The organism is Bradyrhizobium sp. Bra64, from assembly GCF_024519875.1.
GTDB classification, from domain to species: domain Bacteria; phylum Pseudomonadota; class Alphaproteobacteria; order Rhizobiales; family Xanthobacteraceae; genus Bradyrhizobium; species Bradyrhizobium japonicum_G.
Window position 1 is genome coordinate 333,774 of sequence record NZ_JALJRD010000004.1, and the last position, 57,514, is coordinate 391,287.

49 protein-coding genes and 1 pseudogene (1 of these 50 running past the window's edge) are annotated in these 57,514 nt (G+C 64.7%); 27 read left to right on the forward strand and 23 right to left on the reverse strand.

The features are described 5' to 3' along the window. Positions 1–117: the beginning of a glycosyltransferase gene (locus NR187_RS16620; RefSeq protein WP_256807070.1), read on the reverse strand. It extends 951 nt beyond the left edge of the window; only the first 117 of its 1,068 coding nucleotides appear in the window; its start codon is at positions 115–117; the stop codon falls past the left edge of the window. A 239-nt stretch (positions 118–356) separates the two neighbouring features. Here NR187_RS16620 and NR187_RS16625 point away from each other — a divergent pair, with 239 nt between their 5' ends. Continuing rightward, the gene (locus tag NR187_RS16625) at positions 357–1,343 is read left to right on the forward strand and encodes a glycosyltransferase (protein ID WP_256807071.1); all 987 of its coding nucleotides are present in this window, start codon (positions 357–359) and stop codon (positions 1,341–1,343) included. Positions 1,344–1,353: 10 nt separating this feature from the next. Here NR187_RS16625 and NR187_RS16630 read toward each other — a convergent pair whose 3' ends face one another. Then, a complete protein-coding gene (locus NR187_RS16630) occupies positions 1,354–2,382 on the reverse strand; it encodes a glycosyltransferase family 2 protein (protein ID WP_211381379.1) in 1,029 nt (342 codons plus the stop codon). Positions 2,383–2,772: 390 nt separating this feature from the next. On the opposite strand from NR187_RS16630, the gene NR187_RS16635 reads away from it, so the two are divergent. The 5 genes from NR187_RS16635 to NR187_RS16655 all read left to right on the forward strand — a co-directional run bounded on the left by NR187_RS16635 (position 2,773) and on the right by NR187_RS16655 (position 8,587). Continuing rightward, positions 2,773–3,573 (forward strand): bifunctional 2-polyprenyl-6-hydroxyphenol methylase/3-demethylubiquinol 3-O-methyltransferase UbiG, encoded by an 801-nt coding sequence (locus NR187_RS16635; protein WP_211381378.1) that lies wholly within the window; start codon positions 2,773–2,775, stop codon positions 3,571–3,573. A 291-nt stretch (positions 3,574–3,864) separates the two neighbouring features. Next, positions 3,865–6,237: an exopolysaccharide transport family protein gene (locus NR187_RS16640; RefSeq protein ID WP_256807072.1), complete on the forward strand. Its 2,373-nt coding sequence runs from the start codon at positions 3,865–3,867 to the stop codon at positions 6,235–6,237. After that, entirely contained in the window at positions 6,230–7,036 is an 807-nt protein-coding gene (locus NR187_RS16645; protein WP_211381376.1) for a WecB/TagA/CpsF family glycosyltransferase, read from the forward strand. Before NR187_RS16640 ends, NR187_RS16645 begins: the two co-directional genes overlap by 8 nt. 12 nt (positions 7,037–7,048) lie before the next feature. Beyond that, positions 7,049–8,041: a UDP-glucose 4-epimerase GalE gene (gene galE, locus NR187_RS16650; RefSeq protein ID WP_211381375.1), complete on the forward strand. Its 993-nt coding sequence runs from the start codon at positions 7,049–7,051 to the stop codon at positions 8,039–8,041. A 204-nt stretch (positions 8,042–8,245) separates the two neighbouring features. Beyond that, the gene (locus NR187_RS16655; protein WP_211381374.1) at positions 8,246–8,587 is read left to right on the forward strand and encodes a hypothetical protein; all 342 of its coding nucleotides are present in this window, start codon (positions 8,246–8,248) and stop codon (positions 8,585–8,587) included. Here the strand turns inward: NR187_RS16655 and NR187_RS16660 are convergent. After that, on the reverse strand, positions 8,561–12,676 hold the full coding sequence (locus NR187_RS16660; protein ID WP_211381373.1) for a GAF domain-containing protein: 4,116 nt from the start codon (positions 12,674–12,676) through the stop codon (positions 8,561–8,563). The two genes, NR187_RS16655 and NR187_RS16660, sit on opposite strands and share 27 nt — an antisense overlap. Before the next feature lie 295 nt (positions 12,677–12,971). On the opposite strand from NR187_RS16660, the gene NR187_RS16665 reads away from it, so the two are divergent. From NR187_RS16665 to NR187_RS16675, 3 genes are read left to right on the forward strand one after another with little or no spacing between them, the layout of a single operon-like run. Beyond that, entirely contained in the window at positions 12,972–14,024 is a 1,053-nt protein-coding gene (locus NR187_RS16665) for an Ldh family oxidoreductase (protein WP_211381372.1), read from the forward strand. 22 nt (positions 14,025–14,046) lie between these two features. Then, positions 14,047–15,414 (forward strand): LLM class flavin-dependent oxidoreductase, encoded by a 1,368-nt coding sequence (locus tag NR187_RS16670; protein ID WP_211381371.1) that lies wholly within the window; start codon positions 14,047–14,049, stop codon positions 15,412–15,414. A 15-nt stretch (positions 15,415–15,429) separates the two neighbouring features. Continuing rightward, positions 15,430–16,215 carry a fumarylacetoacetate hydrolase family protein gene (locus NR187_RS16675; RefSeq protein WP_256807073.1) on the forward strand — a complete coding sequence of 262 codons (786 nt, stop codon included), beginning with the start codon at positions 15,430–15,432 and terminating at the stop codon, positions 16,213–16,215. A 135-nt stretch (positions 16,216–16,350) separates the two neighbouring features. On the opposite strand, the gene NR187_RS16680 is transcribed toward NR187_RS16675, so the two are convergent. Beyond that, the gene (locus NR187_RS16680) at positions 16,351–16,806 is read right to left on the reverse strand and encodes an Lrp/AsnC family transcriptional regulator (RefSeq protein WP_211381369.1); all 456 of its coding nucleotides are present in this window, start codon (positions 16,804–16,806) and stop codon (positions 16,351–16,353) included. A 153-nt stretch (positions 16,807–16,959) separates the two neighbouring features. Between NR187_RS16680 and NR187_RS16685 the strand changes: the two genes are divergently transcribed. Both NR187_RS16685 and iaaH read left to right on the forward strand, forming a co-directional pair. Further along, positions 16,960–20,409, forward strand: a complete 3,450-nt coding sequence (locus tag NR187_RS16685) for an indolepyruvate ferredoxin oxidoreductase family protein (RefSeq protein WP_211381368.1) — start codon at positions 16,960–16,962, stop codon at positions 20,407–20,409. A gap of 75 nt (positions 20,410–20,484) precedes the next feature. Next, the gene (iaaH, locus tag NR187_RS16690) at positions 20,485–21,909 is read left to right on the forward strand and encodes an indoleacetamide hydrolase (protein WP_211381367.1); all 1,425 of its coding nucleotides are present in this window, start codon (positions 20,485–20,487) and stop codon (positions 21,907–21,909) included. On the opposite strand, the gene NR187_RS16695 is transcribed toward iaaH, so the two are convergent. After that, a complete protein-coding gene (locus NR187_RS16695; RefSeq protein ID WP_211381366.1) occupies positions 21,904–22,815 on the reverse strand; it encodes a LysR family transcriptional regulator in 912 nt (303 codons plus the stop codon). The two genes, iaaH and NR187_RS16695, sit on opposite strands and share 6 nt — an antisense overlap. Positions 22,816–23,094: 279 nt before the next feature. On the opposite strand from NR187_RS16695, the gene NR187_RS16700 reads away from it, so the two are divergent. The 3 genes from NR187_RS16700 (at position 23,095) to NR187_RS16710 (ending at position 26,393) form a co-directional block, all read left to right on the forward strand. Further along, entirely contained in the window at positions 23,095–24,216 is a 1,122-nt protein-coding gene (locus NR187_RS16700) for an HlyD family secretion protein (RefSeq protein ID WP_211381365.1), read from the forward strand. Positions 24,217–24,291: 75 nt separating this feature from the next. Then, on the forward strand, positions 24,292–25,902 hold the full coding sequence (locus tag NR187_RS16705) for an MDR family MFS transporter (RefSeq protein WP_256807074.1): 1,611 nt from the start codon (positions 24,292–24,294) through the stop codon (positions 25,900–25,902). 29 nt (positions 25,903–25,931) lie between these two features. Beyond that, positions 25,932–26,393: a carboxymuconolactone decarboxylase family protein gene (locus NR187_RS16710; protein WP_211381363.1), complete on the forward strand. Its 462-nt coding sequence runs from the start codon at positions 25,932–25,934 to the stop codon at positions 26,391–26,393. A 126-nt stretch (positions 26,394–26,519) separates the two neighbouring features. Here NR187_RS16710 and NR187_RS16715 read toward each other — a convergent pair whose 3' ends face one another. The 6 genes from NR187_RS16715 to NR187_RS16740 form a co-directional block, all read right to left on the reverse strand. Beyond that, positions 26,520–27,380, reverse strand: coding sequence for a D-amino-acid transaminase (locus NR187_RS16715; RefSeq protein WP_211381362.1), 861 nt, complete (start codon positions 27,378–27,380; stop codon positions 26,520–26,522). A 122-nt stretch (positions 27,381–27,502) separates the two neighbouring features. Beyond that, positions 27,503–28,234, reverse strand: a complete 732-nt coding sequence (locus tag NR187_RS16720) for an amino acid ABC transporter ATP-binding protein (RefSeq protein ID WP_211381361.1) — start codon at positions 28,232–28,234, stop codon at positions 27,503–27,505. A gap of 12 nt (positions 28,235–28,246) precedes the next feature. Beyond that, complete coding sequence (locus NR187_RS16725) at positions 28,247–28,939, reverse strand: amino acid ABC transporter permease (RefSeq protein ID WP_211381360.1); 693 nt, start codon at positions 28,937–28,939, stop codon at positions 28,247–28,249. Positions 28,940–28,941: 2 nt separating this feature from the next. Further along, the gene (locus NR187_RS16730) at positions 28,942–29,673 is read right to left on the reverse strand and encodes an amino acid ABC transporter permease (protein WP_211381359.1); all 732 of its coding nucleotides are present in this window, start codon (positions 29,671–29,673) and stop codon (positions 28,942–28,944) included. Positions 29,674–29,791: 118 nt separating this feature from the next. Next, entirely contained in the window at positions 29,792–30,703 is a 912-nt protein-coding gene (locus tag NR187_RS16735; protein ID WP_211381358.1) for an amino acid ABC transporter substrate-binding protein, read from the reverse strand. Positions 30,704–30,805: 102 nt separating this feature from the next. Next, positions 30,806–32,191, reverse strand: a complete 1,386-nt coding sequence (locus NR187_RS16740) for a M20 family metallopeptidase (RefSeq protein WP_256807075.1) — start codon at positions 32,189–32,191, stop codon at positions 30,806–30,808. A gap of 262 nt (positions 32,192–32,453) precedes the next feature. On the opposite strand from NR187_RS16740, the gene NR187_RS16745 reads away from it, so the two are divergent. Then, positions 32,454–33,833, forward strand: a complete 1,380-nt coding sequence (locus NR187_RS16745; RefSeq protein WP_211381356.1) for an LLM class flavin-dependent oxidoreductase — start codon at positions 32,454–32,456, stop codon at positions 33,831–33,833. Between the two features lie 39 nt (positions 33,834–33,872). Here the strand turns inward: NR187_RS16745 and NR187_RS16750 are convergent, their stop codons facing one another. The 4 genes from NR187_RS16750 to NR187_RS16765 form a co-directional block, all read right to left on the reverse strand. Beyond that, positions 33,873–35,534, reverse strand: a complete 1,662-nt coding sequence (locus NR187_RS16750) for a thiamine pyrophosphate-binding protein (protein ID WP_211381355.1) — start codon at positions 35,532–35,534, stop codon at positions 33,873–33,875. 109 nt (positions 35,535–35,643) lie between these two features. Next, positions 35,644–36,147: a GFA family protein gene (locus NR187_RS16755; protein ID WP_256807076.1), complete on the reverse strand. Its 504-nt coding sequence runs from the start codon at positions 36,145–36,147 to the stop codon at positions 35,644–35,646. Between the two features lie 180 nt (positions 36,148–36,327). Then, positions 36,328–37,455 carry an alkene reductase gene (locus NR187_RS16760; protein ID WP_211381353.1) on the reverse strand — a complete coding sequence of 376 codons (1,128 nt, stop codon included), beginning with the start codon at positions 37,453–37,455 and terminating at the stop codon, positions 36,328–36,330. Positions 37,456–37,573: 118 nt separating this feature from the next. Next, positions 37,574–39,070, reverse strand: a complete 1,497-nt coding sequence (locus tag NR187_RS16765; RefSeq protein ID WP_211381352.1) for an aldehyde dehydrogenase family protein — start codon at positions 39,068–39,070, stop codon at positions 37,574–37,576. A 183-nt stretch (positions 39,071–39,253) separates the two neighbouring features. Between NR187_RS16765 and NR187_RS16770 the strand changes: the two genes are divergently transcribed. Further along, positions 39,254–40,099: an SDR family NAD(P)-dependent oxidoreductase gene (locus NR187_RS16770; protein WP_211381351.1), complete on the forward strand. Its 846-nt coding sequence runs from the start codon at positions 39,254–39,256 to the stop codon at positions 40,097–40,099. Between the two features lie 56 nt (positions 40,100–40,155). Here NR187_RS16770 and NR187_RS16775 read toward each other — a convergent pair whose 3' ends face one another. The 6 genes from NR187_RS16775 to NR187_RS16800 form a co-directional block, all read right to left on the reverse strand. Then, the gene (locus NR187_RS16775; protein WP_211381350.1) at positions 40,156–40,362 is read right to left on the reverse strand and encodes a hypothetical protein; all 207 of its coding nucleotides are present in this window, start codon (positions 40,360–40,362) and stop codon (positions 40,156–40,158) included. A gap of 72 nt (positions 40,363–40,434) precedes the next feature. Further along, positions 40,435–40,848 carry a Rieske (2Fe-2S) protein gene (locus tag NR187_RS16780; protein ID WP_211381349.1) on the reverse strand — a complete coding sequence of 138 codons (414 nt, stop codon included), beginning with the start codon at positions 40,846–40,848 and terminating at the stop codon, positions 40,435–40,437. A gap of 7 nt (positions 40,849–40,855) precedes the next feature. After that, on the reverse strand, positions 40,856–41,968 hold the full coding sequence (locus NR187_RS16785) for an amidohydrolase family protein (protein WP_211381348.1): 1,113 nt from the start codon (positions 41,966–41,968) through the stop codon (positions 40,856–40,858). Positions 41,969–41,983: 15 nt separating this feature from the next. Continuing rightward, on the reverse strand, positions 41,984–43,045 hold the full coding sequence (locus NR187_RS16790) for an amidohydrolase family protein (RefSeq protein ID WP_211381347.1): 1,062 nt from the start codon (positions 43,043–43,045) through the stop codon (positions 41,984–41,986). A 272-nt stretch (positions 43,046–43,317) separates the two neighbouring features. Further along, a complete protein-coding gene (locus NR187_RS16795; RefSeq protein WP_211381346.1) occupies positions 43,318–43,593 on the reverse strand; it encodes a YiaA/YiaB family inner membrane protein in 276 nt (91 codons plus the stop codon). A gap of 40 nt (positions 43,594–43,633) precedes the next feature. Continuing rightward, positions 43,634–44,329 (reverse strand): PspA/IM30 family protein, encoded by a 696-nt coding sequence (locus NR187_RS16800; RefSeq protein ID WP_211381345.1) that lies wholly within the window; start codon positions 44,327–44,329, stop codon positions 43,634–43,636. A gap of 103 nt (positions 44,330–44,432) precedes the next feature. Here NR187_RS16800 and NR187_RS16805 point away from each other — a divergent pair, with 103 nt between their 5' ends. From NR187_RS16805 to NR187_RS16820, 4 genes and pseudogenes are all read left to right on the forward strand, one after another. Beyond that, positions 44,433–45,041 carry a TetR/AcrR family transcriptional regulator gene (locus tag NR187_RS16805; protein ID WP_211381344.1) on the forward strand — a complete coding sequence of 203 codons (609 nt, stop codon included), beginning with the start codon at positions 44,433–44,435 and terminating at the stop codon, positions 45,039–45,041. Between the two features lie 104 nt (positions 45,042–45,145). Further along, positions 45,146–46,600: pseudogene (gene hydA / locus NR187_RS16810) on the forward strand (dihydropyrimidinase). Positions 46,601–46,691: 91 nt separating this feature from the next. Beyond that, positions 46,692–48,311: an ABC transporter substrate-binding protein gene (locus NR187_RS16815; protein WP_211381343.1), complete on the forward strand. Its 1,620-nt coding sequence runs from the start codon at positions 46,692–46,694 to the stop codon at positions 48,309–48,311. 25 nt (positions 48,312–48,336) lie between these two features. Beyond that, positions 48,337–48,525, forward strand: coding sequence for a hypothetical protein (locus NR187_RS16820; RefSeq protein WP_211382439.1), 189 nt, complete (start codon positions 48,337–48,339; stop codon positions 48,523–48,525). Here NR187_RS16820 and NR187_RS16825 read toward each other — a convergent pair. Continuing rightward, on the reverse strand, positions 48,522–48,662 hold the full coding sequence (locus tag NR187_RS16825) for a hypothetical protein (RefSeq protein ID WP_018321489.1): 141 nt from the start codon (positions 48,660–48,662) through the stop codon (positions 48,522–48,524). The genes NR187_RS16820 and NR187_RS16825 overlap by 4 nt on opposite strands. A gap of 71 nt (positions 48,663–48,733) precedes the next feature. Here NR187_RS16825 and NR187_RS16830 point away from each other — a divergent pair, with 71 nt between their 5' ends. The 5 genes from NR187_RS16830 to NR187_RS16850 all read left to right on the forward strand — a co-directional run bounded on the left by NR187_RS16830 (position 48,734) and on the right by NR187_RS16850 (position 53,515). After that, the gene (locus tag NR187_RS16830) at positions 48,734–49,312 is read left to right on the forward strand and encodes an alpha-ketoglutarate-dependent dioxygenase AlkB (protein WP_211381342.1); all 579 of its coding nucleotides are present in this window, start codon (positions 48,734–48,736) and stop codon (positions 49,310–49,312) included. 200 nt (positions 49,313–49,512) lie between these two features. Beyond that, positions 49,513–49,917: a DUF3606 domain-containing protein gene (locus NR187_RS16835; RefSeq protein ID WP_211381341.1), complete on the forward strand. Its 405-nt coding sequence runs from the start codon at positions 49,513–49,515 to the stop codon at positions 49,915–49,917. A gap of 152 nt (positions 49,918–50,069) precedes the next feature. Continuing rightward, entirely contained in the window at positions 50,070–51,692 is a 1,623-nt protein-coding gene (locus tag NR187_RS16840) for an NAD(P)/FAD-dependent oxidoreductase (RefSeq protein ID WP_211381340.1), read from the forward strand. Between the two features lie 29 nt (positions 51,693–51,721). Continuing rightward, on the forward strand, positions 51,722–52,237 hold the full coding sequence (locus NR187_RS16845) for a hypothetical protein (protein ID WP_372703138.1): 516 nt from the start codon (positions 51,722–51,724) through the stop codon (positions 52,235–52,237). A 270-nt stretch (positions 52,238–52,507) separates the two neighbouring features. Then, a complete protein-coding gene (locus NR187_RS16850; protein ID WP_211381339.1) occupies positions 52,508–53,515 on the forward strand; it encodes an AraC family transcriptional regulator in 1,008 nt (335 codons plus the stop codon). 54 nt (positions 53,516–53,569) lie between these two features. On the opposite strand, the gene NR187_RS16855 is transcribed toward NR187_RS16850, so the two are convergent. Further along, positions 53,570–55,720, reverse strand: coding sequence for a methyl-accepting chemotaxis protein (locus NR187_RS16855; protein WP_211381338.1), 2,151 nt, complete (start codon positions 55,718–55,720; stop codon positions 53,570–53,572). 69 nt (positions 55,721–55,789) lie between these two features. Here NR187_RS16855 and NR187_RS16860 point away from each other — a divergent pair, with 69 nt between their 5' ends. Together NR187_RS16860 and NR187_RS16865 are read left to right on the forward strand one after the other, a co-directional pair. Continuing rightward, positions 55,790–56,092 (forward strand): hypothetical protein, encoded by a 303-nt coding sequence (locus NR187_RS16860; RefSeq protein WP_211381337.1) that lies wholly within the window; start codon positions 55,790–55,792, stop codon positions 56,090–56,092. Between the two features lie 427 nt (positions 56,093–56,519). Then, positions 56,520–57,449: an alpha/beta hydrolase gene (locus tag NR187_RS16865; RefSeq protein ID WP_211381336.1), complete on the forward strand. Its 930-nt coding sequence runs from the start codon at positions 56,520–56,522 to the stop codon at positions 57,447–57,449. The last annotated feature ends 65 nt before the right edge of the window (positions 57,450–57,514 follow it).

Sequence of the window (57,514 nt, forward strand, 5' to 3'; positions counted from 1 at the left end):
GCGGCGCGCCATGCGCCGCAGATGCCGGTCGCCGGGAAACCAGCGATCGTCCTTGTCCTCGTAGAAGAGGTTGAGGATCATGTCGTCGGGATCGTGGTCGAATGTGTTTGCGGGCACTGGGTCCATCCGCGGCAGCCAGGTGCGCATTCTCGCATGGGACCGGCTGTCGCACTCTTCCAAATTTGCCACAGGCTTAATGCCGGCGGCTTAACGCTAATCTTCGAAACCGCTGCGGCGCCGGCGTTCGCGACAGCGATTTTGTCCGCAATGCGAGTATCATTCGCCGCGGCCTCGGTTGCAATCGATCGCATCGCCAATGCGCCCTGGTTAACAGATCCTTAAAGACGAGCCCCAGCTTGATCACCGCCGAAGACGTTCTCGAATTGCCGGCCTCGTCACGGATCGATCCGGCGGCGCGCCAACCGCTGCAGGTCGGCTCGACCATCTCGGTGTCCGTCGTGATTCCGGCCAAGAACGTCGCGGCCTATGTCGCGGAAACCCTCGCCAGCGCACTGGCGCAAGGCGAGGTCGGCGAAGTGGTCGTCGTGGACGACGGCTCGACCGACGACACCACCGCCATCGTCCGCACCATTCGTGACCCGCGGCTGCGCCTGATCAGCAACGACTCCGCCGGCGTCTCGGCCGCGCGCAATCTCGGCGCGCGACATGCGAGCGGTCAGTGGCTGCTCTTCCTCGATGCCGACGACCGCCTGCGCCCAGGCGCGGTCGGGGCGCTGCTTGCGGCTGCGCGCGGTGCTCCCCGCGCGGTTCTCGTCTACGGCGACTACAACACGATCGACAGCGAGGGACGGCAGATCGGCCGGCGGGATATGCTGAAAGGACGCCGCAAACCGTCCGGCGACGTGCTGGCGCGGCTCGCGGCCGGCAACTTCATCGTCAATGGCGGCCTTGCGCTCGCACGTGCGGAGGCTTTCCGCGCCATCGGCGGCTTCGACGTCTCGCTCAGATATTGCGAGGACTGGCACTGCTGGTGCCGGCTCGCCGCGATCGGCGAGTTCGAATTCGCGCCAAAGCTTTTGCTCGACTACCGCCTGCATACCGCCAACACCATGAATGCCGCCGTGCGGACGCCGCAGGACTTCTTCCCGGCGATCGCGCGGGTGTTCGACGACGGACTGATCATGGCAAGACTGCCCGTCGGCACGGCAGCCGGGCTGCGCCGGGCCGCCGAGGTCCATCTCGTCACTTATTCGGCGATGCAGGCGGTCCGCTTCGGTCGATATCGCGATGCCTTCGCCTATCTCGGGATGGTCGGCCGCCGTTCGCTCAAATCGCTGCCGCGCGCCGCGGCCAGGATCGCCCTCGCCTGCTTCGGCATCTAATCCTGCGGCATCAGGACACGATCTTCGAGGCTTCGTAGGGCTTCGGCTCGATGCCGAACGCCGCGAGCACGGAGCCGAGCGCAACCATCACGGGATGCATCGCCACGACGGCCTTCGACGATGGCAGCAGGCCGGCCGTGCGCACCAGCGACAACGGCAACCTTGCGAGCATCTGCACAAACACCCGCACCCGCGCCGCCGCGCCCTGCGCGGCCTTGGACTGCACGCGATAGTTGATCGCGCCGATGCGCAGGCCTCGCTTTGCGATCCAGCCGAGGCTGGTCCGGCTTTGCGGCACCGTCTCCGTGATGACCGCCTCCGCCGTCCAGTGGAATGTCATGCCGGCATCACGGCATCGCACGAAGAAGTCGCAGTCGCCGCCGCCGAGGAAGTTGAAGCGCAGGTCGAAGGCGGGGCGGTCGAACCGCTCGAACGCCGCCCGCGTGATCAGGCAGTTGCCGCAGCCATAGATCAGCGGCACCGCGCCGCTGTAGTCATAGGCGGGACGGAAGGCGGGATGGCGCGCAAGCCAGGGCCTGCTGTCGTCGTCGAAGACCGGGAGCACCGGCCCGCCGACCACGTCGGCTCCGGTGGCCTCCGCAGTGCGAACCATCAGCTCGAGCCAGTCGGGCGAGGCGATCTCGTCGTCGTCGATCATCAGGAAGCGGGTCGCGGCGGGAAACAGCGCCTGCGCCGTCTCGAACGCGGCGTTGATCGCCTGGCAGTTTCCCTGCCGCCTCTCGACCAGGCAGACGCCCTGGAGCCTGCCGGCGGCGAGATACTCCGCGGCGACCGGCGCGCTTTCCCGTCCCGCCGCGTCGTTCTCGACCATGACGACGGCGAAGGAGCGCGGGGTGCGCTGGCTGGCGAGCGAGTCCAGCGTCAGCCGCAGGTGCTGCGGGCGGCGAAAGCAGGGAATGCAGACGACGATGCCGACCGACAGGTCGATGACCCGGGAGCTCGCCGCGATCTCCCGATTGGGATCGCGCACGGCATCCGAGATGCGCGCGGCGGACAGGTCTGTCGGGATCAATGTCATGACGCTCTAGATGTCCGAGATGTGTTGAAAAAGCCCTGCTTCGATCCCGCGGATCGGTGCCGTCCCACGACGGCACATCGCCGCGGGACAAATGCGTCCCGAAACGAACGGCCGTCGCGAGGCTCGTCACGGCACCAGGCCGATCTCCCGCCGTCCATACGCTTAACCGCTTTCGCGTGTTTCTCCTGCGAAACCCTGCGCGCGTGATACTGCAATTCGCGGTCCACCGTGCCAATGGCGGCCGGCGCGGACGATACGGTAGTTAACGCCTGTGCGCATTAACCCGACCGTAAGCACCGCGACGGGTGAAGCGTCGCAGCATCGGATTTGCTCTACGGGCATGCGGGATTTTTCCTGTAAATTTGAGTCGAACAAGCGCGGTCAGAAAATATGAACAAGCCAGCCACGATTGATTTCGCGACAGCCACGACGATCCCGATGGCCGCGGCCGCTGCGCCCGCTCAGGCGCTGCACGATCTCGTCCCCGGTGAAGCCCGCGACAGCCTGCTCGCCGTCCACGATTTGCTGCGCCGCGAACTGCCGCAGGGCCAGCTCGCCACCTATGAGGCCGGCGGCGGCTCGTGCAGCGTTCTGCCGCCGGAATTGCTGAGCCGCAGCAAGGTCACGGTCGTCGACATCGACGAGGAGCAGGTGCGCAACAACAGCTATGCGGACGAAGCGATCCTCGGCGACGTTCAGACCTACCGCTTCGGCCGCGAAAGCTTCGATCTGGTGATCTGCTACAACGTGATCGAGCATCTGCCCCAGGTCGATGCCGCGCTGCTGAACTTCCGCGACGCGCTCAAGCCGGGCGGGATGATCCTGATCGGCGCACCCAATCCGCACTCGCTGTCCGGCGTCGTCACCAAATACTCGCCGCACTGGTTCCACGTCTGGTTCTACCGGAATATCCGCGGCATCAAGGATGCCGGCCTGCCGGGCGAGCCGCCGTTCCCGACCTTCTTCCATCCCCTGGTGACGCTGCCGAGGCTCGAAGCGTTCGCTGCCGCCAACGGTCTGGAGATGATCTACCGCCGTGAGGTCGAAAGCCCACGCTATCCCGAGATGCGCCGGCGCAAGCCGCTGTTCGCAGCCCTGGTCGACGCCGGCGCCTCTGTCATGAACGCCGTGCTTCCGCGCGGGACCGATGTCCGCCGCGGCGACTATCACGTCATCCTGCGGAAGAGCTGACAGCCATGACACGCGCGCGCCCGGTCGCAAGGAGAGCGAAGCTCCGCGGCCACGCAGCGCGCGGTAACGAACCGTTAATCTCCGAGGGACCCCGCGATCCCGCATGTCACGGCGATGCGTCGAAGAGTGGCCTGCGCTTAAACGCTTTGTTTGCCATTTCGGTGAATAGTCCCTCAATGAGTATGGTTAATTTTCCCTGTTGCGTTGATTGGGCACCTATATCCCTGGTGCGTGGCAAGAAACGAAGACTAACCCCTCAGCACGCGATAGTTGGAATGAAAGCTGGGGCTCATGCTTGACTATAACCAGCCGATAGATCGGGCCCGACCGGAGGCCCCGCAGCAGCGGCCCCAGACCGGCTTCAACGTGCTGGAGCTCGTCAACCTGCTCTGGCGACGGAAGATCGCGATTGCCGCTGCGGCGCTCCTCGGTGCGACGCTTGCCGTCACCGCTGGCAAGAGCCTGACACCCCGCTATACCGCCACTGCCCAGCTCTACGTCGATCCGCGCGAGCTTCAACTCGTTGATCGCGAGCTCACGCCGCGCGCGCAGGATGTCTCCGGCATGTCGATGGTGGTCGAGAGCCAGGCGCGCCTGATCACCTCGAACAGCGTCTTGCTGCAGGTGATCCAGCAGGCCAATCTGGACAAGGATCCCGAATTCGGCGGCGGCGGTGACGGCAACAGCCTGATGTCGTCGCTGCTCGGCCTGATCGGCCTTCAGCCCCGCGCGCCCTCCGCCGCGGAGAAGAAGGAAGTGCAGCTGGCGGCCCTCGAGGCGCTGAACCGGCACATCACGATCCGCAAGACCGAGAAGAGCTTCATCGTCGACATCGAGGTCTGGTCGACCGATCCGGCGAAGGCGGCGATGCTCGCCAACACGCTGACCAGCGCCTACCTGATGGAATCCCGCAACTCGCAGGCTTCGGCCGCGCGGCGCGCCACCAACGATCTCTCCGGCCGCCTGAAGGAGCTGCGCGAGCGGCTGCGCAACGCCGAGACCGTGCTCGCGACCTACAAGGCCCAGAACAATTTCGTCGGCACCCAGGACGCGCTGATCAGCGACCAGCAGCTTTCCGCCAGCAACCAGCGGCTTTCAGCCGCCCGCGCGGCGACGATGGATGCGCAGGCGCGCCTGGACCAGATCGAGGCGAGCCGCCGCACCACAGCAGATGCCGGCGCGAACACCGAGACACTGCAATCGCCGACCATCGCGAACCTGCGAGCGCAATACGCCGACGCGCGCAAGAAATATGCGGAGCAGGCCGGCGAGCTCGGCCCGCGCCACCCGGCGCTGCGCCAGACCGAGAAGCAGGTCGAGGATCTCAAGCGCACCATCAACGAAGAGATCGACCGCTTCGCCCAGTCCGCCAAGAACGATCTGACGCGAGCCCGCGACTTTGAAGCCTCGCTCAACCGGGCGTTGGAGGCGCAGAAGCGACAAAGCGTCCAGCTCAGCCAGGCCGCCGTGCGTCTGCGCGAACTGGAGCGCGAGGCCGATGCCAGCCGCGACGTCTATCAGTCCTTCCTCAAGCGCTCGCGCGAGACCGAGGAGCAGGAGACGCTGAACACCTCGGCGGCCCGAATCATCGGCGAAGCGACGGTGCCGCAGCGGCGCTCGTTCCCGCCGGCGATGAGCATGTTCGCCATGATCGGATTCACCGTCGGCGCAATCGCTGCTGCGAGCTGGTTCGTCGCAGCCGAGCTGCTGCTCGCCGGCGCACCCGCGTCCGCGCCCGCCCGTCCCAATCGCACTCCGGCGCCGCAAGCTCCCCGGACTCCGGAGACGTCGCGGGCTCCGGAGACTGCGCGGGCCGAGCAGGATTCACGAATCCCGGAAGTCGTGTCCGCTCTGCCGGAACTCGCCGCGCCACCGCTGCAACCTTCGATCGCCGAAAAGCCCCTGATCGAAAAGCCGCTGATCGCGCGGCTCCAGGAAGCCGACGTCATCCACACGCTCGGTGCCATTCTCGCCACCGGTGGCGACGGCGTCGATCTTACCCGGCTGGGCTGGCCGACGCTGCGCCCCGGCTTTCCGCTGACGACGCTGCTCAACGCCTGGCGCGACATGCGCACCGCGGTAACCCGGCGCGCCGGCGGCAAGGCGATGCCGGTCATCGCGCTCGTCGGTGCCGGTGAGACCACCGGGCGCAGCGTGACCGCGCTGAATTTCGCACTCGCAGCCGCGCGCGACGGCGCTCGCGTTTTGATGATCGATGCCGACCATCAGGCACACTCGCTCTCGAACAAGGTCAACCGTTCCGGCAAGGTCGAGCCGAGCAAGCTCGGCTGGCTCTCGATCGGCAGCAAGGCCGCGCGCGAGATCAAGACGGTCAACGGCATCTCGGTATTGCCGGCCGGCGAGAACGACGCCGGCAAGGCCACCGAGGCCATCCGCAAGGCGATCACGCAGGCCCGCTCCGCCGGCGGCTACGACCTCGTCATCCTCGACGGTCCCGCGGCGCCACTCACGGCCGGCAGCCGCAAGCTGCTCGACGACGTCGACGCGGCGGTGGCGGTGCTGCCGACCAGCCTCGACATCAACGACGGCCTGGAAGAGATATTGAACACGCTCGGCCGCGCCGAGCGCAAGCTCGTCGGCGTCGTACTCGACGAGCTCACCCCTATGGCCCAAGCGCGCCAGCGAGGCAGACAATATGCTTGAGCGCCGCATCAATCAGGATGGCCGTGCCGCAACCGCCGAGGTGCCGCGGATCACCATCGGCGGCCTTCGCATGGCCGCGCTCGACCTGGAAGCGACCGCCGATTTCATGATCGAAGCGACCGATCCGCGCCATCGCATCGGACGTCCGCTGCACCTGACCTCGGCCAATGGCGAGGTGCTGGCGCGGTGCTCGACCGAACCGGAGACCGAACGCCTGTTCCGCGGCGCAGACCTCATCAACGCCGACGGCCAGCCGCTGGTGGCGGCCTCCAGACTGCAATCCTGGTTTCCGCTGCCCGAGCGCGTCGCCACGACGGACCTGTTTCACGTCGTCGCGCGCAAGGCTGAAGCGGTCGGCCGCACCTTCTACATGTTCGGCGCCAGCGAGGCCGAGAATGCCGCTGCGGTCGAGAACGTCCAGAAGATGTATCCCAACCTCAAAATCGTCGGCTACAGCCACGGCTATCTGCGCGGCGAGGCGCTACGTGCGAAGGTCGAGGAGATCAACGCGCTCGCACCCGATTATCTGTGGGTTGCGCTGGGCGTTCCAAACGAGCAGGCATTCGTCGAGGAATACACGCCGTTACTCACCAATGTCGGCGTCATCAAGACATCCGGCGGCCTGTTCAATTTCTTGTCGGGCAGCCGCCCGCGCGCGCCGCAATGGATGCAGAAGGTCGGGCTGGAATGGGCCTGGCGCACCATGCTCGAGCCTCGCCGCCTGTTCTGGCGCTATTTGACCACCAACCCCCGCGCGCTCTATCTTCTCTTTAGCCGCAACCGGCCCTTCAATCGCTGAGTAGACGACGACATGACCGACCGACCGATCGTCCTCGTCACAGGAGGCGCGGGCTACATTGGCTCGCATGCCTGCCGCGCCCTGACTGCCGCCGGTTATCAACCCGTCGTTTATGACAATCTTTCGACGGGCCATCGCAACTTCGTCGCCGGCCCGCTGATCGCCGGCGATCTGCTCGACGGCGCGGCGCTGGCGCGCGCCTTCGCCGAGCACAAGGTCACGGCGGTGATGCATTTCGCGGCGGCAAGCCTCGTCGGCGAGTCCATGACCGACCCGCAGAAATACTACGTCAACAACGTCCAGGGCACGCTGTCGCTGCTGCAGGCGATGCGGAGTGCAGGCTGCCGGCGCATCGTGTTCTCCTCGACCGGCGCCGTCTACGGCAACGCCGATTCCAAGGCACTGCCGGAAGACTTCCCCTGCGCGCCGATCAATCCCTACGGCGCGTCGAAATGGATGATCGAGCGCATGCTCGCCGATTATCGCGCGGCCTATGGCTTCGGCGCGTTCTGCCTGCGCTATTTCAATGCCAGCGGCGCCGATCCGGCCGGCGGCATCGGCGAGCTGCGTGACAACGAAACCCACCTCATTCCGCGCGCCATGATGGCACTCCAGGGACATGTCGATTTCGCATTGTTCGGCGACGACTACGCCACGCCCGACGGCACGGCGATCCGTGACTACGTCCACGTGACCGACCTGGCGGCCGCGCACCTTGCGGCGTTGAAGCTGCTGGAGGAAGGACATTCCGGCGGCAGTTTCAATCTCGGAACCGGTGCGGGCTTCTCCGTGCGGGAGATCCTTGACGCGATCCGGCGGGAAACCGGGCGCGAGGTGCCGCACACCGTCAAGCCGCGCCGCGCCGGCGATCCCACTTATCTGGTCGCCGACCCCTCCGCCGCGCGAAAAGTGCTGAACTTCGCGCCGCGCCACTCCGACCTCTCCACCGTGATCCGGACCGCCTGGGCCTGGCACCAGAAAGCGCATCCACTCAAATCGCGCTAGGCGCCGTATTATCCTTGCTGGTCGGGACCCTTAGCGGCTAAAGAGATTGTCACAGTCAGCGGCGGCGACCATGCCGGCCGCCCTTGGCCGCCAATGGAAGCGGCACACGTGGCTCGACCAACAGCGCGAGCCGATTTTTCACAGCGAAGGCCACAATCGAGTCCGCGCATCGGCCTGCTTTCAGGCGCGGCCCAAGGAGCACGAATGCATCAGGCCGCAAGCCTGCAATTCGAGCGCGTGATGGGCGAGCTCGTCCTCTGGCATGCCGTGCCCGAGGACAAACGCTCGCCGGCACCGGCCTGGTGGTGGGGACCGGCGATGGCGGTGTTCGACGCGCGCGAACCGATGCGGCAGGCCTGGTGTCGTGAACTCGGCCTGGGCGACGGCTCGAGCTTTGCCGAAGGCGCGCATACCCTTCTCACGCTGTTCGCCGAACAAACCTCGCTTGCCTGGCCGGATGATTTTCCGTGCAAGGCGGCAATCAGGGAAGAGGACCTCCGCGAACTGCATCCGCAGCCGTCAGACGGCAGCGCGTTTCAGCCGTGACGCGGCGGCTTCGGCCGCGCCCAGATCGGGCTCCGGCTGGAGCGGCGGCGCAACGGGCAGGACCATCGGCCGCAGCAGTTCGGCCATCTCCCGCGCCGGCAGCGGCTTCGAGATCAGGAAGCCCTGCATCTCGTCGCAGCCGTGGGTGCGCAGGAACGCCTCCTGTTCGGCGTTCTCGACGCCTTCAGCGACGACCGTCATGCCGAGCGCCTTGCCCATGCTGATGATCGCCTGTGCGATCGCCTGGTCTTCCGAATCCTGCGGCAGGTCGCGCACGAAGGAGCGGTCGATCTTGATGGTGTCGATCGGGAAATGCTTCATCAGGGACATCGACGAATAGCCGGTGCCGAAATCGTCGATGGCGAGGCGGATGCCACGGCTCTGGATGGCGTCGAGCACCTTCAGCGCGCGCCCGACGTTGCGCATCATCATGCTCTCGGTAACTTCCAGCTGGAGCAGCACCGGCGACATGCCGCTTGCGGCCAGTGCCTCGTCGACGTCCTGCAACAGATGCTCGTCGGCGAACTGCCGCGGCGACAGGTTGACCGCCATCGACACCGGCAGCAGGCCGCGGCGCTGCCAGGCCATGGCCTGCGCGCAGGCCTCCTTCACCACCCAGCGGCCGATCGGCACGATCAGCCCGGTTTCTTCCGCAAGTGGAATGAACTGCGCCGGCGAAATGCTGCCGAGATCGGGGTGGGTCCAGCGCAGCAGCGCTTCCACGCCGGTGATCTGGCCGGTCTCCATGTCCACCTTGGGCTGGTAGTTCAGCGAGAACTGGTCGCGCTCCAGCGCCCGGCGCAGCGCGCTCTCCAGCGACAGCCGCTCGATCGACTGCGTCTTCACTTCCTTGGAGAAGAAGCGACAGCCGTTCTTGCCGTCCTCCTTGGCGAGATACATCGCCATGTCGGCGTTCTTGGTCAGCGTCTGCGCGTCGGAGCCGTTGGCCGGGTACATCGCGATGCCGATCGAAGCCGTGGTGTGGCACTCGTGGCCGGCCAGCTCCATGGGCTCGGCGAGCGCCGCCAGCAGCCCGGACGCGATGCGCTGGACGTCGTCGATCTCGCCGCATTGGTCGAGGATCACCACGAATTCGTCGCCGCCGAGCCGCGCCACCACGTCGCTTGCCCGCAGCGCACCGCGCAACCGGTTCGCCACTTCGAGCAGGAGCAGGTCGCCGGCCTCGTGGCCCAGCGAATCGTTGATCACCTTGAAACGGTCGAGGTCGATGAACAGTACCGCAAAGCGGTGATCGTGGCGCTGAGCTTCGTCGATCGCCTCGCGCAGCAGCCCGTTGAACGTCTCGCGGTTCGGCAGGTCGGTCAGGCTATCGTGCGAGGCGAGATATTCGATCCGCTCGTCAGCTTCGTTCTTCTCGTCTGCCCGATCGAAATTCTCCATCGCGAAGGAGACGTTGTGGGCGAGACGCTGCAGCAGCTCGACGAACTCGGTCGTGAAAGTGCCCGGTTCGGTCGACATGTAGATCATGACGCCAACGGCCTGATCATGCGCGACGAGCGGGAACGCCGCACCCGACCGTGCGCCATCGGCGCGGACGATGGGGTGGAATACGCGAACGCGATCGTCGTTGAGATAGTCGTTGCTGATGCAGGGCTGGCGGGTGCGGAACGCCGTGCCGCTCATGCCGCGGCCTTCCGGCCGGTCGGGGTCGACGGAGAGACGGACGCTGCGCGTGGTGTCGGCGGACGGCCCAGCGCTCGCGACGATCTCGAGCTGGTCGCTGTCGGCCCTGGCCAGTGCAATCGTGGTCGAGGTGAACTTGGCGCCGTCCGACGCCGCAAGGCACACGAGGTCGAACAGCTCGGCGCGCGACTTCGCCCGCATGATCGCTTCGTTGGTGGCGCTCAGCGCCGCAAACATGCGCGTCAGGCGCTCCTTCTGCGCCTCGGTGCGGGCCTTTTCCTCGGCGCGATCGAAATTATCCAGTGCGAACGACACGTTTTCGGCCAGGCGCCCGAGCAGCTCGACCATATCTGGCGTGAATGTGTTCTCTTCCGGCGCGAGGAAAAGCAGGATGCCGATCGGCTCCTGGCCCGCCCGCAGCAGTGGGAAGCTGGCAGCGGCCCGGGTTCCGTCTTCAGCCGCCTTGGAATGCCAATGCGCCGATCGCGGGTCGTTGAGATAGTCGTTGATCACACTGGGCCGGCGCGTGCGCAATGACGTGCCGATGATTCCCCGACCCTCGGGATGATCGGGAGAGACGTCGCAAGTACGTCCAACCATTCGCTCCTGGAGGCGTCCCTTGACCGCGACGACGCGAACCAGCTCGCGTTTTTCGTCCGTGATTCCGATGGTCGCCGACGCGAAGACGCCACCGAGCACGGCCGCCTGGCACGCAACCTCGAACAGCTCCTCGCGGGTCTTGGCGCGCATGATGGCCTCGTTCGTGGCGCTCAGCGCCTCGAACATGCCGCTCGACCTGCTGCGCTGCTTGTCTGCCTTCGCCTTCTCGTCGGCACGGTCGAAATTCTCCAGCGCGAAGGCGACATTGGCCTGCAGCTTGCGCAGCAACTCGACGAATTCACCCGTGAAGGTGTCGCGCTCCGGAGAGTTGAACAGGAACACGCCCTCGACGCGATCGCCGTTGAAGAGCGGCAGCGCCGCGGAGGACGCAATCCCGTTGCGACGGGCGCTCGGCTGCCAGGGCTTGATGCGGTCATCGGACAGCACGTCGTTGCTGACCGCGGGCTGGCAGGTGCGGAACGCAGTGCCGGTCAGCCCCCGGCCCTCGGGCACCTGGTCGGAGGTCGAGAATTTGAAGCTGCGGACCTGGTCCGCATTCGGTCCATAGCAGGCGACGACGCGCAGCAGCTCGGCGCGACGATCGGCGAGCGCAATGGTGACCGAGGTGAACTTGGCACCCTTGGCCGTCGCCTCGCAGACGAGGTCGAACAGCTCGGAGCGCGACCGCGCGCGCAAGATCGCCTCGTTGGTGGCGCTGAGCGCCGCATACATCCGGGCCAGGCGTTCTTCTTCCACGGCGATCCTGGCTTTGTCAGCCTCGCGTCCGAAATTGTCCAGCGCGAACGAGACGTTCTCCGCCATCCGCAGCAGCAGCGCGACGATCTCCTCGTCCTTGGCCCAGGACCGGCTGATGAAGAACAACAGGACGCCGACGCTTTCGCCGCGCCTGATCAGCGGCGCGATCACGCAGGCGGCAACGCCGGTGTTGATGTTGGCCTGCTCCCACGGCGAGCCCCTGGTGCGGCTGGCGAGATCCTCCTCGACGATGGCTTTTTGCGTCCGGAACACCTCGCCGGATATGCCCCTTCCATAGGGATTGTCCGGATCGATCGAGTAGCGGGCCTGGGTGACCAGTTCGAGGTTCTGTCCGGTGGACGCGACCGGAATCATCCAGTGCGAATCCGGTTCGCGGAGCAGAACGATGGTCGCCAGCGACTTGCCGCCATGGACGGAGGCGTCGCACACGAGCTGGTACAGCTCCTGCTCGGTCTTGGCGCGCAGGATGGCTTCATTGGTTGCGCTGAGCGCGCCGAACATGCGGTTGAGCCGGCGGGTCGCCCGCTCACCGGTCTGCCGCGCGGTCTCGCGCGCGTAATTGTCCAGCGCATAGGAAATGTTGGCCGACATGCGCTCGAACAGCGACACCATCTGCTCGTTCAGCGAGCCTGCCTCGCGGCGGGTCACGTACAGCACGCCGACGCTCTTGCCGTTGCAGAGCAGCGGCAATGCTGCCGCCGCGCCGATCCGGGCCTCGGCCGCGCCCGCGCGCCACGCCAGCGATCGCGGATCGTTCAGATAGTCATTGCTGACGCACAGTTTCTGATCGCGAAAAGCTTCGCCGCCAACGCCCAACCCTTCGGGTGTGCCGGCGTCCGTCGTGATCGTGATGGAGCTCAGCCGCGGAATGTCATCGCCGCAGCCGGCCGCAAACTGCAGCCGCCGGCCATCCGCTCCGACCAGGAACACGGCAACGGCCAAAAAATCCCCGCTCGAAAACCCGGCGTCGCAGACCTTCTGGTACAGCTCGTCCGGCGATTTCGCGTAGAGGATCGCTTCGTTTATGGCGCTCAACGCCGCAAAGGTGCGCGCGAGTGTCGTCGGCACGATCTCAGCTCCCGGGCATTTCTGCCTATTTATCCCGGGCACTTTATGAACGGCCATCGCCTAAACGGACGTTATTGCGCGCCGCAAACCATCGATCAAAGTGAACGAGCTGCGAACGCCCTTCGCCAAACCGTCGAAAATACCGCCGCGCGGGACGTATCCTCGACCGAGTGCGCGGTCTCTTTACGAATTTGCAGCCCTGTGTTGGTTTACGGGAGATTGATATCGCAGCCGCGCTTTGAGACGATGGCTGCCAACGAGCCGCCCGTTAAGGGCACCAAGCCGGGGAAACGCCATGCCGATCGTCAAGGCCGACCGCCTCACGCGCATCAGCGCTGTGCTGCTCCGTGCCGCCGGGGCTTCCGAGGAAGAGGCCGACGCGGTCGCCATCGGCTGCGTCAACGCCAATCTCGCCGGCCATGATTCCCACGGCGTGATCGCCGTTCCCACCTATATCGACCGCATCAAGGCGGGCCACATCGTGCCCGGCGCCAAATGGTCCATCGTCCAGGAATCGCCGACCACGACCGTGATCGACGGCCATTGGGGGTTCGGCTTCCACGTCAACGCCAGGGCGATGGCGCTGACGATCGAGAAGGCGAAGACCGCAAACGTCGCCGCCTGCACCGTGTTCCGGCAGAGCCATGTCGGCCGCCTCGCCGCCTATCCGCTGATGGCGATGCGCGAAGGCATGATCGGGATCGCAACCGCCGATTCCGGCCGCTCGCCGAAGCACGTGGCGCCGTTCGGCGGCAAGGAAGCGCGGCTCGGCACCAACCCGATTTCGATCGCCGTGCCGTCGGATCTCGACGCGCCGTTCTACCTGGACATGGCGACCTCGGCGGTCGCGGCCGGCAAGATCCAGCTCGCGGTCGCCCGCGGCGAGGAGATCCCGACGGGCTGGATCATCGATGCCGAGGGACGGCATACCACCGACCCCACTCAGTATCGCAAGGGCGGCGCGCTGCTGCCGCTCGGCGGCACCGAGGGCTACAAGGGCAGCGGCCTCGCCGCCATGGTGGAGGTGCTGTGCGGCCTGCTCACCGGTCTCGGCTTCGGTGTCGAGCCCACGGGGCGGCACAATGACGGATGCTTCATGGCGGTGTTCAATGTCGCCGCGTTCCGCCCGCTGCAGGAGTTCAAGCGCGAGGTCGGCGAGTTCGCACGCTATCTGAAATCGACGCCGCCATCCGCGGGCAGCACGGGGGTCTACTATCCCGGCGAGCTCGAGGGCCTGCGCGAGCAGCAGCGCCTGCGCGACGGCATCGAGATCGAGGATGCGACCTGGGACAAGCTGCGCTCACTGGCGCAGGACTACCGGCTCGACACCATCCTCGATCTGGCCTGACCGAATTTTGGAGAAAAGCAGCATGACGCGGCAGATGGTACTGGTCGGCTTCCTCCAGGCGCAGAACTGCACGAACTTGCCGAGCTCATGGCGGCATCCAGACTCACGCAATGATTCGATGTCGGCGGATTATTATCAGGAGATCGCCAGGATTCTGGAAGCCGGCAAGTTCCACATGGCCTTCTTCGATGATCGCCTGGCGATGCCGGACCGCTACGGCAATGACCACGCCCACACCGTCGAATACGGCATCCGCTGCGTGAAGATGGACCCGCTCATCGTGCTGACCACGATGGGCCTCGTCACCCAAAATCTCGGTTTGGGGGCGACCTGCTCGACCACGTACTACGAGCCATTCGACGTCGCGCGCCGCTTTGCAACGCTCGATCTGATGTCCGGCGGGCGCGCGGGCTGGAACGTCGTCACGTCGCTCAATGACGGCGAGGCGCTCAACATGGGGCGCGACTCCCATCCCGAACATGATTCCCGCTACGACAAGGCCGACGAGTTCATGGAGGTCGTGCTCGGCCATTGGGACACCTGGGAAGACGGCGCGCTGATCATGGATAAAAAGAGCGGCCGCTTTGCCGATCCGAGCAAAGTGAAGCGGCTCGATCACACGGGACCGGCGTTCAAGTCGCGCGGTCCCTTCACCGTGCCGCGCTCGGACCAGGGCCATCCCGTCATCATCCAGGCCGGCGCGTCCGGCCGCGGCCAGCGCTTTGCAGGCCGATGGGGCGAGGTGATCTTCACCGCCGCGCGCAACCTCGCTGCGGCCAAGGACGGGTATGCGGCGGTACGTAACGAGGCCGCGAAGGCCGGCCGCGATCCCGACCAGATGTTCCTCTGCAACCTGACGACGCCGGTCTGCGCCGCGACCAAGAGCGAAGCCGAAGACAAGATGGCGCTGATCAACAAGCTGCCGCTCCAGATCGACGCGCTGTCGCTGCTGGCCGAAGCGCTCAACTACGATTTCGCTTCCAAGGACCTCGACGAGCCGCTGACGACGGACGAGCTCAAGAGCATGCAGGGCATTCTGGGCATCCGCGACGGCGTGCTGAAAAATTCCGGCAAGAGTAATCCGAGCGCGCGCGACTTCGTCACCTTCTCCGGCCGCGGCCAGGTCCAGGATGCGATGGTCGGCGGCCCCAAGGAGATCGCGGACAAGCTCGAAGAAATGTTCGTCGAGCGCGGCTGCGACGGTTTCGTCATCGCCGCGACCTACGTGCCCGGCTCCTACGCCGACTTCGTGCACCACGTGGTGCCGGAATTGCAGCGGCGTGGCTTGTTCCAGAAGGAGTATCGCGGCAAGACGCTGCGGGAAAATCTCGGCTTGAGGCGGCCGGCCGCCGGCGCCTGGAAAGTGCAACCGCGCGATGCAGCGGAGTAACAACGAGGACACGACATGCGCTGGCTGAAATTCACCGCCTCGAACGAGACCTCCTGGGGCATCGTCGAGGGTGATCAGGTGGTTGCGGTCGACGGCGAACCGTTCGGCGAATGGCAGCGCACCTCGCGCACGCTTCCCTTGTCGCAGGTCAAGATCGAGTTGCCGCTGATCCCGCGGACGTTCTATTGCGTCGGCCTGAACTATCTGAAGCACCTGAAGGAAGCCGCCGACAAGCGCGGCGAGGTACCGGCCGTGCCCGATCGTCCCGAGATCGGCTATCGCGCCCAGAACGCGCTGATCGCGCATGACGAGGAGGTCGTGATCCCCTCCTTTGCGACGGACAAGATCCACTACGAGGGCGAACTGGTCGTCGTCATCGGCAAGAAGGTGAAGCATCTCACCAAACAGAACGCGATGGATTGCGTATTCGGCTACACCATCGGCAACGACGTCAGCGAACGAAGCTGGCAGAAGGCCGACCGCAGCCTGTGGCGCTCGAAGAACGCCGACACCTTCAAGCCGATGGGCCCATGGATCGAGACCGAAGCCGATCTCGCCAAAATGCAGACGATCGTCAGGGTCAACGGCAAGGAGACCAACCGCTTCCACACCAACGACATGATCTTCGGCGTGGTCCCGTTCCTGGTCGAGCTGACGAAATACTTTACGCTATGGCCCGGCGACGTGATCTGGATGGGCACTGACGGCGCCTCGCCGGACATCAAGCATGGCGACGTCGTGGAGATCGACATCACCGGCATCGGGACATTGCGGAACAGATTTGTGCGGGAGCATCGGTAGCTGTTGATCCTCATCCTGAGGAGCTTGCGAAGCAAGCGTCTCGAAGGATGAAGGCCCGGCTGCAGCCTCGCCCTTCGAGACGGCCGCTGCGCGGCCTCCTCAGGGTGAGGAGACAGATTTGAATACGCCGCAAACTCAAAACGGCAGCGCCACGCTGGTCTTGATCTCCTTCAGCACCACGTTGCTGCGGACGTAGCGAATGCCGGGGATGCGGAACATGAACTCGTCGAGGAATCTGTTGTAGGCGGCCATGTCCTGCACGACGACGCGCAAATGGTAATCGGCATCGCCCGTGGTCGCAAAGCACTCCAGCACCTCACGCCGCGTGGTCACGCGCGCGACGAACTCGTCGACGAATTTTGCGTCGTGCCGCTCCAGCGAGACGTGGAGGATGGCCGACATCGCAAAGCCCGCCTGCTCGCGCGCGACAAGGGCCGCATAGCCCCGGATGACGCCGCTCTCCTCCAGCGCGCGCACACGGCGCCAGCAGGCCGAGGTCGACATGCCGACCTCATCCGCGAGCTGCTGGTTGGTGGCGCGGCCGTCATTCTGGAGGTGGGCCAGAATCCGCGCGTCCTGGTCTTCGATCATGGGAGCCTCTCGATCCGATCGATCCTACCAGTATCTGCCACCTGGTGCAAAAATCTACCGAATTGTCGACCTGATACGGGACAAATAGGTAAGACCTACCGCCATCCCGGGCATAACCTTCCGGTATTCGGCAAATGCCGTGCGAGGCCCGCCATGGACGCCATTCCATCACTCGACAGCTACGAACTGCCTGACCGCTACGATCGCGACGAGGGCCGCGTCTTCCTCACGGGCACGCAGGCCATCGTCCGCATCGCGCTCGATCAGGTCAGGCGCGATCGTGCGGCAGGGCTGAACACCGCGGGCTTCATCTCAGGTTATCGCGGCTCGCCGCTCGGCGGCATCGATCTGGAGCTGTGGCGCATACAGGAGCGGCTGAAGCGCGACCGCATCGAGTTCCTCCCCGCGGTGAACGAGGATCTCGCCGCAACCGCCGTGCTCGGCTCGCAGCAGGTCGAGACGCAAGCCGACCGCGAGGTCGAGGGCGTGTTCGGGCTCTGGTATGGCAAGGGCCCCGGCGTCGACCGCTCCGGCGATGCGCTCAAGCACGGCAACGCCTACGGCTCCTCGCCGCATGGCGGCGTGCTGGTGGTCGCCGGCGACGACCATGGCTGTGTCTCCTCCTCGATGCCGCATCAATCCGATGTCGCCTTCATGAGCTGGTTCATGCCGACGCTGCACCCCGCGAACGTCGGCGAATATCTCGAATTCGGTGAATATGGCTACGCGCTGAGCCGATTCTCCGGCATGTGGGTTGGCTTCAAGGCGATCTCGGAGATCGTGGAATCCGGCGCCTCCGTCGCGCTGCGCCCGCCGCGCGCCTTCCGCACGCCCGACTTCACGCCGCCGCCGGACGGCCTGCATTATCGCTGGCCCGACCTGCCGGGCCCCCAGATCGAGGAGCGGCTGGAGGCGAAGAAGCATGCGGTCTACGCCTTTGCCAAAGCCAATCCGATCGATCGCCACATCTACGACATTCCCGGCGCCACTTACGGCATCGTCACGACGGGCAAGGCGCATCTCGACCTGATGGAAGCGTTGCGGCTGATAGGCCTCAATGAGGCGGCCTGCCGCAGCATCGGCATCGACGTCTACAAGGTCGGCATGGTCTGGCCGCTGGCGCTGCACGACGCCATGGACTTCGTGAAGGGCAAGCGCGAGATTCTCGTGGTCGAGGAGAAGCGCGGCATCATCGAGAGCCAGTTCAAGGAATATTTCTACGACTATCCCGGCTCAAAACCCGAGCGCATGGTCGGCAAGCACGACGAGCGAGGGGCTCGGCTGATCTCCTGGATCGGCGAATTGTCGCCGCGCGTGCTCGCCGGCGTGCTGGCGCGGCGGCTCGATCCGATTTTTCCGGGGCTCGATCTCACCGCGCGTGCAGCCGCGCTGCTGCCGGAGGCGGCGCGCACGATCAACGTCTCGGGCGCAACGCGCACGCCGTATTTCTGCTCGGGATGCCCGCACAACATTTCGACGAAGGTGCCGGAAGGCTCGAAAGCGCTGGCCGGCATCGGCTGCCACTTCATGGCGAGCTGGATGGACCGCGAGACCTCCTCGCTGATCCAGATGGGCGGCGAAGGCGTGAACTGGGCGGCCTCGTCACGGTTCACCGGCCACAAGCACGTCTTCCAGAACCTCGGCGAAGGCACCTATTATCATTCCGGCTCAATGGCGATCCGGCAGGCGATCGCCGCCAAGGCCAACATCACCTACAAGATCCTGTTCAACGACGCCGTCGCCATGACCGGCGGCCAGCCGGTCGACGGCCCCATCAGCGTGCACGCGATCGCGCACAGCGTCCGCGCCGAGGGCGTTGAGCGCATCGCGCTGGTGTCGGACGATCCCGCGCAATTTTCCCCGGCGGACCTGCCGATCGGCGTCGGCCTCCATCCGCGCGAGGAGATGGACAGCGTGCAGCGCGAGCTGCGTGACGTCTCCGGCGTCTCGGTGCTGATCTACCAGCAGACCTGCGCCACCGAGAAACGGCGCCGGCGCAAGCGCGGCGAGATGGCCGACCCGAAACGCTTTGCCTACATCAACGATCTCGTCTGCGAGGGCTGCGGGGACTGCTCGGTCGAATCCAACTGTCTCAGCGTCGAACCCAGGGAGACGCCGTTCGGACGCAAGCGCAGGATCAACCTCTCAACCTGCAACAAGGATTTTTCCTGCCTCAATGGATTCTGCCCGAGCTTCGTCACCGTTGAGGGCGCGACGCGCCGGAAGAAGAGCGCGAGCCTGATCGACGCGGTCAGCCACGCGGGCACGCTTGCCCTGCCCAACCCCGCAACGCTCGATCCTCCCTACGATTTGCTCGTCACCGGCGTCGGCGGCACGGGCGTGATCACGGTCGGCGCGCTGATCGGCATGGCGGCGCATCTCGAACGACGCGGCGTCTCGGTGCTTGATTTTACCGGCTTTGCGCAGAAGTTCGGGCCTGTGCTGAGCTTTATCCGGATTGCTGCAAGTCCCGAGGCGCTGCATCAGGTGCGCATCGACCAGGGTGCGGCCGATGCGCTGATCGGCTGCGACATGGTCGTCAGCTCCTCGCCGAAGGCGTCCGGCACCTATCGGAAAGGCACACGCGCCGTGGTCAACACCGCGGAGATGCCGACCGGAGACGTCGTCCGCTTCCGCGACGCCGACCTCGCCTCCCCCGCCCGCCTGCGTGCGATCGGTCGGGTGATCGGTGAGGATAAGCTCGACACGATCAATGCCAACGCGCTCGCCGAGCGTCTGCTCGGCGATGCCGTCTATGCCAACATCATCATGCTCGGCTTTTCCTGGCAACGCGGCCTGGTGCCGGTCTCGCTGCACGCGCTGCTGCGCGCGATCGAGCTCAACGGCGTCGCGATCGAACGCAACAGGCAGGCTTTCGCCTGGGGCCGGATCGCGGCTGCAGATCCGGACCTCTTGCCCAAAGTGGATGAAGCGCTCAAGGCCGAGACGCTCGACCAGCTCATCGACCGTCGCGCGGATTTTCTCACCGCCTATCAGGACCGCGCCTATGCGACCCGTTATCGGGCGATCGTCGCAAAGGTCCGCGACGCCGAATCTTCCGTGGACGGCACGGCGCTGACCGAGGCGGTCGCGCGCGCCCTGTTCAAGCTGATGGCCTACAAGGACGAGTACGAGGTGGCGCGCCTGCACATGCAGAGCGGGTTCCTGGACGAACTGAAGCGCGAATTCGAGGATGGCTTCAGCATCAAATATCATCTCGCGCCACCCTTCCTGCCGTCAGGGATCGACGGCCGCGGCCGGCCGCGCAAGCGCGCCTTCGGCCAGTGGATCCAGTTGCCGTTCGCCATGCTGGCGCGGTTGAAGGGATTGCGCGGCACGCCATTCGATCCATTCGGCTACACGGCGGACCGGCGCGCCGAGCGGGAGCTGATCAGCTGGTACGATGACGTGGTCAAGCGGATGCTCGACGGCCTCGATGCGGCGCATCTGCCAAATCTCGTCGCCATTGCAAAAGCCCCGATGGATATCCGCGGCTACGGGCCGGTCAAAGACGCCGCGATCGTGAAGGTCAAGGCCGAGGTCGAGCGGCTGTTCTCCGAGCTCGACGCGCCATCGCCCGCAAAGATGCGCGCTTACGGTTGACGGGGCGACGACGAGGCTTCAGCCTCTGAACCCGAGGGGTGCCCTGATGGCACCCCTGCAATCGGGTGACGCATCATGGATTTCGATCAGTTGACCTTGACCCAGGCCGCAGCCGACCTTCGCGCCGGAAAAGTCACGAGCACCGCGCTCACGACGGAAGCTCTTGCCCGTGCCAAGGCCAATGCCGATCTCAACGCCTTCGTCACTGTGGATGAGGCCGGCGCCCTGAGGGCCGCGGCTGCATTCGATGCGGAGGGGGACAGGGGCAAGCCGCTCGGCGGCGTTCCCATCGTGATCAAGGACAACATCGAGGTGGCCGGGCTACCCTGTAGCGCCGGCACGCCCGCGCTGAAGGATTATGTCCCAAAGGCCGACGCGCCGGTCGTGGCGAAGCTACGGGCCGCGGGCGCGGTCATCATCGGCAAGACCAGCATGCATGAGCTGGCCTTCGGCATCTCCGGCTACAACACCGCCTTCAAGACCGGCAAGGAGTTCGGTGTCCGCAATGCCTATGACCGCACGCTGATCGCCGGCGGCTCCTCATCCGGCACGGGCGCCGCGCTCGGGGCGCGGATCGTCGCGGGTGGGCTTGGGACCGACACGGGCGGATCGGTCCGGGTGCCGGCCGCGCTGAACGGATGCGCCTCGCTGCGACCGACCGTCGGACGCTATCCGCAACAGGGCATCGCGCCGATATCCCACACCCGCGACACCGCGGGCCCGATGGCCGCCACCATGGCCGACGTCGAGTTGCTGGACCGTGTCATTGCAGGCGGCGATGCCACGCAGCCGGCCGACCTGAAGCAGGTCCGCATCGGCATCGTGAAGACCATGCTCGCCAATCTCGATGCGGATACCGAAGCCGCCTTCCACGCGGCCGTCGCGACAATCAAGGCGCAGGGTGTCACGATCGTCGAGATCGAGATGCCGCAACTGGCTGAGCTCAACGGGCAAGCCAGCTTTCCCGTCGCGCTGTACGAGGCCTATGACGATCTGGTCGCCTATCTCGCGCATACCGGCACCGGCATCACCATCGAGGCGCTGGCCAGGGAGATCGCCAGCCCCGACGTGAAGGGTACCTATGATGGCCTCGTCATCCCGCGCAAACTGCCCGGCCCCGACGACACGCTGGTCGACGCCAGGCCGATCTACGACCACGCAATCAAGACCGCGCGTCCCGCGCTGCAGGCGCTCTACGGCAGGACCTTTGCCGATAATCGGCTCGACGCCATCGCCTTCCCGACCACGCCGCGCGTGGCGATCGCGTCCAATCCCGACTCCAGCAGCCTCGAGAATTTCGGTCTTTTCATCCAGAACACCGATCCCGGCAGCAATGCCGGCATTCCCGGCATCCAGATTCCCATTGCGCTGGGCGCCACCTGCAGATTGCCGATAGGTCTCGAGCTGGACGGGCCGGCAGGCAGCGATCGGCGGCTGCTCGCGGTCGGCATGGCGCTGGAAAGGCTGTTCGGGCGACTCCCGGCGCCGCGCCGGTCATGAATACGGATTGATCAGCTTCTGCTGCTCGGCGCTGTGGTGCACGAGCATGTCGATGAAGGTCCTGACCTTCGCCGACAGATGATGACGGTGCGGATAGACCGCGTTCATCGACATCTCGACGGGACGATATTCCGGCAGGAGGCGAACGAGGTGACCGGCCTCGAGATCGTCCTGGATGAGAAATCCGGCCATCAGGCAGACGGCAGCGCCTTCCAGGGCCACCTTGCGCAGGGCCTCACCGCTATTGGTGATGAAGCTGCCGGAGATCCGCACCGATGCCGGCGTGCCCTTGCGATCGAAGAAGCGCCAATCGTCACCGAAGGGATAATTCAAATGACGGCCGCAATTGTGCGCGGCGAGCTCGTCGAGTTTCTGCACGCGGCCATGCCTTTCGAGATAGTCGTGCGAGCAGCACAGCACGTGGCGCCAGGTGGCGAGGCTGCGGACGATCAGGCTCGAATCCGGCGGCGAGGTCATCCGCAGGGCGACGTCATAGCCTTCCTCGATGAGGTCGATTTCGGCCTCGCCCATGCGCAGATCGATCTTGAGCTCCGGATAGGTCGACAGGAGTTTCGCCACCACGGGCGCGACGAACGGCACCATGTGTGTGGCGACGTGGACCCGTAGCGTGCCGCGGGGCACCGACTGCAATTCGCTCGCGATGTCGTCGGCCTGTCCGATATCGGCGAGGATCTGGACGCAGCGGTCGTAGTAGGCCTTGCCGATCTCGGTGAGGCTGACCCTGCGTGTGGTGCGCTGAAGCAGCCTCACCCCAAGCCGGTCTTCCAGCGCCTGAACGTGATTGCTCACCATGGTGGTCGACATGTTGAGCTTGCGAGCTGCTGCAGAGAACCCACCGGTCTCGACCACGCGGCTGAAGACTTCGAGGCTGGTCAATCGGTCCATGCCGCCTGATTATCCGCTCTCGGTCGACAATCGCAAGGTATTCCCCTGGATTATCCATCCGATCATCTCGTGCAGCAGGGGCGCAGACGTTAGCAGCAATCGCTCGACAGACGCGGCAATCGCTCTGGGGCAGCCGCACCTCTGGTTCGCTAAACCCCCTGCAGACCAGGGCCGGGAGCTGGGACTATCCGCTCCTACTGGATAATCCTTCCGGCATTTCACCGATTATCGCTCGACCTGGAACGACCGATAGTCCCTGCGAGCCGATAGGAGACCGCGATGTCCGAGATGCCCCGCAGCGAGAATTTCCAGCAAGCAACTGAAATCACTGATGATTACGTCAAGCCGTCGGTGCGTATGCCGACCCGGAAGATGGTCCAGCGCGCGGCGCTGGTGCTCGCGCTCCTCGCCGGCACGGCAGCGATTGTCTATTACGGTCACGACTACTGGATCAACGGCCGCTTTCTCGAGACGACCGACGACGCCTATGTCAAGGCGGACTCCACGATCGTCGCGCCGAAGGTTTCCGGCTACATCGCGAAGGTCCTGGTCGGCGACAACGAAAAGGTCAAAGCCGGACAGGTGCTGGCGAAGATCGACGACCGTGACTTCAAGGCGGCGCTCGGTCAGGCCCGCGCGGATGTCGCCGCCGGCGAAGCCTCGGTGCGCAACATCGACGCGCAACTCGCGCTTCAGCAGCCGATCATCGAACAGGGCACGGCCGATGTCGCCGCCGCGGACGCCAATCTGAAGTTCGCGCAGGAGGAGCGCGCTCGTTACGACGACCTGATGAAGTCGGGTTCCGGCACGATTCAGCGCGCGCAGCAAACCGATGCGGCGCTGCGCGCCAGCAACGCGCAATTGCAGCATGCCAAGTCAGGCCTCGTGGCCGCACAGCGCAAGGTCGACGTGCTCACCACCCAGCGCGCCCAGGCCACAGCCCAGCTCGAACGCGCTCGTGCAGTCGCAGACCAGGCAGAGCTGAACCTGTCCTATACGGAGATCACCGCGCCGGTCGACGGCACGGTCGGTGCGCGCTCATTGCGCGTCGGCCAGTTCGTGCAGGCCGGCACGCAGTTGATGGCCGTGGTGCCGCTCGATGCAGTCTATGTGGTCGCGAATTTCAAGGAGACCCAGCTTACCCATGTGCGTCCGGGCCAGCCGGTCGAACTGCATGTCGACAGCTTTCGCGATCGCACGCTTCGCGGTCACGTCGACAGCCTTTCGCCGGCGAGCGGACTCGAGTTCGCGCTGCTGCCCCCCGATAACGCCACCGGCAATTTCACCAAGATCGTGCAACGCGTGCCGGTGAAGATCGTGTTGGACGACCACAGCCTGACCGGCCTGCTACGCCCCGGCATGTCCGCGGTGCCGACCGTAGACACCAAACCCGCCGGATGACCGTTCCAGGACTTCGTCGATGATCGAAACCGTCCGCCGAATGCATCCTGTCTCCGTCACCGGGACGAGGCTTCCATGAGCACGCTTCAACCGACCGTCAACGCCGCTGCCGACGTTCCCGCCGCCACGGCGCCCGCCGCGCCGGCGGTGTCCGCAAAAACCTGGATCGCCGTGATCGGCGCGACGCTCGGCGCCTTCATGGCAGTGCTGAACATCCAGATCGTCAATGCCTCGCTCGCCGACATCCAGGGCGCGATCGGCGCCGGCATCGACGACGGCGGCTGGATCTCGACCTCCTATCTGATCGCGGAGATCGTGGTGATCCCGCTTTCAGGGTGGCTCGCCCAGGTGTTCTCGATCCGGATCTACCTCCTCACCAACGCGATCCTGTTCCTGCTTTTGTCCGCGGCGTGCGCGCTTGCGCAGGACCTGCCGCAGATGATCGTGCTGCGCGCTGTCCAAGGCTTCTCCGGCGGCGTGCTGATCCCGATGGCCTTCACGCTGATCATCACGCTGCTGCCGCGGGCCAAGCAGCCGGTCGGCCTTGCGCTGTTCGCGCTGTCGGCGACGTTCGCGCCCGCAATCGGCCCGACCATCGGCGGCTATCTCACCGAGAATTTCGGCTGGCAGTACATCTTCTACGTCAACCTCGTCCCCGGCGCGATCATGGTCGGCATGCTCTGGTACGCGCTCGACCCCAAGCCCATGAAGCTGACGCTGCTCCGCGATGGCGACTGGGCCGGCATCATCACCATGGCGATCGGCCTGTCGGCGCTTCAGACCGTGCTGGAAGAAGGCAACAAGGACGACTGGCTCGGCTCGCCCTTCATCGTCAAGCTCTCCGTCATCGCGGCCGTCGCGCTGACCGCCTTCCTGATCATCGAGCTCACGGTGAAGAAGCCGCTGTTGAACCTGCGCCTGCTGGTCCGCCGCAACTTCGGCTTCGGCATGCTCGCGAACTTCCTGCTTGGAATCGCGCTGTACGGCTCGGTCTTCATCCTGCCGCAATATCTCGCCCGCATCCAGGGCTACAACGCCGAGCAGATCGGCATGGTACTGGCATGGACCGGTCTGCCGCAGCTCCTGCTGATCCCGCTGGTGCCGCGCCTGATGCAGAAATTCGATGCGCGCATCATCATCGGCGTCGGCTTCGTGCTGTTCGCGGCTTCCAATTTCATGAACATCACCATGACCAATGACTATGCCGCCGACCAGCTGCTGTGGCCGAACGTCGTCCGCGCCATCGGCCAGGCACTGGTGATGGCGCCGCTGTCGGCGGTGGCCACGGCTGGCATCGAGGCGGAGAATGCTGGCTCGGCTTCCGGCCTGTTCAACATGATGCGCAATCTCGGCGGCGCCGTCGGCATCGCGCTACTCCAGACCGCGCTGACCAAGCGCGAGCAGTATCACTCCAACGTGCTGACGCAGTCGGTTTCGCTGTTCGAGCAGGCCACCCGCACGCGGCTGGAGCAGCTCACGCGGTATTTCATCAATCACGGCATTCTCGACCGCGCCGATGCGTCGCATCGCGCCTATGTCGCGATCGGCCATGTCGTGCAGAAGCAGGCCTACATCTTCGCATTCAGCGACACCTTCTATCTGCTCGGCATGGCGCTGATCGTCGCGCTCGCCGCAGTCCTCTTCCTGAAGAAGGCCGGCCCGACTTCGGCCGGCGGCGCCCACTGAAATCAACCTAGCAAGCAAGGAGATCGACCATGAAACCCCGCATGAACTTCTACCAGGCAGCCCCGGACACGATGAAGGCGCTGATGGCGCTGGAAGAGCAGATCCAGTCGACGGGCCTCGAGAAATCGCTGATCGAGCTCGTCAAGATCCGGGCCTCGCAGATCAACGGATGCGCCTTCTGCATCAACATGCACACCGAGGACGCCCGCAAGCGCGGCGAGACCGAGCAGCGCATCTATCTGCTCAACGCCTGGCGTGAATCCCCGCTCTATACCGATCGCGAGCGCGCCGCACTGGCCTGGACCGAGTCGGTGACGCTGATCTCGGAGACGCACGCACCTGACGACGTCTACGAACAGGTCCGCACGCAATTCTCCGATGCGGAGACGGTGAACCTGACCATGCTGATCGGCGCCATCAATGCCTGGAACAGGATCGCAATCGCGTTCCGTGCGGTGCATCCGGTGAAGGTGAAGGCCTCGGCGGCGTAGGCCGCAGCCAAATCTCGTAGGGCGGGTAAAGCGAAGCGTGCCCACCTCTTTTGGGCAACCGCGAAGAAGACGTGGGCACGGCGCAAGCGCGCCTTTGCCCACCCTTACGATAGCTGAGTATGTGGCTTAGACCGCCGTCGCCTTGGCGAACTCCACGTAGATCTCGCGAAGCCGCGCCGCCATCGGGCCGGGTTTGCCGTCGCCGACCTTCTTGCCGTCGATCGCAACCACCGGCTGGACGAACAGCGAGGCCGAGGTGGCGAAGGCTTCCTTGGCTGCAAGCGCTTCGGCGACCGTGAACGAACGCTCCTCGACACGGAGCTGGCGCTCCTCGGCGAGCGCGACCACCGCCTTGCGGGTGCAGCCCGGCAGGATCGCGTTGGAGTTCTTGCGAGTCACGATGACGTCGTCCTTGGTGAGGATGAACGCCGAGGACGAACCGCCTTCGGTGACATAACCGTCTTCGAGCATCCACGCTTCGCCGGCGCCGGCTTCGGCTGCGGCCTGCTTCGCCAGCACCTGGGCCAGCAGCGCCACGCTCTTGATGTCGCGCCGCTCCCAGCGGATGTCGGGCACGGTGATCACGTTGATGCCGGTCTTGGCTGCGGCCGAACCGATGATGTCTTTCTCCGAGGTGAACATCACCAGGCTCGACTTGACGTCGCCCTTGGGGAAGGCGAAGTCGCGGCCCTTGTCGGCGCCGCGCGTGACCTGGAGGTAGACGAGGCCGTTCTCGACCTTGTTGCGCGCAATCAGCTCCTTCTGGAGCTCGGTGATGCGCTCGAGCGTCTCCGGAAGCTTCAGCTTGATCTCGCCGACCGACCGCTCCAGCCGCGTCAAATGCGAAGCGTTGTCGATCAGCTTGCCGTCGAGCACGGCCGAAACCTCGTAGATGCCGTCCGCAAACAGGAAGCCGCGATCCAGGACCGAGATCTTGGCGTCCGAGAGCGGGACGAATGAGCCGTTAACGTAGGCGATCGAGTCCAAGGCAGGTCTCCTGGCGGGAATAGGGATTACCCGCCGGTATAAGGGATTTGTTGTTGCCACGAAACCCTCAACCCGTCATTCCGGGCCCGCGCCGGGCGGCACGTCCCGGAATGACGGCGGGATCAGTGGGACAAGATCTTCGACAAGAACTTCTGCGCGCGGTCGCTGCGCGGCTTGCCGAAAAAGTCTTCCTTCGCCGCGTCCTCGACGATCTCGCCGCGGTCCATGAAGATCACGCGGTTGGCGACCTTGCGGGCAAAGCCCATCTCGTGGGTGACAACCATCATGGTCATGCCTTCATGAGCGAGATCCACCATGACGTCGAGCACCTCGCTGACCATTTCCGGGTCGAGCGCCGAGGTCGGCTCGTCGAACAGCATCACGATCGGGTCCATCGCAAGCGCACGCGCGATCGCGACGCGCTGCTGCTGGCCGCCAGACAGGTTCGCGGGAAACTTTTGCGCCTGCTCCTTGAGGCCGACGCGCTCCAGCAGCTGCATGCCTTTCGCCATCGCCTTGTCGCGCGACCGGTCGAGCACCTTCTGCTGCGCAAGGCAGAGATTGTCGATGATCTTCAGATGCGGGAACAGCTCGAAGTGCTGGAACACCATGCCGACGCGCGAGCGCAGCTTGGGCAAATTGGTCTTGGGGTCGTTGACCTTGGTGCCGTCGACGCTGATGTCGCCGCTCTGGAACGGCTCCAGCGCATTGACGCACTTGATCAGGGTCGACTTGCCCGAGCCCGAGGGGCCGCAGACCACCACGACCTCGCCCTTGGTGACGCTGGTTGTGCAATCGGTCAGCACCTGGAAGCTCGGGCTGTACCATTTGTTGACGTGGCTGATTTCGATCATGAGCGGCTAGCCCTAGCGAATGATGGCGATGCGCGCCTGCAGTCGGCGGACGCCGAAGGACGCGATACAGGAAATGGTGAAGTAGACGACGGCCGCGAACAGATACATTTCGACGAGGCGCCCGTCGCGCTGCGCGACCTTGCTCGCCGCGCCCAGGAAGTCCGTGATCGAGAGGACGTAGACCAGCGAAGTATCCTGAAACAGCACGATGGTCTGCGTGATCAGCACCGGCAGCATGTTGCGGAAGGCTTGCGGCAACACGACGTAGCGCATGGTCTGGGCGTAGGTCAGCCCCAGCGCGCTGGCCGCGGCCGGCTGGCCGCGCGAGATCGACTGGATGCCGGCGCGCATGATCTCGGAGAAGTATGCCGCCTCGAACATGATGAAGGTGATGAGCGAGGATGCGAAGGCGCCGACACTGATCGGACGCGAGGCGCCGGTCACCCATTGCCCGATATAAGGCACCAGGAAGTAGAACCAGAAGATCACCAGCACCAGCGGCAGCGAGCGCATGAAGTCGACATAGACGCCGGCGATGCGCCCGAGGATCTTGTGGCCGGACAGCCGCATCAGCGCGAGCGCCGTGCCGAAGACCAGGCCGCCGAGGGCTGCAAGCGCCGTCAGCGTCAGCGTGAACCTCATCCCCTCAAAGAACAGATAGGGCAGCGCACGGCGAATGACGTCGAAATCGAGATTGGCAAACATCGCTATTTCCCCGTGATGTAGCCGGGGATCGCGACCCAGCGTTCGAGGAAGCGCATCGCGGTCACGACAACGGCGTTGACGAGGAGATAGAGCAGGGTCGCGGCGGTGAAGGCTTCGAACACCTGGAACGAGAATTCCTGCATCGAGCGCGCCTGCCCGGTCAGCTCGAGCAGACCGATCGTGATCGCGACCGCCGTATTCTTGATGGTGTTGAGGAATTCGGAGGTCAGCGGCGGCAGGATGATGCGGAACGCCATCGGCAGCAGCACGTAGCGATAGGCCTGCAAGGTGGTGAGGCCCAGCGCAGTGGCCGCCATCTTCTGCCCTCGCGGCAGCGAGCCGATACCGGCCTGCAGCTGAACGGCCACGCGCGCCGACATGAAGAAGCCGATGCCGATCGCCGCCGTCCAGAACGGCGCGTTCGGCAGTTGCTTCAGCCAGGTACCGGCAGCCTTCGGCAGCAACTCCGGCAGCACGAAGAACCACAGGAAGAGCTGCACGAGCAGCGGCATATTGCGGAAGAATTCGACCCAGCAGAAGCCGAACCAGTCCGCGCCCCGGGAGGGAAGCGTGCGCATGACACCGACGAGCGAGCCGAAGATCAGCGCGATGATCCAGGCGAGCGCGGCCGTCTTCAGGGTCAGCACCAGTCCCGACAGCAGCATGTCGAGATAGGTGCCTGTCCCCATCGGGTTCGGCTCGAAGAAAATTCCCCAGTTCCAGTGGTAGTTCACGTGTCCCCCGCGCGAACGCGCCAATCATAGATATCCCGGGCGCCTATGCAAATGTCCGGCCACTCTGGTGTCAAGAGTGGCCGGACACGATCTCGATCTCTGGGACCGAGGATCTATCTTACTTGTAGTCGTCCGGGTTCGGCGAATCCGTGGGCTTCGCGAACTCGTTCTTCAGCTCGGGCGAGATCGGTGCGTTAAGGTTCAAGCCCTTCGGCGGGATCTTCTGGGTGAACCACTTGTCGTAGATCTTCTGGCCTTCGCCCGAGGTGTAAAGCGCGGCGGTCGCCGCATCGACCACCTTCTTGAACGGCGCGTCGTCCTTGCGCAGCATGATGCCGTAGGGCTCAGGCTTGGAGAACGCGTCCTTGGAGATGACGTAGTCGCCCGGCGACTTGGAGCCGGCGACGAGGCTGGCGAGCAGGATATCATCCATCACGAAGGCGACCGCGCGGTCGGTCTCGACCATCAGGAAGGCTTCGGCGTGGTCCTTGGCCGGGATGATGTTGGCGCCGAGCTTTTTCTCGACGTTGGCCTCGGTGAGCTGCTTGATGTTGGTGGTGCCGGCGGTCGAGACCACCGTCTTGCCCTTGAGGTCGTCGATCGACTTCAGGCCGCTCGACTTCTTGAAGACGTAGCGGCTGGCGGTCAGGAAGTGGGTGTTGGTGAAGGCGACCTGCTTCTGGCGCTCGGCATTGTTGGTGGTCGAGCCGCATTCGAGATCGATGGTGCCGTTGGCCATCAGCGGGATACGGGTCGCCGAGGTCACCGGATTGAGCTTGACCTCGAGCTTGTCGAGCTTGAGCTCCTTCTTCACGGCGTCGACGATCTTGTAGCAGATGTCCATCGCGAACCCGACGGGCTTCTGGTTGTCGTCGAGATAGGAGAACGGGATCGAGGAGTCGCGGAAGCCCAGCGTGATGGCGCCGGTGTCCTTGATGTTCTTCAACGTGCCGGTCAGCTCCTGGGCCCCGGCCTGGCTGACGGCGAAGGTCGCGGCGAGCGCGAGGCCGATGCTACGGAAATGTTTCACTATTTTGGTCCCCTTTCAGGATGATGCGGCCCGGATGCAAGCACAGATTGGGCCGGATTAGAATGTGACTTTCGGCTGGCTTGTGGCTCAGGTTAATGGGCTCTAGGTCAGCGGCTTGGGTAATTCCCCGAGATCCCAGAACAGCCCGGCCATCACCGTCAAGGCCTCTTCGGTCAGTGGCAGCAGGATGTGCTCATTGGGCGCATGCTGGGAGCAGCCGGGATAGGAGTGCGGGACCCAGATCGTCGGCAGGCCCAAAATCTCGGAAAACACGTCGTTCGGCAGCGAGCCGCCGAAGTTCGGCAGCACCGCCGGCGCCTTGCCAGTTGTGTCCTTCACCGAACCCGCCGCCCATTTGATCCAGGGGCTGTCGAAATCCGTGCGCGAGGCGGCAAAGCTCTGCGCCGCCCGCACCTCGACCATCGGAAAACCCTTTGCGACCAGATGCGCGCGGACGGCATCGATCAGGCCGTCGACCTTGGTGCCGACCACGAAACGCAGTTGCAGCACGGCATTGGCATGGCCAGGAATGGCGTTGGCGGGCTTCTCGATATTGCCGGACGACATCGCCAGCACTTCCAGCGTGTTCCAGGCATACAACCGCTCGGCTGCCGACAGACCTTCTTCGCCCCAATTCTCCGCAAGCGCGGGCTCGTCCTCGGTCGGCACCACCTGCACATCGGCAAGATAGCTGCGGATCTGGTTGGTGAGCCGGGGCGGCTTCAGCGCGTCGAGTTGGAGGCGGCCGTGGCCGTCAACCAGCGTCGAAATGGCGTTGACCAGAATGGTCGCGGGGTTGGCGAGCACGCCTCCCCAATTGCCGGAATGATGCCCGCCGTCGCGCAAATTAACGTCGAGATGAATGCGGATGCCGCCACGGCAGCCAAGAAACAGCGTCGGACGGTCGGCGGACAGGCGCGGCCCGTCGGACGCCATGAACAGATCGGCCTTGAGGGCGTCGCGGTTGAGATCGCAGACCTTGCCGAGATCGGGCGAGCCGATCTCCTCGCCCATCTCGACGATAAATTTGGCATTGAAGCCGAGCTTGCCGCCACGGGCGTCGCGCACCGCACGAAGCGCGGCCATGTTGATGCTGTGCTGGCCCTTGTTGTCGGCGGTGCCGCGGCCGTAGAGGCGCGCGCCCGCAACGGTCGTGCGCCAGGGATCGCGGCCGTCGCGCCACTCGCCCTCCATGCCGTCGACGACGTCGCCATGACCGTAGATCAGCACGGTCGGCGCCGTCTCACTCTCGATATGTTCGGCGAACAGGAAAGGCGCCTTGCCGCTCGGGGATTCGACGATGCGGCTGGTGAAATCGAGCGCGGCAAAGGAGGGCATCATCTCCTGTTCCAGATAGCCGCGCAGCTCCGCGCCACGCGACGGATTCTGGCTTTCGGTCCGATAGGCGACGCGGCGGTCGAGCTCGGTGAGGAACGTGCCGGATGTGAAATCCTCACGGGCACGGGCGATGGCGTCGGCTCTGGTCATGACTTGCTTTTCGGGCTTCGAGGCGAAGGAGCCTACCCGAGACAGGGTGCCCTTCGAAAGTGGCGGGGACGTGGGTAGTCTTGTAGTTCGCTTGTAGTTCTCTTGTGATTTCGTTCTTGCTCTCTTGAGATTGGCTTGCCAAGAGCGGACGCGCCGCCGATTTTGGCCTTGCCAAGGTCGCGTTATATGCAAGAACTTCGCCAAGTTGGGGCGCACGTCTATCATTCGAAGAGCGCCCGGTACAGGGCGCCGGGGGATCAGCATGGCGAAGCAAATCAGGCTCAACGCTTTTGCGATGAATTGCGTCGCACACCAATCACCGGGCCTGTGGACCCACCCGCGCGACCGCACCGCCGAATATAACCGCCTGCCCTACTGGATCGATCTCGCCAAGACGCTGGAGCGCGGGCGCTTCGACGGCTTGTTCCTGGCCGATGTGCTCGGGGTCTACGACGTCTATGGCAACAGCCCTGACGCAGCCTTGCGCAACGCAGCGCAGACGCCGTCGAACGAGCCGCTACTGCTGCTTTCGGCGATGGCGGCTGTGACGCAGAACCTCGGCTTCGGGGTCACCAGCAATCTCTCTTTCGAGCCGCCCTACCCGTTCGCGCGGCGGATGTCGACGCTCGATCACCTGACCGAGGGGCGCATCGGCTGGAACGTCGTCACCGGGTATCTCGACAGCGCAGCGCGCGGCGCCGGCAAGGACAGGCAGACCGGACATGACGACCGATACGACATCGCCGACGAATATATGGAAGTCGTCTACAAGCTCTGGGAAGGGAGCTGGGAGGACGACGCGGTGTTGCGCGACAGGGCGCGCGGCATCTTCACCGATCCCGGCAAAGTTCATCGCGTCAATCACGAGGGCGCAAATTACCGCATCAACAACACCATTCACCTCAGCGAGCCGTCGCCGCAGCGGACACCGGTGCTGTACCAGGCCGGTACCTCGCCGCGTGGTCGGCAGTTCGCGGCACAGCACGCCGAATGCGTGTTCATGTCGGGGCCGTCGGCCAAGGTGATCGCGCCGCGCGTCGCCGCAATCCGCCAGGAGGCGGCTGCGCTCGGCCGCAACCCGGCAGAGATCCTGATGTTCTCGATGATGACGATCATCCTCGGGCGGACCGAGGCCGAGGCAAAGGAAAAGTATGCCGACTATCGCCGCCACATCAGCCCGGAGGGCGCGCTGGCGCTGATGTCGGGATGGACCGGCGTCGACTTCTCCGGCTACGACCTCGACCAGCAGGTGCGCCACGTCCAGAACGATGCCGGCCGCAGCGCGATGGACAACGTCACCCGCGCCGATCCCGACCGGGTCTGGACCGTGCGCGACGTGATCGAGCATGTCGGCGTCGGCGGTGCCGGCCCCGTGGTGGTCGGCACCCCGGAGATGGTCGCGGACAAGATCGAGGCATGGTTCGAAGCGACCGATGTCGACGGCCTCAACGTCGCGTTTGCGATTTCGCCGGGCGATTTCGAGGACATCGCCGACATGCTGGTGCCGGAGTTGACGCGGCGTGGCCGATACAAGCCGGAGTATGCGAAAGGCACGCTGCGGGAGAAGCTGTTCGGTGCCGGGCGTGCGCGGCTAGGTGCGCCGCATCCGGCGGCGGGGTATCGCGTGGGGAAGAAGGGGTAGGCTGCGACACATCTCGGGCGTTGTCCCGGCGAAGGCAGCCTACACCTTCCCGTCCACCATCACCTCGATCAGCTTCGTCCCCGGCCGGCCGAACGCCGACGACAGCGTCGGCTTCAGCTCGCGGGGATCGCTGATTTTGATCGCCTCGCAGCCCAGCGCCTTCGCGACTCCCGCAAAGTCCACCGGCGGATCGACGAAATCCATGCCGACGTAATTGTCGTCGCCATGAAAGGCGAGCAGGCGCTGCTTGATGATGCGGTAGCCGCCGTTGTTGGCGATGACGACGTTGAGCGGCAGCTTGTGATGCGCCGCGGTCCACAGCGACTGGATCGAATACATCGCGCTGCCGTCGCCGGAGAAGCACACGACGGGGCGATCCGGATTAGCGATGCTGGCGCCGACCGACGCCGGCAGGCCCCAGCCGATGCCGCCGGAGGCAAGGCCGTGGTAGCCATAGCGATCGCGATGCGGACGCAGCGCCGTGATCTGGCGGCTTGACGTGAGGCCTTCGTCGACGAGGATCGCGTGATCAGGCATCGCCTCGACCATTTGCAGGACCAGAAAGTCCGGATCGATCGGGTTGCGGCCGGCGCTGTTGCCGATCTGCTCGACCAGCGCGGCACGCCGCGCAGTCCAGTTCTTCGGCGCAAGCTCGGCGAGACGTTGCCTGGCGCGGCTCGCCAGTGCAGCGCCACCCATCTCCTTCAGCACCGGTATCAGCGCGCGCAGCGTTTCCTTCAAATCCGCCTTCAGCGCGATCTCGGCGCCGTAATTCTTGGCGATCTCCCAATCGACGAGGCCGATCTGCACGACGCCGAGGCCCTCCGGCAGCGCATCGACCTCGCTGTAGACCGACATCCGCAGCGGATCGCCGCCGAGCGCGATCAGAAGGTCGTACGGCGCAAGCGTGTCGCGCGCCACCTTCTGCACCCGCGCCAGCGTGCCGACGAAGCTCGGGCTCTCCGAGAGGAAGTGCGCGCCATAGGGCGTCGATGATTGGTAAGCGGCCGCGCCGAGCAGTTCGGCGAGTTCGGCCGCTTCCTTCAGCGCATCGCTCTTGACCACCTCGTCCATGGTGACGATGACGGGACGCTCGGCCTTCAGCAACCGCGCGGCAAAGGCCTTCAGCGCCTCGTCAGACGGCTTGGTGCGCGTGTCGATGCGGGTGGAGCGGCCGAGATCGATGCCGGCTTCGCTGTTGAGGATATCGCCGGGCAGCGAGATGAAGACCGGCCCGGTCGGCGGCGTCGTCGCGACCTTGGCGGCGCGGCGCACGATGCGCGGCAAATCCTCCAGCCGCGTCACCTCGACCGCCCATTTCACCAGCGGTTCGGCCATCCGCACCAGCGGACCGTACAGGACGGGCTCCATCAGGCCGTGGCCCTGCTCCTGCTGACCCGCGGTGAGGATCATCGGCGTGCCCGTGAACTGGGCGTTGTAGAGCGAGCCCATCGCGTTCCCAAGGCCGGGCGCGACGTGGACGTTGCAGGCGACCAGCTTGCCGGAGGCGCGGCTGTAGCCGTCCGCAATCGCGACCACCAGGCTCTCCTGCATCGCCATCACATAGGTGAGGTCGGGATGGTCCTTCAGCGCATGCATGATCGGCAGCTCGGTGGTGCCCGGGTTGCCGAACAGATGCGTGATGCCCTCGTCCTTGAGCAGCGCGAGAAAGGCGGAGCGGCCGGTGATCTTATTCTTCATGTTTCCTCCAGGAGCGGACGTTGCCGCAAGGACTGAAAGCATGATGGCCGAAGTTTCGGGATGCGCGCAAGGAAGCGTGGTCATGGCTGCGTTGCGCCGGAGAGGGACGCTACATCTCCTCCCGCCCCAACTCGAACGGATCCTCGCCGCCCGCGCGCTTCTTTTTTTTCGAGCGCTGCCATACCACGCCCGGGAAACCCTTCAGCGGCACCAGCGGCTCGCCGTTATAGGCCCATTCCTGCAACTCCTCGATGGCGATGTGATAGAGCGGCTGGCGGCCGGTGCGCTCCCTGAACAGGGCGCGGGGAATGTTGACCATGTGCGGGCCGCGCGGCCGCTCATAGGCAATGGGCGTGCCGCAATGTACGCAGAAGCTGCGCGCGGTCTTGGTCGCCTTGTCCTCGTAGCGGGTGAGCGCGGACTTGCCTGAAATGATGCGAAAGCGCTTCTTCCAGCTTCCGACATAGGTGGCATAAGCGGCGCCGTGCGCGCGGCGGCTACTGGCCGAATGATCGTGCCAGGCCCAGCGCGCGGGAACGTCGATCTCGAAGGTAACCTTGCCGCAGAGACATTGACCGGTGGCGATTCCTGCGGCGGCTGCGGCTTTGGCCATGGAGCTTTCTCCGTCGTCATTGCGCGTGGCGAAGCAATCCAGACTGCCTCTGCGGAAAGACTCTGGATCGCTTCGCTGCGCTCGCAATGACGGAGTTTGTGGTGGCGATCGCGCGACAAATCAAACTCGCCATTCCGGAGGCGATGCGAAGCATCAAACCCGGAATGACTTGAGGAGAGATTACGCCGGCGTCAGTTCGTCATGCACCGGATAATCGGTATACCCTTTCTCCTCGCCGCCGTAGAACGTCGCACGATTATACGGCGTGATCGGGTAGTCGTGCTGGAGGCGCCGGGGCAGGTCGGGGTTGGAGATGAAGATGCGGCCGAAGGCAATGATATCGGCATGCCCCTCCGCGATGGCGGCGTTCGCCGTCTCGCCGGTAAATCCGCCTGCGGTCATCAGCACGCCGCTGTAAAGCGGGCGGAACAGCAGCATCGCCGACGGCACGTTCTGCCAGTTGACTTCGGCTCGCCCCGAGCCGCTGGAGCGTGGCTCGATGAAATGCAGATAGGCGAGGCCGAGCTTGTCGAGCGCCTTCACGACGTGAGTATAGAGCGGCATCGGATCGGGCTCGCCGGAATCATTGGCGATGCCATGGGGCGACAACCGCACGCCGACGCGGTTCGCGCCCCAGACGTCGATCGCGGCCTGCGTTACTTCGAGCAGAAGCCGAGCGCGGTTCTCGATCGAGCCGCCATATTGATCGGTGCGCTGGTTGCTGCGCGATTGCAGGAATTGCTCGAGCAGATAGCCGTTGGCGCCGTGGATCTCGACGCCGTCGAAACCGGCGGCCAGCGCGTTCTTCGCGCCCTGCCGGAACGCCTCGACGATGCCCTTGACCTCGTCCGTCTCAAGCGCGCGCGGCGCCTCGTAGTCGGAAACCTTGCCGTCGGCGGTCATCGCCTTCATGCCCTCGGCCTGGATCGGGATCGCCGAGGCCGAGACCGGCAGCGCGCCGCCGTGAAAGGAGGAATGCGAGACGCGGCCGACATGCCAGAGCTGGAGAAAGATGATGCCGCCCTTGGCGTGCACGGCATCCGTCACCTTGCGCCAGCCGGCGATCTGCGCGTCCGAATAGATGCCGGGCGTCGCCGGATTACCGCGACCATGCGAGAGCACGGGCGAGGCTTCCGCGATGATCAGGCCGCCCTGGGTGGCGCGCTGGCCGTAATACTCGGCGTTGAGCGGCCGCGGCGAAAAGCTGTCGCGCTCGGCGCGCATGCGCGTCAGCGGCGCCATCGCGACGCGATGCGCGAGCTTGTACGGACCGACCTGCAACGGTTTGAACAACGCCTCGAATTTCATGGGGGCCCCGAATGAATATGGAAGGATGCGGATCATATCGCGAGGGGCGGCCACCCGAAAAGGCGCCGCCCCGATAAAAACAAATATTCCCTTCCGCGGAACGCGGGGAGAACAGGCGTTAGGCCGTCTTGATCCAGACTGCCTTCACGTTGAGATATTCCTCGACATGCTGCTTGCCGGACTCGCGGCCGTAGCCGCTCATCTTGTAACCACCGAAGGGCACGGCCGGGTCCATCGCCTGGTAGCAATTCACCCACACGGAGCCGGCGCGCAGGCTCTTCGCAACGGCATGCGCCTTGCTGACGTCCCGCGTCCACAGGCCGGAGCCGAGACCGAACGTGGTGTTGTTGGCGCGCTTGACCAGTTCGTCCATGTCCTTGAACGCGATCGCGGAGATCACGGGGCCGAAAATCTCCTCCTGCGCGATGCGCATGTTGTCCTGGACGCCCGCGAACACCGTTGGCGAGACGAAGAAGCCCTTCGACAACGCGCCTTCGGTGACGCGGCCACCGCCGGCCAGCGCCTTGGCGCCTTCCTTCTGTCCGATGTCGAGATAGCTCGTGACGCGCTCGAGCTGCTGCTCGGAGACGAGCGGACCGATCTGGGTGTTGGGATCGAGGCCGTTGCCGACCTGCAGCTTCTTGCCGAACTCGGCGACGCGGCCGACGAATTCATCGTAGATCGCCTGCTCGACGAACAGGCGCGTACCGGCGCTGCAGATCTGACCGGAATTGGCGAACACCGCCATCGCGGCACCCGGCACGGCCGCATCGAGATCGGCATCCGCGAACACGATGTCCGGCGACTTGCCGCCGAGCTCGAGCGAGACGCGCTTGAGATTGCCCGCCGAAGCGCGGATGATCGACTGTCCCGTAACATGCGAGCCGGTAAAGGCGACCTTGTCGACATCGTGATGCGAGGCGAGCGCCGCACCTGCGGTCTCGCCATAGCCCGGCACGACATTGACGACACCGGGCGGGATGCCTGCCTCCATCGCCAGCTCGGCGATGCGCAGTGAAGTCAGCGGCGCTTCCTCGGCGGGCTTGAGCACCACGGTGCAGCCGGTCGCGATTGCCGGGCCGATCTTCCAGATCGTGGCGGTGAGCGGGCCGTTCCAGGGGATGATGGCGCCGACGACGCCGATCGGCTCTTTCAGCGTGTAGGAGAAGATCTCGCCCGGCAGCGAGTTCTCGATCGTCTCGCCATGGATCGCAGTGGTCTGGCCCGCGTAATAGCGCAGCATGCCGACGGCGCGCAGGCGATAAGCGCGGGTGCGGCTGAGCGGCGCGCCCATGTCGAGCGTGTCGAGCTGCGACAATTCGTCGAAATTTTTCTCGACGAGATCGGCGAGTTTCAGGAGCAAGTTCTGCCGCTCGAACGGCTTGACCCTGCTCCAGGGCCCTTCGAAGGCGCGGCGGGCGGCGGCGACCGCACGGTCGATGTCTTCCTTGTCGCCCTCGGCGACGGTTGCGAGCAGTTCACCGGTTGCAGGGTTGTGGGTCTCGAAGCGCTTGCCTGAAGCAGCATCGACCCACTTCCCGTCGATCAGCATCTGCTTGTAGGACCCATTGGCGAACGGATGGCGCGTGATCGGAATCGCCTGCGACACAGCCATGGCTGCACTCCCTGTCAAATGATTGATTGGTTCGATCTGGGCAGGATCGTTGGGTCGAGAGGATACAGCGGTGCCGGATGGGCGTAAAGGCGGCGCGGAACGAAGACCTCCCATGCCGACTTGTGCAGGGTCGAAATGTCGCCATGTTATGGCTCGACCGAGCCGCTCCCCGGAGAAAGATCCATGCCACATTCCGCCATCGTCAAAGACAATGTCGCCGTGATCACCGGCGGCGCATCCGGCATCGGATTCGCCGCTGCCGCGGCTTTCGCGCGCACCGGCCTGAAGGTGTGCATCGCCGATGTGGATCAGGCGCGGATGGCGGAGGCCGCGACAAAACTGTCATCCATCGCGACGGCCACAGATGTGATGACATTCGCCGTCGACGTCGGCAACGCCGAGAGCGTGGCGGAACTTGAACGCGCCGTGCGCGAACGCTTTGGCGGCGCCGACATCCTCATGAACAATGCCGGCATCCAGCCGGGCAGCACGCTGTTCGGCGAGCCCGACAACTGGCAGCGCATCATCGGCGTCAACATGTGGGGGATCATCAACGGCTCACGCATCTTCGCACCCGGCATGATTGCGCGCGGCAAGGCCGGCTTGATCATCAACACCGGCTCGAAGCAGGGCATCACCACGCCGCCCGGCGATCCCGCCTACAATGTCTCCAAGGCCGGCGTGAAGGCGTTCACCGAGGCACTCCAGCACGAGCTGCGCAATACGAAGGATTGCCGCATCACCGCGCATCTGCTGATCCCAGGCTTCGTCTTCACCGGCCTGACCGCGAAGGGCCGGATCGAGAAGCCGGCCGGGGCCTGGACGGCTGAACAGACAGTGAATTTCATGCTGACGCGGCTGGAGGCCGGCGATTTCTACATCCTGTGCCCGGACAATGACGTGCCGCGCGCGCTCGACGAGAAGCGCATGCTGTGGGCCGCAGGTGACATCGTCGAGAACCGCCCGCCGCTGTCGCGCTGGCATCCGAACTATGCGGATGCGTTCGCGGAGTTTGTGAAGGGCGAGTAGGCGCGCACCGTTCGCTCACTCCCTCGCCCGCTATTATGGGGGAGTGGTCAAGAAGCCTACAGTGTCTCTTGCTGGTGCCCGCAATTCTTGCAGGCGAACTTGGCTCTGGACTGGCCTCTTTCCGCCTGGACCCGGTTCGGCGCGCCGCACTTGCCACAGACGGCCTCGATGCGGGTCGAGCCCTGCTTGACGACGATGGACTTCTTTTCCATCGATTCGCGGATCAGGCGCTCGGCCTCCTCGCGCAGGGATTGTTTCGACAAAGCTCGTCTCCGCCTCTGAAAGCGCGAGAGGCATATCGCACCTGCGCCGAAATCACAATCCGAAACGACCGATCACACCTCGACAATCACGTAGCTGTCCTCGACATGCACGGGGAAGGTCTCGGCGACATACGGGCCCTTCTGCAGCTCCTCGCCGCGTTCCACGGCGACCGGATAGGACCGTATCCTGACGCGCTTCGGATCGAACCAGGACTGGCCGTTGCGCATGTCGAATTCCCAGCCGTGCCAGGGACAGCGCAACATCTCGCCGACGCGCGAGCGCTCATAGACGCCAGGCTCGGGCGAGGTCAGCCGCGCCACGCATGCGGCTTTTTCAAGCGGCGCGCCCTCGTGCGGGCAGCGGTTCAATAGCGCGAAGAACTCGCCGTTGACGTGGAACACGACGATATCGCGGCCGGCGATATCGACGACCTTGTTGCCGCCGGGCGGGATCTCGGTTGTGCGGGCGACGATATGACGGCTCATGCTGATCTCAGAACTTGTAGACCGCGCGGGCGTTCGTGCTGAATATCTTCTTCCGCTCGGCCTCAGACAGCGGCGTCTTGAAGGCGAAGCGCGGATCGTCGAAATCCCAATGCGGATAGTCCGACGAGAACAACAGGCGGTCTACGCCGACCCACTCGATCAGCGAGCGCAGATGCCGCGCCTCGTCCGGCTCGTCGATCGGCTGCGTCGTGAACCAGAAATTCTCGCGCACATATTCCGACGGTTTTCGCTTGAGATGCGGCACCTCGCTGCGGAACCGCTCAAAATGCTGGTCCATGCGCCACACCGCCGACGGGATCCAACCGAAGCCGCCCTCGATGAACACGATCTTCAGCTTTGGAAACCGCTCGGGCACGCCTTCAATGACGAGGCTCGCAAGCTGCGCCGCGATGGTATGCGCGTTGGACTGGTGCTCCTCGACATAATAGGACGGCCAGCCGCCGCCCGTCGGCGCGTGGCCGCCATAGCCGCCGACATGGATGCCGAGCGGCAAGTCGAGCTCCTGCGCGCGCTCGTAGATCGGCCAGTAGCGGCGACGGCCGAGCGGCTCGTTGGCGCGCGGCGAGACGTTGATCTGGATGTATTCGCCGATTTTCGCGCAGCGCTCGATCTCGGCGATGGCGAGATCAACGCCATCCTGTCCGACCAGGATCGAGGCCTTCAGGCGCGGATCGCGATGCGACCAGAATGCAAGCTGCCAGTCGTTGATCGCACGCTGGATCGCCGCGCCGAAGTCAAGGTTCTGCTGCGAGAAGATGAAGAGATCGAGCACCTGCAATATCCCGAACTCGACGTCGAGCGGATCGAGATGCTGCTTCTGCATGAAGGCGAGATCGGAGCCGGGCGGCCCGCCGGTCGGCGGCCAAGCATCGCGCCGCGCGATCAGCGGCGAGGAGCGCGGATAGGGCGTCGTGAAAAGGTAGGGCGTGCGCAGATGGCTGCCGTATTCCTTCAGATGCTGCTGCCAGCGTTTCGGCAGGAACTCGTTGAGATCGTCCGTCGATCGCAAGCTAGGATGCACGTCGCAATCGACGATGCGCAGCCGCGTCGCGGCGGGTTTTTCCTCGTCGAGCAAGGGTCGGTCGATGACGTCACTCATGCGATCCTCCAATGTTCAATTGAGCGACAACCGCGGAAACGTCTCCAGCGGATTGTCGACGCACATCTTGTCGATGATGCTCTTCGGCAGATGCGGCGGGATCGGATCGTTGCCGTCAAACTGCCAGTGCGGATAGTCGGAGGCGAACAGGAACATCTTTTCGGAGCCGATCTGGTCGATGATCTCCTCGACACTTTTCGCGTCCGCCGGCGCATCGAACGGCTGCATGGTAACGCGGAAATTGTCGCGGATGATCGCGGCCGGCTCGCGCTCGACCCACGGCACCTCGACGCGTACGCCGCGCCAGGTCTTGTTGGCGCGCCACATGAAGGCCGGCAGCCAGCTCACGCCCGACTCCATCAGCACGACCTTCAGGTCCGGAAATTTGCCGAACACGCCCTCATAGATCAGGCTCAGGATCTGAGCCTGAAACGCCTGCGCCTCGACGAAGTAGTATTCGTAGCGGTGCGACGGCCAGCCGGCCGAGCTCGGCGCCTGCCGATATTGCGTACCCGCATGGATCGCGAGCGGCAGCCTGTACTTCTCGGCGAGCCGGTAGACCGGCCAGAAGTGGCGCCGTCCCAGCAGCGTCTCGCCCTGCGCCAGCACCAGGATCGACACGAAGCGGTTGTCGCCGGCGCGGCGTTCGATCTCCTCGATCGCCAGATCCGGGTCCTGCATCGGCACCACGATGGAGGCGCGCAGGCGCGGATCGCGCGACAGCCACTCGGCGGCGATCCAGTCGTTGATCGCCTTGCAGAAGTCAGCCGCCATGTAGGCATCGAACACCGCCTGTGCGCCATAGAGCACGTTGAGGATCGCGTGGCTGGCACCCAGCTGCTCGAACGCGCCCTTCTGCACCATGGCAAGGTCGGAACCGGGCTTGGCGCCACCGGCCGGCCGCCAGTCGGCGCGGCCCGAAAGCGGCATGCTCGGCGGATAACTCGTGAGATCGAGCCCGTCGATGGCGCGGCTCACCACCTGCTCCTTCCAGTGATCGCTGAGATAGGGAAGCAGTGTCGTACGCGTGCCACCAACCGCCGGGTGGATGTCGCAGTCGATCCGCGTCGCCGTCATGGAGCTTCCTCGCCAAGATCTTGTACGTACGTCTTTTTTGGCGGCGTTCTTTGTGCGCCGCTTGCGCAGAGTGCTCCGGCCGCCGCGGCTGCGCAAGACCGCCCGCCCGTGCGATCCGTCATGGCTCGGTTGCATTTCGCAGGCGCGATATGAAAGCCGCAGAAGTATGTTGCGGCGTTCCACAAATGAGCAGCAGCGGCGGATGAGGTGCACCCGCCGCTTCGCGTCGTGCCTGGCTTCGTTTTCCTACGCGCCCACTCAAGCCGCCTCGTTCAAGCCGCCTTGGAGACTTCCATCAGCAGGCGTTCGGCCTTGGCATCCTCGATGCGGTTCACCAGCCGGCTGCTCTCATGATTGTCGCGGACCGTCTTGGTCAGGGTGATGCAGGTCTGGATCAGCATCACGACGCCCATGGTGAGATAGCCTTTCATCCAGAGATCGATCGGCAGGAAGAAGACGCCGATAGCAACAAGGAAGGCGGAGGCTGCGAAGGACGCATAAGTGAAGGTCACCCAGGCGCTGCTGTGGGGCTGGCCGTTCTGGTTCATGATGGTCTCCTGTTGGTTCGAACGATGATCGGGTTTGAGATCACGCAGTCGGCGTGCGCCTGGATTTCAACCGCGCCAGCACGTCGTCCGCGGTGGTCTTGAGCCGGGGGCCGAAGCCCTGCTCGGCGAGTTTTTCGGCGGTGGCGAGCGGACCGGAGGCCGCATCGAGTTCGACCAGGGCATCGTCGGCGGCCTGGGCTGCCATCTGCCGGTCGCGTAGACGTCTCAAAGTGCTCTCCGCCTCCGGCAGCGTTGATTCGTAAGGACGTGCCGCTTCGATGCCGCTGCGGCGAAGCGAGCGCACCGCTTCCGAGGCGCGGGCGACGCGACGACCGCGGTCGAGCTCGGTGATACGCGCCTGAGCGCTTGCCACATGCCGCTTCAGCCGCGCGATCTCGGTCGCGAACAAGGCACGTGCCGTCATCGCCGCATCGCGGTCGGCCTCCAGGCCCGCGATGGCTTCGGCGGCGTCCTTGGCGAGATCCTCACGGCCGCCGTCGAGCGCCGCAACTGCGCGGGTCTCGAGATCGGCAATGCGGGCGACGGTCGCCTCGAGCTTGCGGCCTTCCTGCTGGTCTTGCGCGATCGCCAGCGCAAGCGTCCGCTTGCTGCGCTCGACGGCGGCTGCCGCGTCGCGCATCTGCTGGTCGAGGATCAGAAGGGCCGTGCGGTCTTCCAGCTCCTCGCCTGCGGCGGCAACGCTGCCGCGGAAAAGTGTCACTACGGTCTTGAACATCTGCTGCTCCCTGTTATGAGCGTTGCTCACAGATGATTTGTAGCAGAGAACTTGAACATCGTTCAATAAATATTTGAGCGACGCTCAATAATTTGGCGATGAAATGACTAAGACCCTGGAACGTCGAGAGAAATTGCGCACGGAGCTGATCTTGGCGGCGGAACGAATGATCGCGGTTCGCGGATTGGCAGGCCTGAAAACTCGCGATCTGGCGCGCGAGATCGGCTGCGCCAATGGCGCAGTCTATAATCTGGTCGCCGATGTGGACGAGTTGGTCCTGCGCGTCGGCTCGCGCACGCTACGGCGGCTCGACGAGGCGCTCAGCGCGGCAGTGCGCGCGGGCAATCCATCGCCGCAGGAGACGCTGGTCCGCATCGCGATCGCCTATTGCGATTTCGCCGCCGAAAATCTCCAGCTCTGGCGCGCGTTGTTCGAGCACCGCATGGAGGCCGACAAGGCCGTGCCCGACTGGTCCATCGAGGACCAGATGCAGTTGTTCAGGCACATCTACGTGCCGCTGGCCGCGCTGTTTCCAAAGCGAGGCGCGGAGGAGCTCGGCGTCACCGCGCGCAGTCTGTTCTCGTCCGTGCATGGCATGGTGGCGCTCGGGCTGGAGCAGAAACTGGTGGCAGTTCCATTACCGGCGCTGCGCAAGGAAATCGCCGGCCTGGTGCGTGCGATGATCGACGGGTTGATCGCGCAAGCGGCGTAGAGGCCGAGTGCGAAGCCGCTGGCGACGTGTGACTAAAATTTCGCCTGTCGCATTGCGCTCAGCGCGCCTAGCCTTCGCGAGGTCCCCCTCCTCCGGAGCCTCCCATGTCCCTCCTCATCCGCGGCGGCACCGTCGTCAATCATGATCATTCGCGCCGTGCGGACGTGCTGATCGACGGCGAGACCATCGTCGCGGTCGGGGCATCGGTCGAGACGCCCACCGGTTGCGAGATCCTCGATGCCGGTGGCGCCTACGTCATCCCGGGCGGGATCGATCCGCACACCCATCTCGAAATGCCGTTCATGGGCACCGTGACCGCCGACGATTTCGAATCGGGCACCAAGGCGGCGCTGACCGGCGGCACCACGATGGTGGTGGATTTCTGCCTGCCCGACCCCGGCCAGTCGATGCTCGCGGCCTACCAGGAGTGGCGGCACAAATCGGAGAAGGCAGCCGCCGACTACGGCTTCCACATGGCGGTGACATCGTAGTCGAAGCAGATCCATGACGAGATGGAGACTGTGGTCAAGACCTACGGCATCAACACTTTCAAGCATTTCATGGCCTACAAGGGCGCGCTGATGGTGAACGACGACGAGCTCTACAACTCGTTCGCGCGCTGCGCCCATCTCGGCGCCATGCCGGTGGTGCATGCGGAGAACGGCGACGTCGTCGCCTTGATGCAGGAGGCGTTGATCGCGCGCGGCGTCACCGGCCCCGAGGGACACGCCTATTCGCGGCCGCCGGAGGTCGAGGGCGAAGCCACCAACCGTGCCATCATGATCGCCGACATGACGGGGACGCCGGTCTACATCGTGCACACCAGTTGCCGCGAGGCGCATGAGGCGATCGCCCGCGCACGCGCGGCGGGCAGACGCGTCTATGGCGAGCCGCTGATCCAGCACCTGCTGCTCGATGCGGATGAATACCAGAACAAGGACTGGGATCATTCCGCCCAGCGCGTGATGTCGCCGCCGTTCCGCGACAGGTCGCATCAGGACAGCCTGTGGGCCGGCCTGCAAGCCGGCTCGCTCCAGGTGGTCGCAACCGACCACTGCGCCTTCACCACGGAGCAGAAGCGGTTCGGGCGCGACGACTTCAGGAAGATCCCGAACGGCACCGGCGGCCTCGAAGATCGCCTCGCGCTGCTGTGGACGGCGGGCGTCACCACGGGACGGCTGACGAAGGAGGAATTCGTCGCAGTGACGTCGGCGAACATCGCCCGCATCCTCAACATCTATCCGCGCAAGGGCGCGGTCGCCGTGGGCTCCGATGCGGACGTCGTGGTATGGGATCCCAAGGCGAGCAAGACCATCAGCGCGAAGCGGCAGATGAGCCGGATCGATTACAATGTGTTCGAGGGCTTTTCCTGCACCGGCGGACCGGCGGCGACGCTATCGCGCGGCCGCGTCGTCTGGAACGACGGCGATTTGCGCGCCGAGGCCGGTGACGGTCATTATGTCGAGCGCCCGGCGTTCTCGCCCGTGCATGTGGCAAACTCGACCTGGAAGGAGCTGACCGCCCCGCGCGCGGTCGCACGCGGAGCGGTGACACCGTAAGACGCGATCGACGCGGGATGCGACGCCATGAATCCCGGTTGATGGCACGCGCTTTGCCTCTTTATGTCGCAACTTTCTCCTGGAGGCCGCGATGAGCGCATCATCTTTCGACGTAAACCGCCGCGACGTGCTCGGCGGCCTCGGCATCGCTGGAATGACCGCCGTCGCGCCGCGCTTTGCCTGGGCGCAGGGGCGCGCAGAGACGCTGCTGGTGGTGCAGGAACTGGGGCCGAACTCGCTGGACATGCAGGGGGTCGGCTCCAACCAGACCGTGAACGGCCTGTCCTGGAATTGTTACGATCGCCTGCTGACCTACGCGTCCACGACACTGCCCGATGGGACTGTGTCCTATGACCGCGAGAAGCTGGCGCCCGAACTCGCCGAGAGCTGGGAGGTTGCCGCCGACGGCATGTCCTGCACCTTCCGCTTGCGGAAAGACGCGAAATTCCACGACGGCACGCCTGTTACCGCGAAGGACGTCAAATGGTCGTTCGACCGCGCGGTGAAGGTCGGCGGCTTTCCGACCTTTCAGATGTCGGCGGGATCGCTGGAAAAGCCCGAGCAGTTCGTCGTGGTCGACGACCACACGTTCCGCATCGACTACGTCCGCAAGGACAAGATGCTGCTGTTCAACGTCGCAGTGGTCGTGCCCTTCGTCATCAACTCGGAGCTTGCGAAAAAGAACGCGACGCCGGAAGACCCCTGGGCGCTGGCGTGGCTCAGGAACAACGAGGCCGGCGGCGGCGCCTACAGGATCGAAAGCTGGAAGCCGGGCAGCGAGACCGTGCTGGCGCGGTTCGACGACTGGAAGAGCGGACCGCTGCCGAAGCTCCGGCGCGTGATCGCGCGCGACGTCCCCTCCGCCGGCACCCGCCGCGCGATGCTGGAGCGTGGCGATGCGGACATCTCGAGCGGCTTTGCGCCACGCGATTTCGAGCAGATCATCAAGGAAGGCAAGGTCAAGGTCTCGGGCGTGCCGATCCCAAACGCGCTCTGGTACGTTGCGCTGAACACAGCGAAGCCGCCGTTCGACAATGTCAAGCTGCGCCAGGCCATCGCCTGGGCGATGCCGTACGAGCAAATCCAGAGCAGCGCCTTCTTCGGCCGTGCCGTTCCCATGTACGGCGGAGCGGCGGACGTTTCAAAGCCGGTCTGGCCGCAGCCGTTTCCCTACGTCACCGATCTCGACAAGGCCAAGGCGCTGATGAAGGAGGCGGGATTCGAAGCCGGACTGGAGACCACGTTGTCGCTCGACACCGGCACCGCCACGGTCGGCGAGCCGACCGCCATCCTGATCCAGGAGAGCCTGGCCAGGGTCGGCATCAAGGCGGCGATCGAGAAGATTCCCGGCGCGAACTGGCGCACCACGCTGAACAAGAAGGAGCTGCCGCTCGCGCTCAACCGCTTCAGCGGCTGGCTGGACTATCCCGAATATTACTTCTACTGGAATTTCCACGGCAACAATTCGATCTTCAACATCTCCTCGTACCAGAACAAGGAGATGGACGCGCTGATCGACAAGGCGCGGTTCACCACGGACGCAGCCGAGTACGACAAGGCCGTGAAGGATTTCATCACGCTCTGCATGCGCGACGTTCCCGTCGTCCCGCTCAACCAGCCGATCCATGACGTCGCCATGCAGAAGGCGATTAGCGGTTACGAGTTCTGGTTTCACCGCGAGCCGGACTATCGCCAGTTCGCCAAGGGCTAATTTTGGCGGGCAACGCTGACGCTGTGTGAAGCAGATCGCGCCTGCTCGGTCGGAAAGCCTCTTTCCGACCGCCTCGCTCGCGCGCGGCATTGCCAGGACGGCACCGGGATGGGGCTGGCGATCGCGCGCGGTGATGGCGAGCCATGGCGGCTCGATCGGGCTTAAGCCCGCAGACCAGGGCGCGGCCTTCGAGCTGCGGTTTCCCGCAGCCTAGATCGCGAACACCCAAGCCGCGACGATGGTGCCGATGGTGACCAGACCGGCGATGGTCCAGCCGGCGGCATATTCCAGCTCAGGGTGACCGGTCGCCCGCATGATCTCTGCCGGATCGGCGGTATGCTTGTGTGCCATGACAGCCTCGCACGTTACTCCCCGCGTTAATAGATAAGTCGCATCAGCCACCATTAGGTTCCATCACGGAAATGCGAGGAACGACGCAGCTTGGTTTGTTCGCCGATCCGCAAGCCGGCCCTGCGGGGCTTCGCTACGCGGACCAATTCGTCGAGCCCGCCGTCGAGCAGGATCTGATCGGCCGCATCGCAGCATTGCCGCTGCAGCGTTTCCAGTTCGGCGCCTTCGAGGGCAACCGCCGGGTGGCCTCGTTCGGCTATCGCTACGACTATTCGCTGCAGCGGCTGGCCGAGGCCGAGCCGATCCCGGACTGGGTGCTGCCCGTCGCGCGACAGGCCGAGGCATGGGCGGGCCTCGCCGGCGGCAGCGTCCGGCAGGTGCTCTGCACCGAATACGACGCCGGCGTCGGCATCGGCTGGCACCGCGACAAGCCGCATTTCGACAAGATCCTCGGCCTGTCGCTCGGCTCGTCCTGCAAATTCCGCTTCCGCCGCCGCAGCGGCGACAGATGGGAGCGCCACACACTCGAGGCCCGGCCGCGCTCGCTCTACCTGATTGACGGCGAGGCACGCTCGCAATGGGAGCACAGCATCCCGCCGGTCGAGGCGCGCCGATATTCCATCACGTTCCGAACGTTGAAGCAGGCCTGACGGGCCGGCCTCAACAAAAATCGCGAAAACAACCCCATGCACAGTAGAAAGCCGTTGCCGGCGCGAGGCTGGGTCGCGCCGCGCAAACGTTTGACGCATCGGTGCAAAACGCCCGCTCCGCGCAATCGCACGCAGCTCTCACCTTGCCTTCCGAATCCGATTGCATGCTAGACTGGCTGCATCCACGGCAGGAGGAAAGCATGGCGGACGACAAGGCAAAGCGCGGCGGCGCGGATCGCGCGCTGATTGCGCTCACCGAGAAATACGAAGTCGCCTACTGGACGAAGAAGTTCAAGGTGACGCCGGCCAAGCTGAAATACGCCGTCAAGAAGGTCGGCCACTCCGCCAAGAAGGTCGAGGCCTACATCAAGCTCCAGAAGCACCGCGCCGCCGACAAGAGCCGGATCGCGCTCAGCGAGGCCTATGAGGTCCGCTACTGGTCGAAGAAATTCAAGATCACGCCCGCGAAGCTGAAGGCCGCCGTCGCCGCGGCCGGCCATTCGTCGAAGAAGGTCGAAGCCTATCTTGCGGCCCAGAAGGCGGCAAAGAAGGCAAAGAAGAAGAAGACGGCGAAGAAGGCCGCCACGCGAAAGAAAGCCGCCTGAGAGCGCGGCGCGAACCGCCCTTGCAACGCACACGGCCGAAGGCCGGCCGCTGTGGCGCAGCTCTCGACTCTTCCTGAGATTGCACGTTAATCTTGGTACTATCCGTCCATTTCCGGCGGAATTGCAGGATTTGTGAACCGGGGAAGCACGCCATGCGTTCGCTGTTTGCGCGGCTGCACCGGCGTTACGGACCCAGGATTTCGGGTGCGGAGCGCCAGCGACGGGTCAGGGACAAGCTCGCCCTTCAACCCACCCGGCCATCGATCCGCTCACCCACCGCGCTCCGCGCGCTGGCGGTGCGACGCCCGAAAGTCGCGATCGTCGGCGGCGGCTTTGCCGGCCTGATGGCGGCGTCCGAACTGGTGGCGCATTGCGACGTGACGCTGTTCGAGGCCCGTGACCGCTTCGGCGGCCGGGTTTTCAGCAAGAAGAAGCCGAGCGGCATCGTCGAGGCCGGCGGGGAGCTGATCGGCTACAATCATCCGCTCTGGCTCGGTCAGGCCAAGCGATTCGAGCTCGGCCTGTCCGTCATCACCTCGGACACCAGTTTCGACGCGCTCGAGCTCGACATGCCGCTGTTTCTCGATGGCGACAAGCTGTCCGAGGGCCAGATGAAGCGGGTCTATCACGAGATGGACGATGCCTTCGGCAAGCTCAGCCGGTGGGCCGGCAGGATCGATCCCCGCAAGCCCTGGCGCGCCAAGGGCGCAAAGAAGCTCGACGCCAGGACGATCGCGGAGTGGATCGCCAGCCTCGACTGCTCGAAGCTCACCAGGCACGCCATGGAAGAGCAGTTCTCCAACGACGCCGGCCAGCCGACCACCGAGCAGAGCTTTCTCGCCAACCTCGCCGTCATCGCGGGCGGGCGGATGAAGGATCAGATCGACGCCTTCTTCACCCAGACCGAAACGTTGCGTTGCTCGGAAGGTAACCAGGAGCTCGCCATTCGTCTCGCGCGCGACATCCGGGACAAGGGCGCCAGCACCCATTTGTCGACGCCGGTGCGCGCCATCCGTATCGACCGCGAAGGCGTGACCCTGGACCTCGGCACCTCCGGAAACGACGCGCCCCGCACGACCTTCGCCGCCGACTACGCCGTGCTCGCGATACCGCCGAGCCTGTGGCCGGATTCACCCGACGCCAAGATCGCGATCACGCCCCCTTTGCCGCACGACTATTACGTCTCGATGGGGACGGCGGTAAAATATCTCAGTCCGCTCAAGAAGCGGTTCTGGATCGGCGAGGGCCTCGCTCCGACGGCGATCTCGAACCGGTTCGGCGTCACCTGGGAAGGGACGGACAACCAGATCGCCCCGCCGGAGCGTCCGGTCGAGCTCAGCCTGTTTGCCGGCGCCGACGTCGCCAAGGAAGCGCTCAAGCACTACCAGCCCGGCGACCAGACGCGGATCGACGCGTTCTATGCGCGGCAGATCGGCGGCGTCTACAAGGGCTATGTCGAGCATCTGGCCGGCGAGCCCGAGTTCATGGCCTGGCCGCGCGATGAATGGACCGCCGCCGGCTATTCCTGTCCCGCCCCCGGCGAGGTCTGCCGCGCCGGGCCGCTGCTGGCCAGGGGTTTCGAGGACCGCCTGTTCTTTGCCGGCGAGCACACCTGCTTTGCCTATTTCGGCTACATGGAAGGCGCGCTGCAGTCCGGCCAGACGGTCGCCGCAGCCATCATCAAGGCCCTCGACAAGCAGCATGGCGCGCACGGCTCTGCCAGGAGCGGCAGTTCTGTCATAGGATCGCGGTCTCTCGCGGCGTCGAAGCCATGAGAAGCCGCGACGGGAGAGGAGCGACACGAATGACATTCAGGACATGGCCCCGGTCAGGGATCTGGGCCTGCACCGTCTCTGCTCTCGCTTTCGCCGGCGCCTCCGGCATGGCCGGCGCCTCAGGCGCGACGCCCGCAAAGGTCTCGGGCTCGACAGCACTGGCGCTCGCGGCGGTGATCGCGCCGCTGTCGCCGACCCTGTCGGGGTCCGAGAAGAAGGCGATGGCGATGCTGTTCGCCGCAAGCAGCGACATTCCCTACAAGAAGCCGATCGTGGTGACCGCGGACAGAATCGTCTGCCGTACCGGCAATGTCGACATCACCGTGCGAAGCTGCGAGATCACCATCGGCAAGAAGACCAAGACCGTGAACGGCTCCACGGCCAACGAGATCTTCGCCACCGAAGCCTTGGCCGGCATCCCGCCCGACGGTGCGGCGGGATCGAACTTCGAGAGCCTGACGCAGCTGAGCTGCACGATCGACCCCAATGCCATCCGCCGGAAGGACGGCAGCGGGGCTGATTGCACGTTCCAGCCGGGGAATTGAGCGCCGGCGACACCGGAATTGCGCATCGGTCGTATCCTTGCAGACGAGCGCCGACAAAACCGAATGGCGACGAGCGTTGCCAACCGCTCGCAGCATTTCAAATTCCACCAAGTCGCAGCATGCAGTGCCATTTGCCGGTTTCCGATATGCGGCAAATGCGCGCGTAGCGCCCCACCAAATGGAATTGCCGTCCACGGCTGCTTGCGGGATAGAGCTTCACGGCGCGCGAGCGCGTTATGCAATTCGAGATTGGTGGCGACTTACCGATAGTTGCGTAGATTTGCGGCCGCAGATTCGGATTCTCGTTTACCGGGTGACATCATTTATCTGGATAAGTATGAGGCGGTGCACTCGCACGACAGTGAGCTTGCGCGGGAGCGGCTGTTCAGCGTGTACGGCGCGGACGGCTTCGACAAGGGGCGTGGAAAATTCGGTATCCGGGCGAACTACGCCAAACTGACGGCCGTGGGTCTGGGCTTTTGCTCGTACGATTGTCCCGTCGTGGTGACGTATCCCGAAGCGAACTTCGTGCGGCAATTCTTCTCCATTGAGGGCCGGGCAAGCTTCACCACGTCGGACAGGAGTACCTCGATCGGCGCCTGGACGCCCATCGTCGACGGAAAGTCGCGGCTGCGACTGGAATTCGGCGAGGGCTATCGGCAACTGGTGCTGCGCATCGATACGCTGGCGCTCGAACGCACCATCAAGGCGCTTGCCGGTGACGCAAGTGACAAGCGGCTGGAATTATCCGAATGCGATCCGAACCCGTCCAGCATGTCATTCGTGCGGCGGCAGGTCTTCCATCTCGCAGAGGAGCTGGAGGCGTTTGCCGATCAATATTCCCCTCTTGCCCGGGCCGAGCTGGAGCGCGAGCTGGTCGTCAGGTTTCTCCTGGCCCATGAGCACAACTTCTCGGATCTGCTCAGGCGTGAACCGCGCGGCGCTGGGCGCAACGCGGTCGAGAGGATCGAGGCGTTCATCGAGGCGAACTGGAGCCGGCCGATCGATCTCGAGGAAATCGCAGGCATTGCGAACGTCAGTGTCCGCACCGTTTTTCGCGAGTTCGCCCGCGCCGGCAAAGGCTCGCCCGCGCAGTTCGCGAAGCGGGTTCGGCTACAGCGGGCGGGAGAGTTGCTGCGATCTCCCTCCGACGGCACCACGGTGACCGCCGTCGCATTTCGCTGCGGCTTCCAGAACATCGGACGCTTCGCCGCGGACTATCTTCGGCTCCATGGCGAGCTTCCGTCAGAGACGCTGAAGCGCGCGCAGTCGCGCTAGCGGCCGCGGCGATCGCTCTCGCTGCGGCCGAAGCATGGTCCATCGATGGACCGATCAGGCCGCTCGCACGGTCGTCAGGAACTTGTCCACCTCCGTCTTGAGACGGTTGCTCTCGACGGAGAGCGACTGCGCGGAGGACAGGACCTGCGAGCAGGCCGAGCCCGTTTCCGATGCGCCGCGCTGGACATTGACGATGTTGGAGGAAACGTCCTGGGTGCCCCGCGCGGCTTGCTGGACATTGCGCGAGATCTCCTGGGTGGCGGCCCCCTGCTCTTCGACAGCCGCGGCAACAGCCGTCGATATCTCGGACAAATGTCCGATCGTTCCGCCGATCAGTTCGATCGCGGCAACCGATTCCTGCGTTGCCGTCTGGATGCTGGCGATCTGCTGGCCGATCTCGCCGGTTGCTTTGGCAGTCTGCTCAGCCAGCGCCTTCACCTCGGACGCCACGACAGCGAAGCCACGGCCAGCATCGCCGGCGCGCGCCGCTTCGATCGTTGCGTTCAGCGCAAGGAGGTTGGTCTGCCCCGCGATGTTGCTGATCAGCTCGACGACGTCGCCGATCCTGGCGGCCGCCCGCGACAGCTCGCTGACGCGGGCGTTGGTCTGGCGAGCCTGACTGACCGCCTCGGCCGCCATCTTGGCGGAATCCTGAACCCGCCGGCTGATCTCGGTCACCGACGAGGACATCTCCTCGGTGGCGGAAGCAACGGACTGAACGTTGGTCGACGCTTCCTCCGACGCCGCGGCAACCGTGGTCGAAAGCCGCTGCGTTGATTCCGCGGTATTGGTCAGTGTGCCCGCGGTCGCCTCGAGCTCGGTCGCTGCGGAGGCGACGGTCTCGATGATATTGCCTACGGCGGCTTCGAACTCGCCGGCCAGTCTCTGCATGTCGGCCCGGCGCTGGGCGGCCGTCCGCTTCTCCAGATCTCGTTGCGCCTCTCGGTCGAACCCGAGCTTGGCCTGAAGCGCCTGGAGATTGCGGAGCGCGACTCCTGCCTCATCATCGCGCTCGACGGTGACGCGGCTGTTGAAAACCCCTTGCGCGATCTTCGACATGATCTCGTTCAAATGCGCCAGCGGTCTGGTGATCGCGCGGACAGTCGTCAGGGAGAGCCAGGCCGCGGCGAGCAAGCCAAGGCACAGCGCAGCAATCGCAACCACATTCGCGACAAGGAACGAAGCTTCCGCGGCATCGTATTCGGCCTTCGCCTCCTTGACCTGGATCGCCACCAGCCGATCCATGTCCGTCTTTGCGGCGTCGAAGAGTTGCGCTGCCCTGCCAATCATGTGGGCGTTCAGCTCGTCGAATCTGCGATCGGCCAGCATTCCGAGTGCGGGCTTGAGACCCCGCTCGACATACTCGATCCGCTTCGGGGTGAATGAGTCCGCGACCGACTTCTCCTCCGGAGTGAGATACGTCGCCATATAGTCCGACCAGAGCTTGCCGATCCTCTCGACGTTGGCGGCGATGGCGCTTTGAACGTTAGCGCCGTCGTGACCGTTGCGACCCTCGATTGCGGAACGCAACATGACGAGCGAGCTTTCCTTCATGCGATCGTTGATCTCGAAGAGCTGGGCAAGAGGAACCGAGCGATCTTCATAGATCGACTTGGCACGCTGATTGACCTGGCTCATCCCAACGAGACCGACGATGCCGATGATCAGCATGGAGGCCGAAAGAACGCCAACCATCGTGGTGAGCCGGGCCTTGAAGGACCGCGTGAGCGGCGAAAGGACGTCGAGCGGCGAGCGCTTCCGGATCATGCCGGCTTCGATCTTGAAAACGTTGGCCTTCTTGTCCCGAATCGCGGTGTAGACTCGCTCGGCCTGTTCGCGCTGGTCCGCGGGCAGCCTGGTCCGGATCGACATGTAGCCGACCACGTGACCGCCCTCCCAGATCGGTGTGGCGCTCGCCAGCACCCAATAGAAATCACCGTTCTTGCGGCGGTTCTTGACGGCGCCAGCCCACGCCTTGCCCGCCTTCAAGGTCTCCCAGAGATTGGCGAAGGCCTCCGGCGGCATATCTGGATGCCTGACGATATTATGAGGCTGCCCAGCCAGTTCCTGCTCGGTGAAGCCCGACGCCTCGACGAACTGGTCGTTGAAATAGATGAGATTGCCCTTGAGATCGGTCTTGGACACGATCAGGGTTTCGTCTGTCAGCGGATATTCGACGCCCGTAACAGGCAAGTTGGTGCGCATGGTTTATTCGCTCTGGCTATTGATCGATGTAAAATGGAGATGCGGCGTCTAGAGCAGCAGGATTTTCTGATGGGCCACGTCCAGGAGACGCTGGGTGAACTCGATCTGGTCTGCAAACTCCTGACGTTGTCTCGGATCGATCATTCGCGTCTCGATCGCGCGTGCATGATGCATTGCCAGTTCGAGCCGTCCGGCCAGGAGAACGAAAGCCTCTCGCGCGCCTGCACGCAGCGCTGCAACCTCGGCGGCCGAACCGGCATCCACGCGCCTCGCTACATCCGGCGCGCCTGCGCGTGGCTTCGAATGAAACTGAATGACATTCGACATGCGGTACTCCCGCCGCGGAAATCCGACCGGCCGGACGACTACTAACTCAGTCGAGTTATCAGGTTATTTGATCGATCCACGACACTCTGTCCGGATTCTGACACGCCCGTTAAGCCGACCATGACGAATTGAGGGTGACGGGGTTGCTTCTCTAAAGCCCGCCTAAGAAGCCTGTCGGAAATTGGCAACGAAATCGAACCCCGAGAGACCTACATGCGAGAACTTGCACGCAAAAACTTGCAGGCCAGAGCTTGCACCATCGAACAACCGCCATCCACCGGAGCGCCGGCATGGGCGGATGGCACGTTCCGGCCGGTCATTGACCGGCTGCGCCGGGGCTTGTGCAAACAGGTTTCGCCAGGCGGCCCACCGGTGCCGTGAAATCGCCTCAAGGCCAACTAACTAATAAGGCGAATTGAAAAGACAGCCCAAATGCGCGAGCCCATATCAGGCACGCAGGGCCGGCACCGACATGAAGACTTATCTCGCATTTTTTCTGATTCTGACCGTCGCGACAGCCTCTGCGCATGGTCCGGTGCCAGGGCGGCTGACGGCGCCGTCCGATCTCGTGCAGGCGGGCCTCACCGACAACGACACGGCCGCCGGCGGCACGGCGCGGCTGTGCGAGCAGGTCGCCTTCTCGCGTGGCCTGCGCTACGGCGAGAGCGAAGCCAATGTGCTCGATGTCGCCACCAGCACGACCAAGGCGGACACGCCGCGGCCAGTGCTGCTGTTCGTGGCCGGCGACACCTTCACCGGCGACCGCGCCGCGCCGGAGCTGTCGCGCCAGATCCAGGACCAGGTGATGTGCTTTGCCGCGCGCAACGACATGATCGGCGTGCGCGTGAACTACCGGCTGGCGCCCTCGGCGACGTGGCCGACGGGAGCGACCGACGTGGCGGCGGCGCTGTCCTGGGTCCACGGCAATATCGACCTGTTCAACGGCGATGCCCGCGAGATCGTCGCGGTCGGCTACGGCGCCGGCGCGTTCCATGTCGCTACCCTGCTCGCCCATCCCGAACTCCAGACCGACCGCGCCGACGTCGCCGCCGTGGTGCTGGTGTCCGGCATCTACCGCGCGGGCAAGGACGCGAGCGACAGCGAGAAAGCCTATCTCGGCGGCGACGCCGGCCAGTACAACAGCCGGTCGGTCTTCCCCGGCATCCTCAATGTCGACGTGCCGATCGTGCTGGCCTGGGCCGCGGACGATTCCGCTGGAATCATGGCACAGGGCGAGACCCTGAAGAAGACGCTCTGCGGCGCCGGCCACTGTCCGCGCGCCTCGCTGCTGCGCAGCCGCGACGGCATCGCCGCCGCCTTCGGCCTCGACGGCTCCGGCGACAGCCTCGCCGAGCCGACACTGCTGCTGGTGCATCAGTTGGAGGCACGCGGGCTGCCGTAGCGGGGGCTGTGCGGGCTCCTCACCATGAGGGTCTGATATCTCACCGCAAAACGCGACCTCATCCT

Excerpts from the sequence above, each read along its gene's own strand:
- NR187_RS16855 (WP_211381338.1), bottom strand. The coding sequence starts at position 55,720 with ATGCGCACCAACTTGCCTGTTACGGGCGTCGAATATCCGCTGACAGAC.
- NR187_RS16665 (WP_211381372.1), top strand. The coding sequence starts at position 12,972 with ATGCCGATCGTCAAGGCCGACCGCCTCACGCGCATCAGCGCTGTGCTG.
- NR187_RS16755 (WP_256807076.1), bottom strand. The coding sequence starts at position 36,147 with ATGGCCAAAGCCGCAGCCGCCGCAGGAATCGCCACCGGTCAATGTCTC.
- NR187_RS16630 (WP_211381379.1), bottom strand. The coding sequence starts at position 2,382 with ATGACATTGATCCCGACAGACCTGTCCGCCGCGCGCATCTCGGATGCC.
- NR187_RS16670 (WP_211381371.1), top strand. The coding sequence starts at position 14,047 with ATGACGCGGCAGATGGTACTGGTCGGCTTCCTCCAGGCGCAGAACTGC.
- NR187_RS16800 (WP_211381345.1), bottom strand. The coding sequence starts at position 44,329 with ATGTTCAAGACCGTAGTGACACTTTTCCGCGGCAGCGTTGCCGCCGCA.
- galE (WP_211381375.1), top strand. The coding sequence starts at position 7,049 with ATGACCGACCGACCGATCGTCCTCGTCACAGGAGGCGCGGGCTACATT.
- iaaH (WP_211381367.1), top strand. The coding sequence starts at position 20,485 with ATGGATTTCGATCAGTTGACCTTGACCCAGGCCGCAGCCGACCTTCGC.
- NR187_RS16745 (WP_211381356.1), top strand. The coding sequence starts at position 32,454 with ATGGCGAAGCAAATCAGGCTCAACGCTTTTGCGATGAATTGCGTCGCA.
- NR187_RS16635 (WP_211381378.1), top strand. The coding sequence starts at position 2,773 with ATGAACAAGCCAGCCACGATTGATTTCGCGACAGCCACGACGATCCCG.
- NR187_RS16645 (WP_211381376.1), top strand. The coding sequence starts at position 6,230 with ATGCTTGAGCGCCGCATCAATCAGGATGGCCGTGCCGCAACCGCCGAG.
- NR187_RS16700 (WP_211381365.1), top strand. The coding sequence starts at position 23,095 with ATGTCCGAGATGCCCCGCAGCGAGAATTTCCAGCAAGCAACTGAAATC.
- NR187_RS16710 (WP_211381363.1), top strand. The coding sequence starts at position 25,932 with ATGAAACCCCGCATGAACTTCTACCAGGCAGCCCCGGACACGATGAAG.
- NR187_RS16695 (WP_211381366.1), bottom strand. The coding sequence starts at position 22,815 with ATGGACCGATTGACCAGCCTCGAAGTCTTCAGCCGCGTGGTCGAGACC.
- NR187_RS16825 (WP_018321489.1), bottom strand. The coding sequence starts at position 48,662 with ATGGCACACAAGCATACCGCCGATCCGGCAGAGATCATGCGGGCGACC.
- NR187_RS16685 (WP_211381368.1), top strand. The coding sequence starts at position 16,960 with ATGGACGCCATTCCATCACTCGACAGCTACGAACTGCCTGACCGCTAC.
- NR187_RS16705 (WP_256807074.1), top strand. The coding sequence starts at position 24,292 with ATGAGCACGCTTCAACCGACCGTCAACGCCGCTGCCGACGTTCCCGCC.
- NR187_RS16780 (WP_211381349.1), bottom strand. The coding sequence starts at position 40,848 with ATGAGCCGTCATATCGTCGCCCGCACAACCGAGATCCCGCCCGGCGGC.
- NR187_RS16655 (WP_211381374.1), top strand. The coding sequence starts at position 8,246 with ATGCATCAGGCCGCAAGCCTGCAATTCGAGCGCGTGATGGGCGAGCTC.
- NR187_RS16680 (WP_211381369.1), bottom strand. The coding sequence starts at position 16,806 with ATGATCGAAGACCAGGACGCGCGGATTCTGGCCCACCTCCAGAATGAC.
- NR187_RS16790 (WP_211381347.1), bottom strand. The coding sequence starts at position 43,045 with ATGACGGCGACGCGGATCGACTGCGACATCCACCCGGCGGTTGGTGGC.
- NR187_RS16765 (WP_211381352.1), bottom strand. The coding sequence starts at position 39,070 with ATGGCTGTGTCGCAGGCGATTCCGATCACGCGCCATCCGTTCGCCAAT.
- NR187_RS16865 (WP_211381336.1), top strand. The coding sequence starts at position 56,520 with ATGAAGACTTATCTCGCATTTTTTCTGATTCTGACCGTCGCGACAGCC.
- NR187_RS16830 (WP_211381342.1), top strand. The coding sequence starts at position 48,734 with ATGCGAGGAACGACGCAGCTTGGTTTGTTCGCCGATCCGCAAGCCGGC.
- NR187_RS16805 (WP_211381344.1), top strand. The coding sequence starts at position 44,433 with ATGACTAAGACCCTGGAACGTCGAGAGAAATTGCGCACGGAGCTGATC.
- NR187_RS16640 (WP_256807072.1), top strand. The coding sequence starts at position 3,865 with ATGCTTGACTATAACCAGCCGATAGATCGGGCCCGACCGGAGGCCCCG.
- NR187_RS16815 (WP_211381343.1), top strand. The coding sequence starts at position 46,692 with ATGAGCGCATCATCTTTCGACGTAAACCGCCGCGACGTGCTCGGCGGC.
- NR187_RS16760 (WP_211381353.1), bottom strand. The coding sequence starts at position 37,455 with ATGAAATTCGAGGCGTTGTTCAAACCGTTGCAGGTCGGTCCGTACAAG.
- NR187_RS16840 (WP_211381340.1), top strand. The coding sequence starts at position 50,070 with ATGCGTTCGCTGTTTGCGCGGCTGCACCGGCGTTACGGACCCAGGATT.
- NR187_RS16835 (WP_211381341.1), top strand. The coding sequence starts at position 49,513 with ATGGCGGACGACAAGGCAAAGCGCGGCGGCGCGGATCGCGCGCTGATT.
- NR187_RS16770 (WP_211381351.1), top strand. The coding sequence starts at position 39,254 with ATGCCACATTCCGCCATCGTCAAAGACAATGTCGCCGTGATCACCGGC.
- NR187_RS16860 (WP_211381337.1), top strand. The coding sequence starts at position 55,790 with ATGGGCCACGTCCAGGAGACGCTGGGTGAACTCGATCTGGTCTGCAAA.
- NR187_RS16725 (WP_211381360.1), bottom strand. The coding sequence starts at position 28,939 with ATGTTTGCCAATCTCGATTTCGACGTCATTCGCCGTGCGCTGCCCTAT.
- NR187_RS16675 (WP_256807073.1), top strand. The coding sequence starts at position 15,430 with ATGCGCTGGCTGAAATTCACCGCCTCGAACGAGACCTCCTGGGGCATC.
- NR187_RS16740 (WP_256807075.1), bottom strand. The coding sequence starts at position 32,191 with ATGACCAGAGCCGACGCCATCGCCCGTGCCCGTGAGGATTTCACATCC.
- NR187_RS16795 (WP_211381346.1), bottom strand. The coding sequence starts at position 43,593 with ATGAACCAGAACGGCCAGCCCCACAGCAGCGCCTGGGTGACCTTCACT.
- NR187_RS16785 (WP_211381348.1), bottom strand. The coding sequence starts at position 41,968 with ATGAGTGACGTCATCGACCGACCCTTGCTCGACGAGGAAAAACCCGCC.
- NR187_RS16845 (WP_372703138.1), top strand. The coding sequence starts at position 51,722 with ATGACATTCAGGACATGGCCCCGGTCAGGGATCTGGGCCTGCACCGTC.
- NR187_RS16750 (WP_211381355.1), bottom strand. The coding sequence starts at position 35,534 with ATGAAGAATAAGATCACCGGCCGCTCCGCCTTTCTCGCGCTGCTCAAG.
- NR187_RS16720 (WP_211381361.1), bottom strand. The coding sequence starts at position 28,234 with ATGATCGAAATCAGCCACGTCAACAAATGGTACAGCCCGAGCTTCCAG.